This window comes from Geodermatophilus obscurus, assembly GCF_900115395.1.
Lineage (GTDB): Bacteria > Actinomycetota > Actinomycetes > Mycobacteriales > Geodermatophilaceae > Geodermatophilus > Geodermatophilus obscurus_B.
On record NZ_FOWE01000007.1, the window covers coordinates 113048 to 170718 of the forward strand.

A 57671-nucleotide genomic window follows, 5' to 3' on the forward strand; every position below is an offset into this window, starting at 1 on the left:
GCAGGGTCGACGGCGGCGGCGACGACGGCCCCGGGGACGCTGGCCCCCGACTCGACCGGGACACCGCCGCGGCCGAGCCCGGCGACGGCCACGAGCGTGGCGGTGCCCACCCAGCTCGGTGAACCCGTCCCGGTGCCACCGACGCCGGGGTTCATCGCGGTCGCGCCGAACGGGCGCTACGCCTACATCGCCCACCGCGCGGAGGGCATCGTCAGCGTCCTCGACACCAACTCGCTGCAGGTCGTGTCCCGCATCGTCATCGACGCCGGCCCGCCGCAGTTCGTCACCTTCTCCCCCGACGGCAGCCGGGCCTACGTCACGGTCACCAACGCCGACTACACCGAGAACCACGTGGCCTTCGTCGAGACAGCCAGCAACCGGGTGCTCAGCACGGTGGAGGTCGGCCTGCGTCCCTACGCGCCGCAGACCTCCCCCGACGGGCGGCTGCTGTACGTGCCGCTGCACGACGAGGGCCGGGTCGAGGTGCTCGACACCGCGACGGCCACGGAGGTCGGCTCCTACGAGGTCCCCCGCAACCCGCACTGGATCGCCGTCTCGGCCGACGGGACGCGCGCCTGGACGGCCAATCACGAGTCGAACGTGCTCTCGGTGCTGGACCTGGCCGACGGCGGCCGGGTGCTGCAGCAGATCCCCGCTGGGGTCTCACCGCACAGCGTTGCGGTCTCCCCCGACGGCACCCGCGTCGCCGTCGTCGCCTTCGACAGCAGCGACGTCCACGTCATCGACACCGCGACCGGGGACGTCGTGGGTACCGGGCCGGTCGGCGCGCGCCCCCAGGACCTCACGTGGGCGCCGGACGGCCGGCGCTTCTACACCGCCGACGTCGAGGGGGACACGATGTCGGTGGTCGACGCCGAGACCCTCGCGGTGACGGCCAGCCCCGTCACCGGCGACGGGCCGACGAGCGTCGCGGTCTCCCCCGACGGGCGCCGCGCCTACGTCACCAACCTCAACGACGCGACGGTGGTGGTCTACCAGCTCACCGCGTGACCTCAGTCCGCGGCGGAGGACTCCACGAGCGCCGGCCGCTCGGCAGGGGTGACGGTGACCGACGTCCCCGGCGTCAGGCCCTGGCTGCCGGCGCTGGGGACGTCGGCGCGCACCTCGACGCCGTCGGGCAGCGCGACCGCCAGCCGGGTGGTGGCCCCGGAGAAGGTCCGGGTGACGACGCGGCCGGCCCCGCGAGGGTCGGCCTCGACCGACAGCGCCTCGGGCCGCACCAGGGCGTACGCGGGCCCCGGGGGCGGCGTGGCGCCGAGCACCTCGCGGCGCACCCCGAGGAACTCGACGTCGCCGTCGCCGAGGACGGCGGGGATGCGGTTCATCGTGCCGACGAAGCCGGCCACGAACGCCGTCGCCGGCCGCTCGTAGAGGTCGTCGGGCGAGGCGACCTGCTCCAGCCGCCCCTCGCGCATGACGCCGACGCGGTCGGCCACCGACAGCGCCTCGGCCTGGTCGTGGGTGACGAAGACCGTGGTGGTGCCGAGCTCGAGCTGGATGCGCCGGATCTCCTCGCGCAGCTGCACGCGCACCTGGGCGTCGAGGGCCGACAGGGGCTCGTCGAGCAGCAGCACCTGCGGAGCCACCGCCAGCGCCCGGGCGAGGGCCACCCGCTGCTGCTGGCCGCCGGAGAGCTGGTGGGGGTAGCGCCCGCCGCGGTCGGCGAGGCCGACCAGCTCGAGCAGCTCGGCCGCCCGGCCGGCCCGCTCGGCCTTGTCGCGGCGGCGCACGCGCAGCCCGTAGGCGACGTTCTCGGCCACGGTCATGTTCGGGAAGAGGCTGTAGGCCTGGAACACCATGCCGACGTCGCGCTTGGACGGCGGGGTGCCGGTGACGTCGCGGCGGTCGAACCACACCCGCCCGGCGTCGGGGACCTCGAAGCCGGCGATCGCCCGCAGGGCCGTCGTCTTGCCGCAGCCCGACGGCCCGAGCAGGGCGAGGAACTCCCCGCCGGCGATCTCGAGGTCGAGCCCGTCGAGGGCGAGGACGGAGCCGTAGCGGCGGGTCAGCCCCTCCAGCCGGACGGCGACCCCGGGGGCCTCGCGCAGGTCGGCGGGGGCGGCCGGGCGGACGGCGGTCATGCGGGGTCCTCCTCGCGGCGCCGGCGGTCCAGCGCGGAGATCAGCAGCAGCAGCGCCCAGGTGAGCAGCAGGGACAGCACCGAGACGGCGACCGACAGCTGCGGTTGCGAGCCGGAGATCCGCACGATCCAGGTGGGGAAGGTCTCGAAGCCCAGGATGTTGGCGACGGTGAACTCGCCGAGCACCAGCGCCAGGGTGAGGAAGGCGGCGTTGAGCACCGAGGTGCGCAGCACCGGCAGCACCACGGTCAGCATCACCCGCGGCCAGGACGCACCGAGCACCCGAGCCGCCTCGGTGAGCGTGCGCAGCTGCGCGCCGCGCACGCCGGCGTCGAGCGCCCGGTACACGAACGGCAGCGCCAGCACGACGTAGACGAGCACGAGGATCCAGGGCAGCGCGGGCTCCTGGAGGGCGAAGAACGCCTCGGCCAGCGGCGTGCGGAAGAAGTACTCCGGCGCCCAGGCGAGCACGCTGCGCACGCCGACCACCAGCGCGATCGGCGGCAGCAGCAGCGGCACGAGCGTCAGCAGTTCCACCAGCGGGCGCAGCCGCGGGAGCCGCAGCTCCACCAGCACCACGGTGGGCACCATGAGCAGCAGCGCGATGAGCACGGTCAGCGCACCCAGCGCGAGCGAGCGGCCGAAGTTCTCGGCGAACCCCTCCGCCGTCGGGATGCCCGCGTAGACGTCGGCGCTGACCCCGCCGCGCGCCCGGTCGCGCACGGTGAACCACACCGAGGCCGCCAGTGGCACCAGGAAGTACAGACCGAGGACGGCGAAGACGACCCAGCGCCACCAGCCACGGCTGCGGCGGGCGGCCCGCACCGGCGTCTCCGGGTCGACCCCGCCGGCGCCGGCGACCGCAGCGGTGGACACACCGGTCGTGGTGGCGCTCATGCCAACCACCGCGACGTCCGCCGCTGTACCCACGTGTAGAAGACCATGACCAGCCCGACGAGCACGACCATGCCGAGGGCGAGCGCCTTGCCCAGGTTCTCCGCGCCGACGACGACGTTGCTCGACAGCGAGTCGGCGATCTGCAGCGTCACCAGGGGCACGCTGCTGCCCACCAGCGCCTTGGCCGTGGCGTAGGCGGCGAACGCCGAGGCGAACAGCAGCATCGTGGCGCCGAGCACCGGCGGGGCGAGGACCGGTCCGCCCACGTGCCGCCAGTACTGCCAGCCGCTGGCCCCGAGCACGTCCGCGGCCTCGCGCCACTGCGGCCGCAGCGCCTCGATGGCCGGGATGATCGTCAGCACCATGAGCGGGACCAGGAAGTACAGGTAGACCACCGCCAGCCCGGCCATGGAGTACAGGGAGAACCCGTCGAGGCCCAGCGGGCCGGTGAGCAGCGCCGTCACCACCCCGGCGTTGCCGATGGTGGCGAGGAAGGCGAAGGCCAGCGGCACGCCGCCGAAGTTGGCGAGCACGCCGGAGGCGGTGAGCACCAGCCGGCGCAGCAGCCGGCCCCGGCGGCTGGTGACGATCGCGAAGGCCAACGCCAGCCCGAGGACGGCGCCGAGCACGGCCGTGATCGCCGACAGCCGCAGGCTGCCGAGGTAGGCGCGGGCGTAGGCGCCCCCGGTGACGGTGCCGAGGTTCGCCGTCGACCAGGACTCCTCGAAGGTGACCGGGTCCACGGCGCGGAAGGCCTCCACGGCCAGCACGCCGACCGGCAGCAGCAGGAAGACCGCGATGTAGAGCAGGAACGGGAGGAGCCCCAGCGCGGGCAGCAGACCGCCGCGCCGGCGCCCCCTGCGGGACGCCGGCGCGGCGGGGACGGTCGCGGTGCTCAGCCGGAGATCTCCTGGTTCCACCGGGTGGCGACCACCTGCTGGGCGGCGCTCTCCTGCTCCTGGGTCGGGAACTCCGCGGTGCCCTCGACCGGCGGCAGGGCGGCCAGCGCCTCGGCGTCGGCGGTGCCGGCCTCCTGCATCGCGGGCAGGCGCACCGGGCGGGCGCCGCCGGCCAGGTAGAGGTTCTGGCCGCGGTCGCTGTAGAGGAACTCCTGCCACAGCCGTGCGGCGGCCGGGTGCGGGGCGTAGGCGCTGATCGCCTGGCTGTAGTAGCCGCCGAACAGGCCGTCCGAGGGGACGGCGACCTGCCACTCGACGCCCTCCGCGGCGAGGGTCTCGGTCAGCCCGGCGTTGAGGTAGTCCCAGTCGATCGCCAGCGGGGTCTCACCGCTCTGGATGGTGGCCGGGGTGATCTCGACGGGGTTGAAGTTGCCGACCTCCTTGACCTGGGCGAAGAAGTCGATGCCCGGGCCGATGTCGTCGAGGCTGCCACCGTTGGCCAGCGACGCCGCCCAGACACCGGAGAACGCGGCCGCGGCCTGGGTCGGGTTGCCGTTGAGCGCGACCTGGCCGGCGTACTGCGGGTCGAGCAGGTCGGCGAAGCTGGTCGGGCACTCGGCGATCACCGTGGCGTTGCAGCCGATGGAGATGTAGCCGCCGTAGTCGTTGTACCAGTGGCCGTCGGGGTCCTTCTGGCCCTCGGGGATCTCGTCCCAGGTCTCCACCTGGTAGGGCGCGAGCAGGTCCTGAGCCTGCGCCTGGCGGGCGAAGGCGGTGCCGAGGTCCAGGACGTCGGGTGCGCGGTCCTGGCCGCGCTGGCTCTCGACGGCGTTGAGCTCGTCCTGGCTGGAGCCGTCGGGCGAGGCGCTGTTGACGGTGATCCCGTACTCCTCCTCGAAGGTGGAGATGATCTCGCCGTAGTTCGCCCAGTCCGGGGGCAGCGCGATGACGTTGAGCTCTCCCTCGGCCTGCGCGGCCTCGACGAGGGCGTCCATGCCGCCGAGGTCCTCGGCCGAGCGGGCCGACGCGGCGTCCGAGTCGCCCCCGGAGCCGCCGGAGCCGCCGGAGCCGCCGTCGTCACCCCCGCCTCCGCAGGCCGACAGCGCGAGGGTCGCGACCGCCAGCACGGTCGCGGTCCTCAGGGCGGGAGTGGATCGCACGGGTCCTCCAGGGGGAGCGGGACGAGGTGGCCGGAAGGCCCTGGGCATGGTGACAGAACCGGACCGTCCGCAGGACCGGATGCGGTGACGGTCGCGCGAACAGTCGGCGACGCGCCCGCTCAGCGGCCGGAGAACGTCGCCTTCCCGGGGCCGTTCTCGAGGAAGGAGCGCATGCCGGTCCGCTGGTCCTCGGTGTCGAACAGCCCGGCGAACAGGCGGCTCTCCAGCTCCAGACCCTGCTCGATCGGCAGCTCGAGGCCCTCGTCGACGGCCCGCTTGCCGGCGGCCAGCGCGAGCGGCGGGCCGGCGGCGAACTTCCGGGCCATCGCGACGGCGGTGTCGTACACCTCGGCGTCGGGGACGACGGCGTCGGCCAGGCCGATCTCCAGCGCCTCCTCCGCGCCCACGTGCCGGCCGGTGAAGACGAGGTCCTTGGCCTTCGCCGGGCCGACCAGGCGGGCCAGCCGCTGGGTGCCGCCGGCACCGGGGATGACGCCGAGCAGGATCTCCGGCTGCCCGACCTTGGCGCTCGCGCCCATCACCCGGAAGTCGGCGCACAGCGCGAGCTCGTAGCCGCCGCCGAGGGCGTACCCGGTGATGGCGGCGATCACCGGCTTGGGGATGCGCGCCACGGTGGTGAAGCTGTCGGTCAGCTCCCGGCCCCAGGAGGCCATCGCGGCGCCGTCGAGCTGCGACATCGCCTTGATGTCCGCGCCGGCGGCGAAGACCCGCTCGCCGCCGTAGAGGACGACGGCGCGCACGTCGGCCCGCTCGCCGGCCTCCAACGCCGCGGCGCGCACCTCGAGGTACAGCTGCTCGTCGATCGCGTTCATCTTGGGGCGGTCGAGGCGGATCGTGCCGACGCCGTCCTCCACCGACAGGGTCACGAACTCGGGCGCTGCTGCCATGCCGGGCACCCTAGCCAGGCCGCCGGGTCAGCGTCGGCGGGCGGTGTACCGGCCGCCGGGGCGCTCGAGGGTCAGCGGCAGGCCGAAGGTCTGCGACAGCGCCTCCCCGTTGAGCACCTGCGCCAGCGGCCCGGAGGCGACGACGGCCCCCTCGCGCAGCAGCAGCGCGTGCGTGTACCCCGGCGGGATCTCCTCGACGTGGTGGGTCACCAGCACCTGTGCCGGGGCGGACGGCGAGCCGGCGAGCGCGGCCAGCCGGGCGACGAGGTCCTCGCGGCCGCCGAGGTCGAGGCCGGCCCCGGGCTCGTCGAGCAGCAGCAGCTCGGGGTCGGTCATGAGCGCGCGGGCGATCTGCACCCGCTTGCGCTCGCCCTCGCTCAGCGTGCCGAAGGAGCGGTGGGCGACGGCCTGCACGCCCCACTGGTGCATCAGCGCCGCCGCCCGGGTGAGGTCGTCGATGTCGTAGCGCTCCCGGCCGCGCCCCACGACGGCGTAGCCGGCCGACAGGACGACGTCGCCGGTGCGCTCCCCCGGCTGGATCCGCTGGGCCAGCGCGGCGCTGGTCAGCCCGATCCGCGGGCGCAGCTCGAACACGTCGACCGCGCCCATCGTCTCGCCGAGCAGCCGCACCTCGCCGCGGGTCGGGTGCATGTGCGCCCCGGCCAGCTGCAGCAGCGTCGTCTTGCCGGCGCCGTTGGGCCCGAGGACCACCCAGCGCTGGTCGGGCAGGACGCTCCAGCCGATCCCGCGCAGCAGGTGCGCGGTGCCGCGGACGACGTCCACCCCGCGCATCTCGACGACCGGCTCGGGTCCGGCGGCACCGGGGGACGGACCACCGCTCGACACGGCACTGATCGACACGGGCCCATCCAACCAACTCCCCGGTTCCCTCCGCCCGGCGAGCCGACCGTGCAGTATCGCCGGGTGAGCAGACCCGAGGACGGCCACGGCGCCGCGGAGGTGTGGCCGGGCTCCCCCGCGCCCCTGGGTGCGCACTGGGACGGCACCGGCACGAATTTCGCCCTGTGGTCGGCCGGCGCGACCGCCGTCGACCTGTGCCTGTTCGACGCCGACGGCACCGAGCACCGGCACCGGCTGCGGGAGACCACCCACCAGGTGTGGCACGGGCGGCTGCCCGGGGTGGGCCCCGGCCAGCGCTACGGGTACCGGGTGCACGGCCCCCACGACCCCGGTGCCGGAGCGCGGTGGAACCCCGCCAAGCTGCTGCTCGACCCCTACGCGCGCGCCGTCGACGGCGAGCTGACCCTCGACCCGGCGCTGTTCGGCTCGCGCCTCGACGCCCCCGGCTCCCCCGACGCCCGCGACTCCGCGCCGTTCGTGCCGCGCGGCGTCGTCGTGCACGACTCCTTCCCCTGGGACGGCGACCCGCGGCCGGTGACGCCGTGGTCGGACACCGTCATCTACGAGGTGCACGTCAAGGGCGCGACGATGCGCCACCCCGACGTCCCGCCGGCGCTGCGCGGCACCTACGCGGGCCTGGCGCACCCGGCGTTCGTCGAGCACCTGCGCTCGCTCGGGGTCACCGCCGTCGAGCTGCTGCCGGTGCACCACTTCGTCAGCGAGCCGCACCTGCTGCGCCGCGGGCTGACCAACTACTGGGGCTACAACACCCTCGGCTACTTCGCCCCGCACGCCGCCTACAGCTCGGCCGGGTCCGGCGGGGCGCAGGTCACCGAGTTCAAGGCGATGGTCAAGGCCCTGCACGAGGCGGGCATCGAGGTCGTGCTCGACGTCGTCTACAACCACACCGCCGAGGGCGACGCGACCGGGCCGACGCTGTCGCTGCGGGGCGTCGACAACCCCGGCTACTACCGGCTCGACGGCGCCAACCCCGCCCGCTACACCGACTACACCGGCTGCGGGAACACCCTCGACGTCCGCCGCCCCCAGGTGCTGGCGATGCTCATGGACTCGCTGCGCTACTGGGTCACCGAGATGCACGTCGACGGCTTCCGGTTCGACCTCGCCGCGGCGCTGGCCCGGTCGATGCACGACGTCGACCGGCTCTCGGCGTTCTTCGACGTCGTCCACCAGGACCCGGTGGTCAGCCGGGTCAAGCTCATCGCCGAGCCGTGGGACATCGGCGAGGGCGGCTACCAGGTGGGCAACTTCCCGCCGCTGTGGACGGAGTGGAACGGCAAGTACCGCGACACCGTGCGCGACGTGTGGTCCGGCGCGCACGTCGGCGTGCGCGACCTCGCCTACCGGCTCACCGGCTCCTCGGACCTCTACCGCTCCGACGGGCGCCGCCCCTTCGCCAGCGTCAACTTCGTCACCGCCCACGACGGGTTCCCGCTCGCCGACCTGGTCGCCTACGAGCACAAGCGCAACGAGGCCAACGGCGAGGACAACCGCGACGGCGAGAGCCACAACCGCAACTGGAACTGCGGCGTCGAGGGGCCAACCGACGACCCCGCGGTGCTCGCGCTGCGCGCGCGGCAGGTCCGCAACCACCTGGCCACGCTGCTGCTGTCGACCGGCGTGCCGATGCTGACCGCCGGCGACGAGCTCGGCCGCACCCAGGGCGGCAACAACAACGCCTACTGCCAGGACAACGAGGTGTCCTGGATCGACTGGGACGGCGTGGACGAGGACCTGGTGGCCTTCGTCCGCCGGCTGGTGCAGGTCCGCCGCGAGTCGCCGGTGCTGCGGCAGGAGGCGTTCTTCGAGGGGCACGAGATCCCCGCCACCGGCGGCACCCGCGACGTCGCCTGGTTCGCCCCGGCCGGCGGCCAGCTGACCACCGCGGACTGGTTCGACACCGGCCTGCAGACGGTCGGCATGTACCTCGACGGCCGGGCCATCCGGCACCGCGACGAACGCGGCCGGCCGGTGGTCGACGACTCCTACCTCGTGCAGCTGCACGCCGGGCCCGCGCCGGTGACCGTGCAGCTGCCGGGGGCGCCGTGGGCCGACGGCTACGAGTTCGTCGTCAGCAGCGAGTACCCGACCGGGGCGCCGCCGCGGCCGGCCGTCGTCGCGCCCGGGCCGATCGAGGTGCCCCCGCGCACCGTGTGGCTGCTGCGCGTCCTCCGCCGTCCCGCATGATCAGCTGAGCTGATCGGGCTGCGTCCTGGCTCACCGTCGACGGTGAGCCAGGACGCTCCAGGGTGAGCCAGGACGGCGGACGGCGCCCGCAGATGCCTCGGGCCCGGTCCCCCGAGGGAACCGGGCCCGGACCGCGCGTCCTACTCCGGCTGCTCGTAGGTGATGACGGTCCAGCCGAGCAGCAGCCGGTCGCCGTCGGCGAGCGGGTGGGCGACGCCGGGCTCGAGCTGGGTCCACTCGGTGGCCTCCGGCCCGGCGACGTGCGTGCCGTTGAGCGAGCCGAGGTCGGTGAGGGTGACCTCGCGGCCCGAGCGCTGGATCGCGGCGTGCGCCGACGACAGCACGTTCTGCGTGTCGGCGATCGGCACGGGGCGGGCGTTGCCGGCGGTGACCAGCTCGTGGCTGTCGGGCCGGCGGCCGAGGACGAGGTCCTCGTCGACGGTGACCACCAGGCCGTCGTCGAAGCGCAGCACCGGCGCGGAGGCGGTGTCGGGCTTCCAGAACGCCGTCTCCTCGCCCTCGTCGGCGCGGCCGCCCGACCCCAGCACCGAGGAGCCGGTCGAGCCGTAGGACGGGGCGCCCGAGCCGCCGTAGGAGGGGGCCGCGGCGAAGCCGGCGTCGGAGCCTGCCGTGAAGGACGACGGCGCGGCCGCGGCGGCCGGCGGCGCGGCCACGGCGCCGGCGTGCGCCGAGGCGACGAGGTGCAGCAGCGCGCCCGAGCCGGGGACGGTGCCGTGGTGCAGGTCGTAGGCGACGCCGGGCGACATCGACGGCGCAGCCTGGCCGGGGCCGACGTAGAGCGTCGCGCCGAGCGGGAACCCGGCCGCGACGCTGCAGCCGTCGGCCGGCTGGCCGGAGACGGGCACGCCGTCGACGGCGGGCTGGCCCTTGCCCGACCACAGCGCCACGCCGGTGCCGGAGCCCCCGTCGGTGTCGACGAGGACCAGGGCGAAGGACGCCGAGCTGCCGCCCAGCGCGGGGACCTGGGAGGCGACGGCGGCCAGCACGCGGTCCGCGCCGGGGCCGGCGACGCCCAGGCAGGCGTGGAGGGCGGCGACGAGGGCCGGCGAGCCCGGAGCGTCGACCCAGAGCAGTCCCCCGCCGCGTCGCGCGACGACGGCGTCTCCGGGCAGGACTTCACAGCGGTCGGGCATGCGCGCAGCCTAGTGACACCTGCGGGTACCGCGCGGTCCGGCGGCACCGCCACGCCGGTCACCGCTCCCCGTGGGGGAGCTGCGACCGGCGGGACGGTTGTGGTCCGCAGTCCTCCGGTTACGCGCTGCGGACCAGCCCGAGCTCGGCGGGGCCGGCCAGGTGCTCGGAGTGCGGCAGCACGCGCACGGTGTAGCCGAACGCGCCGGTGCGCTCCAACGGCAGGGTGGCGGTGAACCAGTGCCGGGAGCCCTCGGTCTGCTCGTGCACCATCGGCACCGTCGTGACCTCGTGCAGGCCGTCGGCGTCGTCGACCCGCCCGTAGGCCGCCTGCACCTCGACGTCGCCCGGGGTCAGGTGCGGCAGCTCGACCTCGGCGCGCAGCGCCAGCGTCGAGCCGATCTCGGGGGTGTCGCCGGCACCGGTGGCCTCCACGTGCGCCACCCGCACGCCGGTCCAGCTCTCCAGCACCCGAGCCCGCCACTGCGCCTCGGTCCGCGCGGGCGCGTACCCGGCATCGGCCATCGTCCGGGCCGAGCCCGCGGCCGGCACGTACAGCTGCTCGGTGTAGTCGCGCACCATGCGGGTGGCCAGCACCTTCGGGCCGGTCTCGCGCAGGGTGTGCCGCACCATCTCGACCCAGCGGGTGGGGATGCCGTCGCGGTCGGTCTCGTAGAACCGCGGCAGCACCTGGGTCGACAGCAGGTCGTAGATGGCGCGCGCCTCGACGTCGTCGCGGCGGTCGGGGTCGGTGACGCCGTCGGCTGTGGGGATGGCCCAGCCGTTCTGGCCGTCGAACCACTCGTCCCACCAGCCGTCGCGGATGGAGAGGTTGAGCCCGCCGTTGAGCGCGGCCTTCATCCCCGAGGTGCCACAGGCCTCCAGCGGCCGCAGCGGGTTGTTCAGCCAGACGTCGCAGCCCCAGTAGAGGTAGCGGGCCATCCCGATGTCGTAGCCGGGCAGGAAGGCGATCCGGTGCCGGATGGCGGGGTCGTCGGCAAACTTCACCATGTGCTGGATGAGCTGCTTGCCGCCGTCGTCGGCCGGGTGGCTCTTGCCGGCGATGACCAGCTGGATCGGCCGCTCGTCGTCGAGGAGCAGGGCCCGCAGCCGCTCGGGATCGCGCAGCATCAGGGTCAGCCGCTTGTAGGACGGCACCCGGCGGGCGAAGCCGATGGTGAGCACGTCGGGGTCGAAGGCGCTGTCGGTCCAGCCGACCTCCGCCTCGGCCGAGCCGCGGGACAGCGCGGTCTCGCGCAGCCGGCGGCGGACCTCGTCCACCAGCCGGGCGCGCAGCATCCGGCGGGTCGCCCACAGCTCCGACGCGGGGATGCGGTCGACGCCGTCGAAGGACGCCGACCCCTGGCCCTCGAACGGGTCGCCGGTGGAGGTCTGGGTGCCCAGCTCCACCAGCTCGCGCGCCGTCCAGGTGGGGGCGTGCACACCGTTGGTGATCGAGCCGATCGGGACGTCGGTCTCGTCGAAGCCCGGCCACAGGCCGTTGAACATGCCGCGGCTGACGTGCCCGTGCAGCCGGCTGACGCCGTTGGCCCGCTGACCCAGCCGCAGGCCCATGTACGCCATGTTGAACTTCGCCGGGTCCTCCTCCGCGCCCAGCGGGATGAGGTGCTCGAGCGGGACGCCGAAGCCGGCGAAGTAGCGCTCGATCAGCGCCCGCGGGAAGCGGTCGATGCCGGCCGGGACGGGGGTGTGCGTGGTGAACACCGTGCCCGCCCGGACCGCCTGCAGCGCCTCGGCGAACGTCAGCCCGTGGGACTCGGTCAGCTCGCGGATCCGCTCGACGCCCTGGAAGCCGGCGTGACCCTCGTTGGCGTGGAACACCTCCGGCTGTGGGGTGCCGGTGAGCTGGCAGTAGGCGCGCAGCGCCCGCACCCCGCCGATGCCCAGCAGCATCTCCTGGCGCAGGCGGTGGTCCTCGTCGCCGCCGTAGAGCCGGTCGGTGACGCCGCGCTCGGCCGGGGTGTTCTCCTCGATGTCGCTGTCGAGCAGCAGCAGCGACACCCGGCCCACCTGCGCGCGCCACACGTGGGCGTGCAGGGTGCGGCCCTCGGGCAGCGGCACGGAGATGACGGCGGCCGACCCGTCGGGCTGGCGCAGCAGCTTGACCGGCAGGCCGTGCGGGTCCAGCGCCGGGTAGTGCTCGAGCTGCCAGCCGTCGGCCGACAGGCCCTGCTCGAAGTAGCCGGCGCGGTAGAGCAGGCCGACGCCGATGAGCGGCACGCCCAGGTCGGAGGCGGCCTTGAGGTGGTCGCCGGCGAGGATGCCCAGGCCGCCGGAGTACTGCGGCAGCACCTCGGTGATGCCGAACTCGGCGGAGAAGTAGGCGATGCTGCGGGGCGCCTCGGGCCCCAGCGACTGGTACCAGTGCTCGGAGGAGAGGTAGTCCTCGAGGTCGTCGACGACGTCCTGCAGCCGGCGGAGGAAGCGGCGGTCGGCCGACAGGGTGGCCAGCCGCTCGGCGGAGACCTCCCCGAGCACCTTGACCGGGTCGTTGTTGCACCGCCGCCACAGGTCCGGGTCGAGCGCCTCGAAGAGGTCCCTCGTCTCCGGGTGCCATGACCAGCGCAGGTTCATGACCAGCTGGGAGAGGGGCGTGAGCGCCTCGGGGAGGGACGCCCGGACGGTGAACCGACGGAGTGCTCGCACGCCGGGAGCCTAGCCACGGACCGCGGCCGGGACAGGTCGGAGGCGGCACCCCGCGGCCCCCGGTACCGGCCCCCGGCAGTCCGCCGGACGCCGCTCCGCGGCCGAGGTGTGGGCGGCCCCCGTCGTGGATAGCGTGGCCGGGATGACTCGCCGCCCTGACCTCCGCCTCGGCATCACCGATGTCGCCCCCGTCGTGTCGTGCGGGTCTTTCTCGGCCCGTGCCGTGGTCGGCGAGCACGTGCCGGTGACGGCCACCGTGTTCCGCGAGGGTCACGACGCCGTCGCGGCCGAGGTCGTCTGGACCGCGCCCGACGGGACCCGCGGGGCGTTCACCCGCATGCGCCGCTACGGCGAGCAGCCCGACCGCTGGATCGCCACGGTCGTCCCCGACCGCGAGGGCCGCTGGACCTTCCGGGTGGAGGCGTGGAGCGACCCGCTGGCCACCTGGCACCACGCCGTCGAGGTGAAGATCGACGCCGGTCAGGGCCCCGGTGAGCTGGCCAACGACCTCGAGGAGGGCGCCCGGCTGCTCGAGCGCGTGGCCGCCGACGCCGACGAGACCTGGCGCGCCCGGCTCACCGACGCCGCGGCCGCGCTGCGCGACCCCTCCCTCACCCTGCACGACCGGGTGGCGCCGGCGCTGGCGGCGGCCGTGCAGGAGTACCTCGACGCGCACCCCGTCCGCGAGCTGGTCACCCCGACGGCCGACCACGAGGTGTGGGTCGACCGCCGGCAGGCGCTCTACGGCTCCTGGTACGAGTTCTTCCCGCGCTCGGAGGGCCCGGTCGTGGGCGGCGAGCCGACGCACGGCACGTTCGCCACCGCCTCCGACCGGCTTCCGGCGATCGCCGAGATGGGCTTCGACGTCGTCTACCTGCCGCCGATCCACCCGATCGGCACGGTCAACCGCAAGGGCCCCAACACCGCCCAGTACCCCGGCGGCAACCCGCACGAGATCGGGCCCGACGACGTCGGCTCGCCGTGGGCGATCGGCAGCGCCGAGGGCGGCCACGACGCCGTCCACCCGCAGCTGGGCACGATGGACGACTTCCGCGCCTTCGTCGCCCGCACGCGGGGCCTGGGCATGGAGGTCGCCCTGGACCTCGCGCTGCAGGCCGCCCCCGACCACCCCTGGGTGGCCGAGCACCCCGAGTGGTTCACCACCAAGCCCGACGGCACCATCGCCTACGCGGAGAACCCGCCGAAGAAGTACCAGGACATCTACCCGGTCAACTTCGACAACGACCCCGAGGGCATCTACGCCGAGGTGCTGCGCGTCGTCCGGGTGTGGATGGACGCCGGCGTGCGGGTCTTCCGCGTCGACAACCCGCACACCAAGCCGCTGGACTTCTGGCACTGGCTGATCTGGACGGTCAAGGAGACCGACCCCGACGTGCTCTTCCTCGCCGAGGCCTTCACCCGGCCGGCGATGATGCACCAGCTCGCGCGGATCGGGTTCACGCAGTCCTACACGTACTTCACGTGGCGGACCGCGCGCGACGAGATCGAGGACTACGGCCGCGAGCTCGCCGAGAACGCGCACTACATGCGGCCCAACTTCTTCGTGAACACCCCCGACATCCTGCACGCGAGCCTGCAGTACGGCGGGCCGCCGATGTTCAAGATCCGGGCGGTGCTCGCGTCGATGCTCAGCCCGACCTGGGGCGTCTACTCCGGCTACGAGCTCTACGAGCACGTGGCGGTGCGGCCGGGCAGCGAGGAGTACCTCGACAGCGAGAAGTACCGGCTGCGCCCCCGCGACTGGGCCGGCGCGGAGGCCGCCGGCCGCAGCCTCGCCCCCTACCTGACACGGCTCAACGAGATCCGCCGGCAGCACCCCGCGCTGCAGCAGCTGCGCACCCTGCGGTTCCACGCGGTCGACAACCCGAACCTGATCTGCTTCTCCAAGACCGACCCCGGCTCGCAGGACGCGGTGCTGGTGGTCTGCGCCCTCGACAGCCACTCCCGCCAGATCGGGACGACGTCGCTGGACCTGCCGGCGCTGGGCCTGGACTGGCACGAGCGGTTCGCCGTCACCGACGAGCTCACCGGCGCCCGCTACGACTGGGGCCAGTTCAACTACGTCGAGCTCGACCCCTACTGGGAGCCCGCTCACGTCCTCTCGGTGCACCTCCCGCGGCCGGTGACCTGGCCGCCGCCGGTCGCCTGAGCGCCCGCCCCACCCCCGGACCACCCACACGCGAGGACGACCCGCACCGATGACGCTCCCCGTGCCCGACTCCCCCGACCGCGGCGCCGGCCTGCCCGCGCGCGGAACCGACCCGCTGTGGTTCCAGCGCGCCGTCTTCTACGAGGTGCTCGTCCGCGGCTTCGCCGACAGCAACGCCGACGGCATCGGCGACCTCCGCGGCATGATCGACAAACTCGACTACCTGCAGTGGCTCGGTGTCGACTGCCTGTGGCTGCCGCCGTTCTTCGCCTCGCCGCTGCGCGACGGCGGCTACGACGTCAGCGACTACACCGCGGTGCTGCCGGAGTTCGGCGACATCGAGGACTTCGAGGAGTTCCTCGGCGAGGCCCACCGCCGCGGCATCCGCGTGATCATCGACTTCGTCATGAACCACACCTCGGACCAGCACCCCTGGTTCCAGGCCAGCCGCAGCGACCCCGAGGGCCCCTACGGCGACTTCTACGTGTGGGCCGACGACGACACCGGCTACGCCGACGCACGGATCATCTTCGTCGACACCGAGAGCTCGAACTGGACGTTCGACCCGGTGCGCAAGCAGTACTTCTGGCACCGCTTCTTCTCCCACCAGCCCGACCTGAACTTCGAGAACCCGCGGGTGCAGGAGGCGATCATCGACGCCCTGCGCTTCTGGCTGGACCTGGGCATCGACGGCTTCCGGCTCGACGCCGTCCCCTACCTGTTCGAGGAGGAGGGGACCAACGGTGAGAACCTCCCCCGCACCCACGAGTTCCTCAAGCACGTGCGCAAGGTGGTCGACGCCGACTACCCCGACCGCGTGCTGCTGTGCGAGGCCAACCAGTGGCCGGCCGACGTCGTCGAGTACTTCGGCGAGAACGGCGACGAGTGCCAGATGGCCTTCCACTTCCCGGTGATGCCGCGCCTGTTCATGGCCGCCCGCCGGGAGCAGCGCTTCCCGATCTCGGAGATCATGGCGCAGACGCCGGCCATCCCCGACAACTGCCAGTGGGGCATCTTCCTGCGCAACCACGACGAGCTGACCCTCGAGATGGTCACCGACGAGGAGCGCGACTACATGTGGGCGGAGTACGCCAAGGACCCCCGCATGAAGGCCAACATCGGCATCCGCCGCCGGCTGGCGCCGCTGCTGGAGAACGATCTCAACACCCTCGAGCTGTTCAACGCGCTGCTGCTCTCGCTGCCCGGCTCGCCGGTCCTCTACTACGGTGACGAGATCGGGATGGGCGACAACATCTGGCTCGGCGACCGCGACGGCGTCCGCACACCGATGCAGTGGACGCCCGACCGCAACGGCGGCTTCTCCACCGCCGACCCGCAGCGGATGTACCTGCCGCTGAACCAGGACCCGGTCTACGGCTACCAGACCACCAACGTCGAGGCGCAGCTGCGCAACACCAACTCGATGCTGCAGTGGATCCGCCGGATGATCGCCGTCCGCAAGGAGCACCCGACCTTCGGGCGGGGCACCTACGAGGAGATCGGCTCGCGCAACCCCACGGTGCTGTCGTTCGTCCGCGAGTTCGGCGACGACATCGTGCTGTGCGTCAACAACCTCTCGCGCTTCCCGCAGCCGGTGGAGCTGGACCTGCGCCGCTTCGAGGGATACACCCCCGTCGAGCTCACCGGGCGGGTCGAGTTCCCGCAGATCGGCGTCCTGCCCTACATGCTCACCCTCGCCGGGCACGGCTTCTACTGGTTCGAGCTGTCCCGGCCCACCGAGCCGGTCGAGGTGCCGGCCGAACACGAGAGCACCGAGAGCAGCCCGCTGGCCGACTCGCTGCTGGCCTCCGGGCTGGTCCGCGAGGCCGAGGAGATCCCGGGCGGCAGCGACACCCGTACCGGAGCCGACGTCCCGACCAGCACCGGAGGTGCCCGATGAGCACAGCCCTCGCGGAGGTGCTGCGGGAGTGGATGCCCCACCAGCGCTGGTTCGGCGGCAAGGGCCGAGAGTGGGCCGAGGTCAGCGAGGAGGGGTTCTTCCTCTCCCGCAGTGAGCCGGTGGTCTCGGTGCACCGCGTGCGGGTCACCTACGCCGACGGCGCCGGGGAGACCTACCTGGTCCCCCTGTCGTGGCGGACCCACCCCGAGGAGGACCTCAGCTCGGCGTTCGTCGGCGCGGTGCCGGGCAAGGACGCCGAGGGCGCCGACCGGGAGAACTACGCCTACGACGCGATGCGCGACCGCGACGCCACCACGCCGTGGCTGACGCACCTGGTGGCGGCCTCGACCGTCGGCCCGATGCACTTCCACCCGGCCGGGGTCGCGCCCATCCCGGAGGGCGTTCCCGGCGACATCGTCTCCACCGAGCAGAGCAACACCTCGCTGGTCTACGGCCAGGACGCCATCTTCAAGCTGTTCCGCCGGCTCGACCCCGGGCTCAACCCCGACGTCGAGATCGGTGAGGCGCTGCGGCGGACGGAGAACCCGCACATCGCGCCGCTGCTCGGGCACGTCGAGATCGACGACCCCGACCCGGCGAACGAGCCCGCCACGGTCGCGATGCTGCAGACCTTCGTGCGGGGGGCCAGCGACGGGTGGCGGCTGGCCACGGCCAGCGTGCGCGACCTCTACGCCGAGGGCGACCTGCACGCCGACGAGGTCGGCGGGGACTTCGCCGCCGACAGCGAGCGGCTGGGCGCGGCCACCGCCTCGGTGCACGCCGACCTCGCCCGGGTGCTGCCCACCGAGCCGGCCGACCGCGAGTGGTTCACCGCCACCGCGGAGGCGATGCGGTCCCGGCTGGACGCGGCGCTGGCGGTCGTCCCGCAGCTCGAGGAGCACCTCGCCGGGCTGCGGGCGGTCTACGCGGCGGTGGCCGACAGCGGCGACGACGTCGTGCGCCAGCGGGTGCACGGCGACTACCACCTCGGCCAGGTGCTGCGGACGGCGACCGGCTGGGTGGTGCTGGACTTCGAGGGCGAGCCGGCCCGCCCGCTGGCCGAGCGGCGGCAGCTCGACAGCCCGCTGCGGGACGTCGCCGGCATGCTGCGCAGCTTCGACTACGCCGCACGTCACATGCTCGTCGAGCAACCCGACGACTCCCAGCGCGCGTACCGGGCGCAGGAGTGGGCAGTGCGCAACCGCGGCGCCTTCTGCACGGGCTACTCGGCGGCGAGCGGGATCGACCCGTGCGGGGACTCCCCGCTCCTGCGGGCCCTCGAGGCGGACAAGGCCGTGTACGAGTGCGTCTACGAGGCGCGCAACCGGCCGAACTGGCTGATGATCCCGCTGCAGTCCCTCTCCCGGCTCACCGCCGGGGAATCCTGAGGTCCCCTCCGGAGGACTCCCCCCAGGAGGACCCGGCACGGTGGACTCGGCACGGAGGACGCAGCACGGGGGCACCCCAGCGCGACACGTACGCAGACGAGAGGACGGCAGAGCGACGATGACCGACCCGACACTCCCTCCGGGGACGCCCACCGCCCACGAGACCGCGGACGCGCCGGCCTCCAAGGAGGAGCTGCAGCGGGTGGTCGAGGAGCGCGCCGCCCAGGCCGAGGCCGCTGAGGCCGAGCCGGTCGTGAACCCCACCCCGGCCAAGAAGGCCGCCGCGAAGAGGGCACCGGCTAAGAAGGCCCCCGCCAAGAAGGCCGCCGCGAAGAAGGCGCCCGCGAAGAAGGCCCCCGCCGCGACGGCGACCGCAGCCGACGGCGACGCCCCGGTGAAGGCGACCCGCAAGCGCGCCCCCGGGAAGCGGACGGTCGCCGACACCATCGCCGAGCCCACGGCCGACGTCATGGCGGAGCAGGGTGGTACGGCCACGCCCGTCGTCGCTCCGGCGCCGATCGCCGAGCCCGCCTCACCGTCGGGGGCGCCCGCGGGGCAGCCCACGCCGCCCGACCCCGACCCGGCGGGGCCCTCGACCCCGCAGGCACCCGCGGAGTCGCCGTCCGAGTCGCCTTCGGAGTCCCCCTCCGAGCCGCCCGCCGACGTCGCATCGGCGCCGGCCACCGACGGTGGCGGCCTGGCCTCCGGCGCCGGCGGCGAGGGCACGCACGGCGGGACCGACGACGTCACCGAGGAGGACCTGCGGGCGATCGTCGACGGCTGGTCGCGCGACCCGCACCGGGTCCTCGGCGCCCACCCGTCCGGTGACGGCTGGGTGGTGCGGTGCCTGCGTCCCGACGCGTCCGCCGTCGTCGTCGTCGACCAGGACGACAGCCGCTACGAGGCGCGCCGGGTCCACGCCGGCGGCGTCTTCGAGGCGCCCCTCCCCGCCCAGCCCGGCGACTACCGGCTGGAGGTCACCTACGGGGAGGACACCTTCACCGTCGACGACCCCTACCGGTGGCTGCCCACCCTCGGCGAGCTCGACCAGTACCTCATCGGCGAGGGCCGCCACGAGCGGCTGTGGGACGTGCTCGGCGCGCACGTGCGCCGTTACGACACCCCGCGCGGCACCGTCGAGGGCGTCTCGTTCGCGGTGTGGGCGCCCAACGCCCAGGGCGTGAAGGTCACCGGCGACTTCGACTACTGGGAGGCCCGCGCCTACCCCCTGCGCCAGCTCGGCGCGATCGGCGTCTGGGAGATCTACCTCCCGGGGGTGCCGGTGGGGAGCCGCTACCGCTTCCACGTGCTCGGCGCCGACGGCGTCTGGCGGGAGAAGGCCGACCCGATGGCCTTCGCCACCGAGGTGCCGCCGCTCAACGCCTCGGTCGTCACCGAGTCGACCTACGAGTGGCACGACGACGCGTGGCTGGCCGAGCGCGAGCGCGGGGGCTGGCACGAGCGGCCGATGAGCGTCTACGAGGTGCACCTGGGCTCCTGGCGGCAGGGGCTGTCCTACCGGCAGCTGGCCGACGAGCTCGTCGACTACGCCGCCTCCGCCGGGTTCACCCACCTGGAGTTCCTCCCCGTCGCCGAGCACCCCTTCGGCGGCTCCTGGGGCTACCAGGTCACCAGCTACTACGCCCCGACGTCGCGCTTCGGCAGCCCCGACGACCTGCGCTACCTCGTCGACCGGGCGCACCAGGCCGGGATCGGCGTCATCGTCGACTGGGTGCCCGCGCACTTCCCGAAGGACGAGTGGGCGCTGGGCCGCTTCGACGGCACCGCCCTCTACGAGCACGCCGACCCCCGCCGCGGTGAGCAGCCCGACTGGGGCACGCTGGTGTTCAACTTCGGCCGCACCGAGGTGCGCAACTTCCTCGTCGCCAACGCGCTGTTCTGGTGCCAGGAGTTCCACATCGACGGGCTGCGCGTCGACGCCGTCGCCTCGATGCTCTACCTCGACTACTCGCGCAAGGACGGCGAGTGGGTGCCCAACGTGCACGGCGGGCGGGAGAACCTGGAGGCGGTGTCCTTCCTCCAGGAGGTCAACGCGACCGTCTACCGCGAGGTGCCGGGCGTGGTGACCATCGCCGAGGAGTCGACCGCCTGGCCCGGCGTCACCCGGCCCACCCACCTGGGCGGCCTGGGCTTCGGGTTGAAGTGGAACATGGGCTGGATGCACGACTCGCTGGGCTACGTGGCCCGGCAGCCGGTGCACCGCAGCTACCACCACAACCAGCTGACGTTCTCGATGATGTACGCCTACTCCGAGAACTACGTGCTCCCCGTCAGCCACGACGAGGTCGTGTACGGCAAGGGCTCGCTGCTGCGGAAGATGCCCGGCGACCGCTGGCAGCAGCTGGCCGGCGTCCGCGGCTACCTGGCCTACATGTGGTCCCACCCCGGCAAGCAGTTGCTGTTCATGGGCTCGGAGTTCGCCCAGGACGGCGAGTGGGCGGAGAGCCGCTCGCTGGACTGGTGGCACCTCGACGACCCCGCGCACCGGGGCGTGCTGCAGCTGGTCACCGACCTCAACGCCCGGTACCGGGAGCTCGAGGCGCTGTGGTCGCTCGACGTCGACCCGGCCGGCTTCCAGTGGATCGACGCCAACGACGCCACGGGCAACGTCATCAGCTTCCTGCGCTACGGCCGCCCGAAGACGGCGGACGTGCCCACCCCCGCCCAGGCGTCGGAGTCCGGCGACCCCGGGGAGACGCCGGAGGGCGGGCAGACGCCGGGTCAGGTGCTGGCGGTCGTGTGCAACTTCTCCGGTTCCCCGCACCACGGCTACCGCATCGGCCTGCCCCGCGGCGGCCGCTGGCGGGAGGTGCTCAACACCGACGCCGAGGGCTACGGCGGCTCGGGCGTCGGCAACTACGGCGGCGTGGACGCCGTCGAGGAGTCGTGGCACGGCCAGCCGTTCTCGGCGACCGTGGCCGCGCCCCCGCTGGGCACCGTCTGGCTGCTGCACGAGGGCTGACCGCCGGGCACGACCGGGCCGCGAGGACCGACGACGGGGCCGTCCCACCCGCTGGAGTGGGGCGGCCCCGTGCCGTGCGCGGACCCGTTCCGCGCCGACCCCTGCCCGTGCATCATGGCCCGGCTCCGCGCCGCCCCGGCGGCGCGGACCGGTCCCCCGCGCACCCGGCTCCCCGGGTGCCAGCACCCGGCAGAGAAGGAACCCCGGCTCCATGAGGCATGTCCTGCGCCGTGCAGTTGCCGCGGCAGCGGTGGGCAGCGTGCTGCTCACCGGTTGTGCGAGCACCGTCTCCGGCATCGCGTCGCGGGGCGCCAGCGTGCCCGAGGACGTCCCCGCCGACGAGTTCCCGATCACCGGTGCCGCGGACAACGAGACCGACCGGCTCGCCCGCAACGCGCTGGCCGACCTGGACACCTTCTGGTCGCAGGCCTACCCCGAGTACTTCGGCGAGGAGTACCAGCCGCTCGCCGGCGGCTACTTCTCCGTCGACTCCACCGCCATCGACGAGTCGGCCTACCCGGAGCACGGCATCGGCTGCGACCGCGCGCCCACCGACCCCGAGGAGGTGGCGAACAACGCGCACTACGACCCCAACTGCGACGTCGTCGCCTACGACCGCGCGCTGCTCGAGCAGCTCAGCGCGGAGAACGGCCCCTACCTCGGTCCCGCGGTCATGGCGCACGAGATCGGTCACGCGATGCAGAACCGGTTCGGCTACGCCGACTCGGCGATCATCGTCGAGACGCAGGCCGACTGCCTGGCCGGCGCGTTCACCCGCTGGGTGGTCGACGGCAACGCCGAGCACGTCTCCCTCCGCGTGGCCGAGCTCGACCAGGTGGTGCTCGGGTTCATCGGCCTGAGCGACCCGGTCGGTTTCGACCCCGACGACCAGCGCGCCCACGGCTCCGGCTTCGACCGGATGTCGGGCTTCTTCGCCGGCTACGAGGGCGGCGTCGGCAGCTGCCGCGACGAGTTCACCGAGGACCGGCTGTTCACCGCCACCGAGTTCACCACCCAGGACGACCTGGACAACGAGGGGAACGCCCCCTACGACGAGATCGGGGGGATCATCGGCACGACCCTCCCGGCGTTCTACGAGTCGGTGTTCCCCGGCCTCGGCGAGCAGTTCACCGCGCCGGAGGTGGAGTCCTTCGACGGCACCGCGCCGGCGTGCGGCGACATGGGCGCCGAGGACCGGGACCTCGGCTACTGCGAGGCCGACGGCACCGTCTACGTCGACGAGTCCGACCTGCTGGCCCCGGCCTACGAGCAGATCGGCGACTTCGCCGTCGCCACCGCCGTCTCCCTGGCCTACGCGCAGGCCGCCCGCGCCCAGCTCGGCCTGTCCATCGACGACGCCGCGGCGGTGGACTCCGCGGTCTGCCTGACCGGCTGGTACGCGGGCCGGTTCTGGACCGGCGACTACCAGGCCCAGGACATCACCATCTCCCCCGGCGACGTCGACGAGGCGGCCGTCTTCCTGCTCACCTACGGCCAGACCGAGGGCGTCTTCCCCAACACCGACCTGTCGGGCTTCGAGATGGTCGACGCCTTCCGCGACGGCTTCCTCAACGGCGGCGCCGGTTGCGAGATCGGCCTCTGACCCCTGGCGGCTGCCGCACGGCGCCCGTCGCCCCTGTGACGGGCGCCGTCCGCGTTCGGGTCGTGCTCCGCCGGGTAGGGGGCGGCGGTGAGCTCCTCCGCCCGCGACCGGGGCGTCCTCGCCGCGCTGCTGACCCTCGCCGTCCTCGTCACGTCGGGGTGCTCCTACGTCGTCATCGGCGAGGCCCGCTCGCAGGGCATGCCGACCGAGTCGGTCGACGACGGGACGCTGACCGTCGTCGGCGCCACCGACGGGCCGATCGACACCCTGGCCCGCAACGCGCTCGCCGACCTGGAGACGTACTGGTCGGCCACCTTCCCCGACGTCTACGGCCAGGCGTTCCAGCCGCTGACCGGCGGCTACTTCAGCGTCGACCCGAACGACGTCGACCCCTCGCTCTACCCGGAGGGCATCGGCTGCGGCACCGATCCGCGGGAGCTGGAGAACAACGCCTTCTACTGCTCGGCTCAGGGCGCGCCCAACTCCGACTCGATCAGCTACGACCGCGCCTTCCTCGGTGAGCTGGCCGCCGAGTACGGCGAGGTCCTGCCGCAGCTGGTGATGGCGCACGAGTTCGGCCACGCGGTGCAGGGCCGGGTCGGCTACCCGGAGGCCTCGATCGCCACCGAGACCCAGGCTGACTGCCTGGCCGGCGCGTGGACGGCGTGGGTGGCCGAGGGCAACGGCGACTACGCCACCATCGACACCGCCGACCTCGACCAACTGCTGCGCGGCTACTTCCTGCTGCGCGACCCGGTGGGCACCGGCACCGGTGAGCAGCAGGCCCACGGCTCCTACTTCGACCGCGTCTCGGCCTTCCAGGAGGGCTTCGACGACGGCCCGACGGCGTGCCGCGACAACTACGGCCCCGGCCGCGTCTTCACCCAGGGCGAGTTCACCAGCGACGAGGACTTCGCCAGCGGCGGCAACGCGCCCTTCACCGACACGACCGAGACGATCCTCCCCAACTCGCTGTCGGAGTTCTGGGGCCGGGCGTTCACCGAGGTGCTCGACGCCGAGTTCACCGAGCCGCAGCTCGACAGCACCTCCGGCGCCCCGGACTGCGCCGCCGACGCCGTCGCGCTGGTCTACTGCGCCGACGGCGGGGACGGCGCCGGGCTGGTCGCCTACGACACGGGCTTCGCCGAGCAGGCCTACGACGAGTTCGGCGACTACGCCGTCGTCACGGGCGTGGCCATCCCCTACGCGCTGGCCGCCCGCGAGCAGCTGGGCCTGTCCACCGACGACACCGAGGCCCTGCAGTCGGCGGTGTGCCTCACCGGCTGGTACTCCGCGCAGGTCTACAACGGCGAGCTGGAGTCGGTGACGATCTCCCCCGGCGACATCGACGAGAGCGTGCAGTTCCTGCTCACCTACGGCAACGACCCCGACGTGCTCGCCGACGTCGAGCTGACGGGGTTCCAGCTGGTCGACCTGTTCCGGGCCGGCTTCCTCAACGGCGCCGAGCCCTGCGACGTCGGCGTCTAGACGGGGATCCCGTCCTCAGAAGAGGGCGGCCATCAGCTGGCGGCGGGCCGCGATCACCCGCGGGTCCTCGCCGCCGACGACCTCGAAGAGCCCGACGAGGTGCTGGCGCGCCTGGTCACGGTCCTCGCCGGACGTCCGCCGGACGACGTCGACCAGGCGGGTGAAGGCGCCCTCGACGTCGCCGGTGCCGAGCTGGAAGTCCGCGGCGCGGGTCTGCGCGGCGACGTCGTCGGGGGCGGCGTCGGCGCGGGCGAGCGCGTCGGGACCGGCGGCGTCGGCGCGGCGGAAGAGCTGCACCTGCCGCAGCGCCAGGCCGGCGACCGGGTGGTCGGGCTCGGCGTCGACGATGGCCTGGTAGGCGGCCTCGGCAGCCTCGAGGTCACCACGCTCCAGCGCCGCCTCCGCGGCGTCGAGCCGGGGGTCCTCCAGGCCGTCGTCCCCGGCGGGCTCCTCGCCCGGGACCGCGCCGCCGGTCGTGGCGCGCACCAGCTCGGTGACGAACTGGCGGGCCTGCTCCTCGGGGATGGCGCCGGTGAACTCGGCGACGAGCTGGCCCTGCCACACGGCCTTCACCGCCGGGATGCCCTGGACCCGCAGGCCCTGGGCGAGCGCGGGGTTGGCGTCGACGTCGACCTTGGCCAGCACCCAGGAGCCGCCGCCCTCGGCGGCCAGCCGCTCGAGCACGGGGGAGAGCTGCTTGCACGGCCCGCACCACTCGGCCCACAGGTCGAGCACGACCGGCACCTGGAAGGAGCGGTCGAGGACCTCGGTCTGGAACGTGGCCTCGGTGACGTCCACGACCGCCGACCCGGGGGCGCCGGCGGGGACGGCCGCACTCGGCGGCGGGGCGGCCTGGGCCCGCGCGGCGGCCTCGTTGCGCGCCTTGACGGCGGCGAGGTCGACCGCACCGGCGAGGGAGGCGGCCAGCTGGGCCTGCTGGGCCTGTGCGCGCGGGTCGGGGCGTCCGGGACGGGTGGGCTGCATGCCCCCATGATCCCACCGGCCCGATCGGGCGGTGTCAGCCCTCGGCGGACGGGGCGGGGTCGACCCCGGCGACGTCGCCGGCACCCAGCCTGACCCGCCGCAGGACCTCGAAGAGCGTCTCCTGCTCGGCCGCGGGCAGCTCGCCGAGGCCGAAGTCGAGTGCGGTGAGCTCCCCGGTGGCGACCTCGACCACCGCGCGTCCGCGCTCGGTGATGCCGGCCAGCACGCCGCGGCCGTCGGCGGGGTTGGGCCGGCGGTCGACGAAGCCGGCCGCGACCAGCCGGTCGATCGCGTTGGTGACGCTCGTGGGGTGCACCATCAGCCGGCTGCCGATCACCTTCAGCGGCAGCTGCCCGGTGCGGCTGAAGGTGAGCAGGACGAGCACCTCGTAGCGGGCGAAGGTCAGCCCGTGCGGGCGCAGCACCTCGTCGAAGCGGGCGAGCAGGATCTGCTGGACCCGGAACACCGACGTCGCCGCGCGCATCGCCGCGGCCGGACCGAAGCGCTGCTCCCAGGTCTCCCCCGCGCGCTCGATCGGGTCGAACGGCAGCCCCAGCGCCCGGACCATGGGGCCGACGCTACCTCCCACGTGATCCACCACCTCGCCGAGAGGCGTCCCAACGCGGTCTCTGGACCACGGTCACCGCGGCGGCGCGCATCTCGCTGGACCTGTGGACGGCGCGAGCGGGGCGCCCGACTCGCGGCAGCATCCCGGCTCGTGCCGCCCAGCCCACACCGCCCGCCCGAGCTGACCGGGCGGGCGTTCCGCGGGTCAGCGGTCGTGCGCGCAGGCCTCCTGACGCCGGCCCAGCTCCGATCGTCGGCGTGGCGCCAGCTGTACCCCGACGTGTACGCGTGCACGACCCTGGACGTCGACCACGCGGCCCGGGCGCAGGCCGTGGCGCGGCTCCTCCTGCCCGACGCCGTCGTGATCGGACGCAGCGCCGCCGTCCTCTGGGGCGTGGTCCTGGCCGGTGCCGCGGAGCCGGTGTCCTGCAGCGTGTCGCCGTCGTGCCGTGCCGATGCACTCGACAGGGTGGTGCTCACCCGCAGGAGGCTGACGGCCGGCGAGGTGACGAGGCGCGGCTCCACCCAGGTGACCACGCCCCTGCGCACCGCGCTGGACCTGTGCCGCGGCCGCCCGCTCGACGACGCGGTCGTCGACCTCGACCGGTTCCTCGCCCACGGGCTCGTCGACCTGGCCTCGGTGCGCTCCGCCGCCCGCGGCCTGACCGGGCGCGACTGCCGCCACGTCCGGTCGGTCGCCGCGCTCGCCGACGGCCTGGCCGGCTCACCGCAGGAGACCCGGCTGCGCCTGCTGCTGGCCCGGGCCGGACTCCCGGCTCCGGTGGCGCAGTTCATCGTCCGCGACGGCGCCCGGTTCGTGGCCCGGGTCGACTTCGCCTGGCCCGAGCACCGACTGGCGCTCGAGTACGACGGCGCCTGGCACGGCGGGACGGCACAGTTCCGCGCCGACCGGGCCCGGCTCAACGCGGTCGCGTCCGCCGGGTGGCGCACCGTGTTCGCGACCGCGGTGGACCTCCGGCGCCCCGCCGGCCTGCTCGACCTGCTACGGCGACACATGGCCGCGCGGACATCCGCCTGACCGAGGTCACCCGGCGTGGGTGACCTCCACGAGCCGCATCTCGACGCCTGCAGGTCTCAGACGGCGGGACGCAGGCGGGGCACCTCGCGGACGCCGAACACCTCGCGCAGCGCCACGCGCGCGGCGTTGTCACCGCACGCACCGTGCACCGCGGGACCGGGCGGGGTGGCCGCCGAGGCCAGGTACACGCCGTCGACCGGGGTCTTGTACGTGTTCCAGCGCGGCACCGGGCGGAAGAGCATCTGCTGCAGCGACGCCTCGCCGTTGGAGATGTCCCCGCCGATGTGGTTGGGGTTCCACGCCTCCATCGCCGGCGCGTTCTTCACCGCCCGCTCGAGCACCGTGTCCCGGAAGCCGGGCGCGAACCGCTCGACCTGCGCCTCGATCGCCTCGGTCATGTCGACGTCGGACCCGTGCGGTACGTGCACGTACGCCCAGAACACGTGCCCGCCCTCCGGCGCCCGGGTCGGGTCGACGACGGTCGGCTGGACGGCGAGCACGTAGGGACGGTCGGTGATGCGCCCGGCCGCCGACGCCGCCTCCCCGGCCATGGTCTCCTGCAGGCTGCCCGCGACGTGGATGGTGCCCGCCCGGCGCACCTCGGGGTGGGTCCAGGGCACCGGCTCGGACAGCACCCAGTCGATCTTGAACACCCCCGCACCGTGCTTGTACCGCGACACCCATCGCCGGTAGCCCTCGTGCACCCGGTCGCCGGCCATGTCCACGAACGCGCGCGGGGTGGTGTCGAGCAGCACCGCGGGGACGCCGTCGAACTCGCGCAGGTCGGTGACCCGGTGCCCGGTGACCACCTCGCCGCCCTGCTGCTCCAGCGCCCGGACCATCGCGTCGGCGAGGTTCTGCGAGCCGCCCTCGACCAGCGGCCAGCCCCGGTGGTGGGCCAGCATCCCGAGCACCATGCCGAGCCCGGCGGTCAGCGGCCGGCCGAGGTCGAGCATCCCGTGGGCGGCGGCGCCGGCGATGAGCGCCTGCGCCTCGTCGGTGCCGAACCACCGGTGGACCAGCCAGCGCACGTTCGGCAGCGCGTTCAGCGCGAAGTGGGTGACGGCGCCGACGCTGCGGGTGGGCAGTCGGCGCAACCGGCTCATGAGGAAGAAGTCGATGACGTCCTGCGCGGACTCCACCAGCGGCCCGAACAGCCGCTGGTACGCCGCGGCGTCGGCCCCCAGGCCGGCGGCGGTCTCCTCCAGCGAGTGGTAGGACACCGCTGCCCGGCCGCCGTCGAGGGGGTGGGCGTAGGCCACCTCGGGGTGCACCAGCCGCACGCCGCGGCTGGGCAGGTCGAACTCGCGGAAGAAGGGGGCGGCCGCGGCCATTGGGTGCACGATCGAGCAGGTGTCGTGCCGGTAGCCCGGCCGCGTCAGCTCCTCGGTCCGCATCCCCCCGCCGGGCTTGTCGGCCGCCTCGACCACCTGCACCCGCAGGCCCGCGGCGGCCAGCCGGAGGGCTGCGGCCAGCCCGTTGGGTCCCGCTCCGACGACGACGGCGTCCGGCTTCCCGTTCACCCGGCCAGTGTCCCCGTGCGGGGTCGGGGCTGCGCGGTCACAGGGATGCCAGGAGACGGTCGGCGGCGCGGTAGGGGTCGGTCCCCCCCGCCACCACCTCACCGGCCAGCGCCGCCAGCGCCGCCGAACCGCGGACCTCGCCGATCCGCGCGCGGAGCCCGGCCAGGGCGATCGCCTCGATCTCGCGGGCGGCCCGCTCCGCGCGGCGCCGGGCGCCCTCCCCCGACCCCGACAGCCACCGGCGGTGCGCCTCCACCTCGGCGAGCACCCGGTCGACACCCTCGTCCCGCGCGGCCACGGTCCGCACGATCGGTGGCCGCCACGCGCCCGGCGCGGTGTGCCGGCCGCCGAGGGACTGCGCGTAGCGCAGGTCGCGCACGGTGGCATCGGCGCCGTCGCGGTCGGCCTTGTTGACGACGAGCAGGTCGGCCACCTCGAGGATCCCGGCCTTGGCCGCCTGGATGCCGTCGCCCATCCCCGGCGCCACCAGCACCAGCGTGGTGTCGGCCAGCGCGGCGATCTCCAGCTCCGACTGCCCGACGCCGACGGTCTCGACCAGCACGACGTCGCAGCCGGCCGCGTCGAGCACCCGCAGCGCCTGCGGGGTCGCCCACGCCAGGCCGCCGAGGTGCCCGCGCGAGGCCATCGACCGGATGTAGACGCCGGGGTCGCCGGCGTGGTCCTGCATCCGCACCCGGTCGCCGAGCAGCGCCCCGCCGGAGAACGGCGACGACGGGTCGACGGCGAGCACGCCGACCCGCCTGCCCGCGGCCCGCAGCGCGCGCACCAGCGCCGTCGTCGTCGTGGACTTGCCCACGCCGGGCGCCCCGGTCAGCCCCAGCACCTGGGCGTGCCCGGTGTGCGGCGCGAGCGCCGCGGCGACGTCGCGCAGCAGCGGGCTGGCGTCCTCGACCAGCGAGATCAGCCGGGCCACCGCGCGGGCCTCACCGTCGCGGGCGCGCGCCACCAGGTCGGGGACGTCGACGGCGCCGCGCCCCCGTCGCCCGCGGAGGGCGGCGGGGGCGCCGGTCCGGACCGCGACGTCCTCCGGGGTCACGCCTTCGCGGGCACGTGCAGGATCAGCGCGTCGCCCTGGCCGCCGCCGCCGCACAGCGCGGCAGCACCCACCCCGCCACCGCGGCGGCGCAGCTCCAGCGCGACATCCAGGACGACGCGGGCGCCGCTCATGCCGATCGGGTGGCCCAGGGCGATCGCCCCGCCGTTGGGGTTGACCTTCTCCGGGTCGATCCCCAGCTCCCGCGTCGAGACGAGGGCGACGGCGGCGAAGGCCTCGTTGAACTCGACCAGGTCGAGGTCCTTGGGGTCGATGCCCTCCCGCTCGCAGGCCTTCTCGACCGCGCGCGACGGCTGGCTCTGCAGGGTGGCGTCCGGTCCGGCCACGACGCCGTGGGCGCCGATCTCGGCGATCGGGGTGATGCCCAGTTCCGCGGCCTTCCCGGCGCTCATCACCACGACCGCGCACGCGCCGTCGGAGATCTGCGAGGCCGTGCCGGCGGTGATCGTGCCGTCCTCGGCGAAGGCCGGCTTCAGCCGGGCCAACGTCTCGACCGTGGTGTCGGCGCGCACGCCCTCGTCCTCGCGGAACTCGACGGGGTCGCCCTTGCGCTGCGGGATGAGCACCGGGGTGATCGACTCGTCGAAGATGCCGTTCTTCCCGGCGCGGGCGGCCTTCTGGTGACTCTCCGCGGCGAAGGCGTCCTGCTCCTCGCGGGTGAGGCCGTACCGGCTGTTCGCGCGCTCGGTCAGCTCGCCCATGGCGACCTGGTCGAAGGTGTCCGACAGCCCGTCGTGCGCCATGGCGTCGACGAGCTTCGCGTCGCCGTACTTGGTGCCGGTGCGGGAGCTCGGCAGCAGGTGCGGGGCCTGGGTCATCGACTCCTGGCCGCCGGCGACGACGACGTCGAACTCACCGGCGCGGATGAGCTGGTCGGCCATCGCGATGGCGCTCATGCCCGAGAGGCAGACCTTGTTGACGGTCATCGCCGGCACGGTCATCGGGATGCCGGCGGCCACGGCCGCGGGGCGGGCGGGGTTCTGGCCGGCGCCGGCCTGGAGCACCTGCCCCATGATCACGTAGTCGACCTGGTCGCCGGTGATGCCCGCCCGCTCCAGGGCGGCCTTGATGGCGATGCCGCCGAGGTCGGCCGCCGAGAAGTCCTTGAGCGAGCCGAGGAGCCGGCCCATGGGGGTCCGGGCGCCGCCGACGATGACCGAGCGGGACATGCTGCCTCCAGGAACGCGTCGCCGACACCGGCGACCACGGGTCGGGCCGCGCGAGCGCAGCGCGGCGGTGTGGCCCGGCCAGGATAGATCGCCCGGGCGGGTGTGAGACCCGGCGTGATGCGTGCCACACGGAGGAGTCGTCTCAGACGTCTTGCGTCAAGATGGCCCGATGACCGACGACGCCGTGGGCCTGCCGGCCGAGCTGTTCACCACCGTCGACCACGTCGGGATCGCCGTCCCGGACCTCGACGAGGCGATCGCCTTCTACGCCCGGACCTTCGGCGTGCGCTCGGTGCACGAGGAGACCAACGAGGAGCAGGGCGTGCGCGAGGCGATGCTCGCCGTCGGCACCGGTGACACCCGCATCCAGCTTCTCGCGCCGCTCACGCCCGAGTCGACGATCGCGAAGTTCATCGGCCGGTCCGGCCCCGGCCTGCAGCAGCTGGCCTTCCGCGTCGAGGACGTCGAGGCCGCGGCCGCCACCCTGCGCGAGCGTGGCCTGCGCCTGCTCTACGACACCCCGAGGCGCGGGACGTCGGGCAGCCGCGTCAACTTCGTGCACCCCAAGGACGCCGGCGGCGTGCTCGTCGAGCTCGTCGAGCCCGCTCACACCTCCTCCTGACCCCCGGGGCCGGGCACGACACCCCCTCGGGACCGGCCTGCCCGCGCCTGGTTACCGACCGGTAACCTGCCGCCCGCACCACCCTCCGCCCTCCGAGCCGACGAAGACCCGGGAGTGACACGTGGACGCCATCAGGGACGCCATCCTCGCCGACCAGCTCAGCGACATCGGCGGGCTGCCGGTGCCGGAGTCCTACCGGGCGGTCCTCGTCCGCAAGGACGAGCAGGACATGTTCGCCGGGATGCCCACCCGCGAGAAGGACCCGCGCAAGTCCCTCCACGTGGAGGAGGTGCCCACCCCGGAGCTCGGCCCGGGTGAGGCGATCGTGGCCGTGATGGCCTCCTCGGTGAACTACAACACCGTCTGGACGTCGATCTTCGAGCCGGTGTCCACCTTCGGGTTCCTGGAGCGCTACGGCCGGCAGAACGACCTGACCAGGCGGCACGACCTGCCCTACCACGTGGTCGGCTCCGACCTCGCCGGCGTCGTGCTGCGGGTGGGCCCGGGCGTGAACAGGTGGAAGCCCGGCGACGAGGTCGTGGCCCACTGCCTGTCGGTGGAGCTGGAGGACCCGGCCGGCCACGACGACACGATGATGGACCCGCAGCAGCGGATCTGGGGCTTCGAGACCAACTTCGGCGGCCTGGCCGAACTCGCGCTGGTCAAGAGCAACCAGCTCATGCCCAAGCCCGCGCACCTGTCCTGGGAGGAGGCGGCGGCCCCCGGGCTGGTCAACTCCACCGCGTACCGGCAGCTGGTGTCCCGCAACGGCGCGGGTATGAAGCAGGGCGACGTCGTGCTGATCTGGGGCGCCTCCGGCGGGCTGGGCTCCTACGCCACCCAGATGGCCCTCAACGGCGGCGCCATCCCCGTCTGCGTGGTCTCCAGCCCCGAGAAGGCCGCGATCGTGCGCTCGCTGGGCGCCGAGCTGGTCATCGACCGCTCTGCGGAGGGCTACCGGTTCTGGAAGGACGAGGACACCCAGGACCCGAAGGAGTGGCAGCGGTTCGGCAAGCGGATCCGCGAGCTCACCGGCGGCGACGACGTCGACATCGTCTTCGAGCACCCCGGCCGGGAGACCTTCGGGGCGAGCGTCTACGTCGCCAAGAAGGGCGGCACGATCGTCACCTGCGCCTCCACCAGCGGGTACATGCACTCCTACGACAACCGCTACCTGTGGATGAACCTCAAGCGGATCGTCGGCTCGCACTTCGCCAACTACAAGGAGGCGTGGGAGGCCAACCGGCTCATCGACAAGGGCCTGATCCACCCGACCCTGTCGAGGACCTACGCGATGGACGAGGTCGGCCAGGCCGCCTACGACGTCCACCACAACCTGCACCAGGGCAAGGTCGGCGTGCTGACCCTCGCCCCCGAGGAGGGGCTCGGCGTCAAGGACGCCGCCAAGCGCGAGCAGCACCTCTCCGCGATCAACCGCTTCCGCGGCGTCTAGCACCCACCGCCCGGGCGCCGTTCCGCGGCGCCCGGGCACCCCGGGGGGGACCGCTCCGTTGGACCACGGGGCGCGGTCCGGGGACACTTCCGGCCCGGTGCCGGGCCCGAACGACAGGCTGACGACCTCCCCCGACTCTGCGAGGATGACCGCATGACCGATCCCCGCCGCGACCTGCTGCCCATGCGCGAGGCGCAGCACTCGTTCGACGTGGTGCTGCGGGGTTACGACCGCCACCAGGTGGCCGAGACCATCGAGCGGCTCGAGGCCGACATCCGGGTGGCGCTCGCCGACCGGGACGCCGCGGCCGCCCGCGTGAGCGACCTCGCCGGCCAGCTGTCGGCCATGCACGCGGAGATCGACGAGCTGCGCCGCAAGGCCGCCAACCAGGGCCCGGCGACGTTCGAGAACATGAGCGGGCGCATCTCGCACATGCTGCGGCTGGCCGAGGAGGAGGCCGCGGAGATCCGGTCCACCGCCGAGCAGGAGGCCCGCGCGCTGCGCGAGCAGACCGCCGCCGAGGAGCGGGCGATGCTCGAGCGGCACGCCGCCGGGCAGGCCGAGGTGGAGCGGATGCTCGCCGAGGCCCGGCAGAACGCCGAGCAGATCGCCAGCAAGGCACAGATCCGCGCCGACGAGCTGGTCACCAAGGCGCAGGAGAAGGTCGCCCGTCTCGAGGCGGAGTCCCACGCCCGCCGTACCAAGGTGGAGGAGGACTTCGAGATCGCCCAGCGGGCGCGCCGGATGGACGCCGCCCGCCTGGAGGAGGAGCGCGAGCGGGCCTCGATCCAGGCCGCCCAGGAGCGGGTCGCGGCGGCCGAGGCACACGCCGCACGCGTCGTCGGCGAGGCCGAGGCCTCCGCCGCCGCCATCCGCCGGGTCCGCGACGAGCTCACCGCCCGGCTGACCGAGGCTCGGCGGGTGCTCACCGCGCTGCCCGACCTCGCCGACCGCCCGCAGCAGCGGCCGGGCGTGCCGCAGCAGGTGCAGCAGCAGGGCCAGCACCCGCAGGCGCCGTCGCAGCCGGGTCAGCAGCAGCGCCCGGGGGCGACCGAGGAGGTCCGCGTGCAGCGGCGCGAGCCGGAGGGCCCGCAGACCGCGGTCCAGCCGGTCGCCGGGCCGCCCACCGCCGTGCAGCCGGCCGTCGGGCCGCAGACCGCCGTCCAGCGTGCGGTCGGGCCCCAGACCGGGGGGCAGCCGGCCGGTACGCGCCCGTCGCCGCACCCCCGCGGTCCCGAGACCCCGGCCCGCGGGGCCGGGGAGGCCGCGGCCGCCCAGCAGCCCACGCGCTCGCCCGCGTCCTCTCCCCAGCCGCCCGCTCCCCAGTCCCCGTCGGCCCAGGCGCCGTCGACCCAGCCGGCCGCCCCGCAGCCGGAGACGCCGTCGTCCGAGCAGACCCAGCAGATCCGCCCGGTGCACACCAGCGGCCAGGACGAGGGCCGGCACTCCGGCGGGTCGACGCGGGTGACCGAGCAGGCCCGCCCGGCCGAGGACGCGCCCGCCCCGGAGGGTCCGCCGACGCTGGTGCAGCCGGCCGCCTCCCCGCGGGACACCGGCAGCCAGCCCGCGGTCCCCGGGCGCCGCTGATCCACCGGCCGTCCGCCCGCGCGGACGGCGCCGCGGCAGGGTAGGCAGGACAGGTGCCTGACACCGCCGGACCGGGGAGACCCGGTCCGGCGTGCGGACCCCGCCACGCCGCCCCCGACGACGCCCCGCACTCGGCCCGGTCGGCGGCGCTCCCCCGCGTCCCCCGCCGGGCGCGGCACCGGCAGCGCCCGTGGTGGTCCGGCCTGCTCGCCCGCGGCAGCCTCCTCGCCCTCGTCCTGACGGCGTCCGTCGTCGTGGCCGCCCTGGTGACGCGGCCGGCCGGCGACGGCGGCACCCCCGCGGCGACACCGTCGTCCGCCGCACCGGCACCGGGTGGGCCGGGGCCGGCGGAGTGGCTGGCCGCCGCGCTGCCGCGGTCGACCGCCCTGGCCGCGTCCGCCGACGTCCGCGAGGACCTGACCGGCCAGGGTGTCCCCGCCGACCGGCTGCGCCCGGCCGAGGACGCCGACGCGTCCGGCAGCCTGCTCGCCGTCGCCGGCCCGGCGCCGCCCGGCTCGCGGGTGGTCGCCCGGTTCGACCGGCCCGGGGAGGGCAGCGAGCTCCTGGTGGTCGATCCACGGCCCGGCGAGCCGACCGCCGAGCAGCGCGAGCGGCGGCGGTCGCTGGCAGCGGCGCTGCTGGCCAACCCGACCACCGGCGCCGACCCCGCCGTGGCGGCGGTCCTGCAGTCCGGGGAGGTCGACCTGCGGCTGCTCAGCCTGCTGGCCGCGCTCGCCGCGGGTGAGGGAGTCGGGATCGCGGCCCTGCCCCCGCTGCCCGGCGAGGAGGGCACCGCGACGCCGGCGCGGCGGGCGCTGCTCGACACCCTCGGCGGCGCACCCGTGCCCGCCGACCCGGCGGCCACCGAGCGGCTGCGCGGGTGGCTGGCCGCCCAGCTGCCCCCGTTCACGCCCGACGACGTGCAGGTCGGCGACGACGGGGTGCTGGTGTCCTTCCACTACGTCCCGGCGCCCGACTCCCTCGTCGCCGACGCCACCCGGTGACCGGCCCGGGGTGCGCGCCCCGGAGCGAGCGGGTAGACGTGGTGTCGCCCCCGGTCGCACGGCGCTGCCGACGTCCGGGGACGGACACGGGGAGGCACGGTGGCGGTGGCGAGGACGAGGGCGATCACGAGGACGAGCCGGATCCTGACGGTGGTGGCCGTGGCGGCCGCCGTCGCCGGGCTGCCGCTACCGGCCGCGACGGCGGCGGAGGGCGGGCTGCTGAGGCTGGCGCACCTGTCCCCCGACACCCCCGCGGTCGACGTGTACGTCGAGTCGGTCGCCGACCCGGCGGCCGAGCAGGTCTTCCCGGGGGTCGGCTACGGCACCGTGTCGGACTACCAGAGCGTCCCGGCCGGCACCTACGCGATCAGCATGCGGGCCGCGGGCGCCGACGCGGCCGGCCCACCGGTGCTCTCCACGACGGTGGAGGTGGGCCCGGGCACGGCCCACACCGTGGCCGGGGTCGGCCCCTTCGCCGACCTCGGACTGGAGGTGCTCGAGGACGACCTCACGCGGCCGGCGCCCGGCTCCTCCCGGCTGCGGGTCATCGCGGCGGCCTCCACCGCACCCCCGCTCGACGTCGCCGTGCCCGGTGGCGGGGCGGTGGCCACCGACGTCGCCTTCGCCGACACGACCGGGTACGTCGACGTCCCCGCCGGCGCCACCTCGATCACGGTGACCCCGGAGGGCGGGCAGCCCACCGAGCTGCCCGTCGAGGTGCGGGCCGGCTCGGTCTACAGCGTGCTGGTGCTCGACCGTCCCGGAGGCGGGCTCACCGTGCATGCGGTGCTGGACGCCGCCGGCCCCGGCGTCGTCCCCTCCGGCGGCGTGGAGGCCGGTGCGGGCGGTACGGCCGGGGCCGGGAGCCCGTCGCTGCTGTCCGTCGTCCTCACCGCCGGGGGCGGGTCGCTGGTGGCCGGGGCGGGGCTCGTGGCGGCCACGCGGCGCACGGCGGCCCGGTCGCGGCACGCCGCTCCTACCGGGACCCGGTGACCGTCCCGGCCCGGCGCCGCGCCGGGGCGCCCCGGCCGCGGCACCGCGCGCCGCGCCGGCAGGGAGCGGTCCTGCTGCGGCTGGTCCTCGCCCTGCTCGCGGCCGGCACCGGCACCGTGGTCCTGCTCGTACCCGGGTCGGCTCCCCCGGCGGACGCCGCACCGGCGTCGGGCCCGGTCGTCCTGGCCGCGCGGCCACCGGCGGCCGGGGTGGTGCCGCTGCGGGTGCGGGTGCCGGCCATCGGCGTGGACAGCGGGCTGGTCGACCTGGGCCTCGACGCCGCCGGCGCGCTCGAGGCGCCGGCCGGCCCCGCGCTGGCCGGCTGGTACGCGCAGGGACCCGCGCCGGGCGACGTCGGTCCCGCGGTCCTCGCCGGGCACGTCGACTCCCGCGTCGGGCCGGCGGTGTTCTTCCGCCTGCAGGAGCTCTCCGCCGGCGACGAGGTCCTCGTGGACCGGTCCGACGGCACGACGGCCCGCTTCACGGTGGACCGGGTGGAACGGCACCCCAAGGACGCGTTCCCGACCGACGCCGTCTACGGGCCGACGGCGGACGCGCAGCTGCGGCTGGTCACCTGCGGCGGCGACTTCGACCGCGCGGCGCGCAGCTACGCGGACAACGTGGTGGTCTTCGCGCGCGCCGCTTAGCGCCGGCGGTCGCGGGCCCGCCAGCAGGCGGTGTGCCAGTGCCGGCGCAGGTCGGCGGCGGAGTCGGTGTCCCAGGGGTCGAGGTCGGAGCCGCTGGGATAGGCCGGCCAGGTCACCAGGTGCGGCGTGCCGGGCCGGACCTCCTGGTCGCAGCCCGGGCAGCGGTAGGACTTGGTGCTCGCCGCACCGCTCAGCGACCGGACCACCCAGTCGCCGTCGCCGGCCTCCTCGACCGGGTCGGGACGGGCGAGCGGGGGGCGGCCGCCGGGCCGTCCCCCGCCGGCGCGACGTCCCCTGCGGGGCACCTCAGCGCCGGAGGTGGTCAGCGCGAGGAGTGGTCACGGAACCCGCGCCCGGTCTTGCGGCCGAGGTACCCGGCGGTCACCAGGTGCTCGAGCAGCGGCGCCGGGGCGAAGCCGGGCTCGCGGAACTCGGTGTAGAGCTCCCGCTCGATGGCCAGCGACACGTCGAGGCCCACGACGTCGAGCAGCTCGAAGGGGCCCATCGGGTAGCCGCAGCCGACCTTCATCGCGGCGTCGATGTCGTCAGCGGTCGCATAGTGCGCCTCGAGCATCTTCACCGCGTCGTTGAGGTAGGGGAACAGCAGCGCGTTGACGATGAACCCGGCCCGGTCGGAGCAGGAGACCGCGTGCTTGCCCAGCCGGGCGCAGACCGCGTGGGCGGTGGCCGCGACATCGGGAGCGGTGGCGATGGTGCTGACCACCTCGACCAGCTTCATCACCGGCGCGGGGTTGAAGAAGTGCAGGCCGACGACGTCGGCGGGCCGCTCGCTGGCCTTGGCGCACTCGATGACGGGCAGGCTCGACGTCGTCGTGGCGAGGACGGCGCCGGGCTTGGCGATCTCGCCGAGCGCGGCGAAGAGCGCCTGCTTGACCGGCAGCGACTCGACGACGGCCTCGATCACCAGGTCACGGTCGGCGAGGTCGTCCAGCGACGTGGTGCCGCGCACCCGGCCGAGGACCTCGTCGCGGCCGGCCTCGTCGAGGCGCCCGCGGGCGACCTGCTTGTCCAGCGACCTCTGCAGCGCGGTGCGGACCGCCTCGACCTTCTCCGGCGAGCGGGCCTGGAACAGCACGTCGTAGCCGCCCTTGGCGACCACCTCGACGATGCCGGTGGCCATCGTCCCGGAGCCGACGACGCCGACCAGCGACACCGAGCGGGCGCCCTGGGCGGCGGTGCCGGGCGCGGGGGTCGCGTCGTCGGGGACGACCTCGGCGGAGTCGCGGCCGGCGTAGGTGTAGAAGCCGCGGCCGGACTTCCGGCCCAGCAGGCCCGCGGTCATCATCTGCTTGATCACCGGGCTCGGCGCGTGCAGCCGGTCGCGCGACTGCTTGTACATCGTGTCGAGGATCTCGTAGGCGGTGTCGATGCCGATGAGGTCCATGAGGGCCAGCGGGCCCATCGGCAGGCCGCAGCCCAGCCGCATGGCCGCGTCGAGGTCCTCGCGGCTGGCGTAGCGGTTCTCGTACATCGAGACCGCGTGGTTGAGGTAGCCGAACAGCAGCGCGTTGGCGATGAACCCGGCCTTGTCGCCGATCGTCACGTCGACCTTGCCCAGCCGCGCGGCCAGGGCCTCGACGTCCTCGACGACGGAGGGCTCGGTGACCACGGTGCGCACGATCTCGACCAGCTTCATGACCGGCGCCGGGTTGAAGAAGTGCATCCCGATGACCTTGCTCGGCCGGCCGGTGGCCACCGACAGCTCGGTGACCGACAGGCTCGAGGTGTTGGTCGCCAGGATGGTGTCCGGCGGGCAGATCTTGTCCAGCTCCGCGAAGAGCTCCGTCTTGAGCTCCATCCGCTCGGGCACCGCCTCGATGACCAGCTCGGCGGCGGACAGGTCCTCCAGCGAGGTGGAGAAGCGGATCCGGCCGAGGATGGCGTCGCGGTCGGCGGGGTCGAGCTTGCCGCGCGCGACGGCCCTGCCCGTCGACTGCTCGACGTGGCCACGGCCGCGCTCGAGGGCGCCCTCGCTGACCTCCACGGCCGTCACCGACAGGCCCGCGCGGGCCAGCACCTCGGCGATCCCGGCACCCATCGTGCCCAGTCCCACCACGCCGACCTCGGTCAGTTCTCTGGCCACGCTGCCGTCTCCTCACGCCCGTTGGACCCCCGGAGTCTCCCACCCCGACGGCGGGGCCCCGCTCGTGGGTGGCGGCCCCGCTACCGTCCCCGGGGTGGTCGCGATCCTGGTCACCGGCACGTCCGGCACCGGCACGTCGACGGTCCGGCCGAGCCGGCCCGGCGCGGCCTCCGCGTCGTCGACACCGACCACGGGGGCTACGGCGTCGAGGTGCGGTCGGCCGCGGAGGCCCGGCCGGAACAGCTCTGGCGCGAGGACCCTCCGCGCCGCGGCGGACGCCGAGGTCGACACCCGCGCCCCGGTCGCCGAGGTCGCCGACCGCCTCGTGGCGATCGCTAGAAGAGGCGCTGGGTCGGGTCGTCCGTGCCCTTGAGCACGGCGTAGTCGACGGTCAGGCAGTCGATGCCGCGGTCGGCGGCGAGCACCCGCGCCTGCGGCTTGATCTCCTGCGCGGCGAAGACGCCCTTGACCGGGGCCAGCAGCGGGTCGCGGTTGAGCAGCTCGAGGTAGCGGGTGAGCTGCTCGACGCCGTCGATCTCCCCGCGCCGCTTGATCTCCACCGCCACGGTCGCGCCGCCGGCGTCGCGGCAGAGCAGGTCGACCGGGCCGATCGCCGTCGGGTACTCGCGGCGCACCAGCTGCCAGCCCTCCCCGAACGTCTCCACGTGCAGCGCCAGCAGCCGCTGCAGCTCCGCCTCGACGCCGTCCTTCTGCAGGCCCGGGTCGACGCCGAGCTCGTGGGAGGAGTCGTGCTCGACCGCCTCGATCGTGATGACGAGCTGCTCGCCGGCCTTGTTGGTGACCGTCCACGTGCCCGCCCCGTCGACGAGCTCGTCCTTCAGGGTGCAGGGCGGGCTCATCCAGTTGAGCGGCTTGTAGGCGCGGTCGTCGGCGTGCACCGACACCGAGCCGTCGGCCTTGACCAGCAGCAGCCGCGTGGCGAGGGGCAGATGGGCGGTGAGCCGCCCGATGTAGTCCACCGAGCAACGGGCGATGACCAGGCGCACGGGCGCCGACGGTACCGGTCGGGTCACGACGGGAACCGTGCAGGCGGGCCGGGCGTGGCAGGAGCGTGACGACGACGTCGACCGTGCGCGGTGCGTCCCTGCTGGCGGTCGCGCTGGCCCTGTCCGCCTGCGCCGGGAGCGGCGGGGACACCGCGGCGCCGTCGTCGTCGGCACCGCTCCCGACCGGGCTGGTGCTGCAGGTGGCCCTCACCGGCGGCTACACGACGCCGGAGGAGCTGGCGTCCCGGCTGCCCGTGGTCAGCGTCTACGGCGACGGACGGGTGCTGACCCAGGGCCCGCAGATCGAGATCTGGCCGGCGCCCGCCCTGCCGAACGTGCAGGTGCACCGGGTCGACGAGGCCACCGTCCGCGACCTCGTCGACCGGGCCGTCGCGGCCGGGGTGACGGGGACCGGCGACCTCGGCGAGCCGCCGGTCGCCGACGCCCCGACCACCCGGTTCACCCTGGTCACCGCGGAGGGCACCACCGTCCGGGACGTCTACGCGCTCAGCGAGACCCCCGCCGACACCCTGACCGCCGAGCAGGCCGGGGCCCGGGATCGGCTGCAGGGCCTGGTCGAGGAGCTCACCGCCGTGGACGGGGAGGGCGAGGGTTACCGGCCGCAGACCGTGGCCGCGGTCGTCCGCCCCTACAGCGGCGGCGACCCGGAGCTGCCGCAGCCCGACGTCGCCTGGCCGGGACCGGAGCTGCCGGGCAGCCCACTGGGCGCCGGCCTGACCTGCGTGAGCGCGACCGGGCAGCAGGCCGCCGACGTGCTGGCGGCGGCCGCCTCGGCCAACGCGCTCACCCCGTGGGTGGCCGCCGACGGCAGCCGCTGGTCGATCGCTTTCCGGCCGGTGCTGCCGCACGAGACCGGCTGCGCCGACCTCGCCGGTTGACCGCGTCCTAGTCGGTCCAGACCGGCGGGCGCTTCTCCAGGAACGAGCGCATGCCCTCCCGCGCACCGTCGATGCGGCTGGCCGCGGCCATGACCTCGATCGCGGTGGCGTAGGCGTCGCGCTCGGGACGGTCGAGCTGGGCGTACATCGTCTGCTTGCCCCACGCCTTGCTGGCCCGCGACCCCCGGGTGGCGCGTGCCATGAGGTCGTCGACGGCGGCGTCGAGGCCGTCGTCGGGCACCACCCGGTTCACCAGGCCCCAGTCCAGCGCGGTGCGGGCGTCGATGACGTCGCCGGTGAGGGCCAGCTCCATCGCGCGCTTGCGCCCGACGTTGCGGGCGATGGGGACCATCGGCGTGTGGCAGAACCAGCCGCCCTTGCCCCCGGGGGCGGCGAAGGCCGCCGACTCCCCCGCGACGGCGAGGTCGCAGGAGGCCACGAGCTGGCACCCGGCGGCGGTCGCCAGCGCGTGCACCCGGGCGACGACGACCTGCGGCACGTGCTCCAGGGCCTGCATCAGCTCGGTGCACAGCGCCAGCAGGCTGCGCACCTCGGGCAGCGGCGCGTCGAGGACGTCGCGGAAGTCGTGCCCGGCGCTGAACACCGGCCCCTCCGCGGCGAGCACGATGCCGGCGGCGTCGCTCTCCCCCACCTCCGTCACCGCGGCCAGCAGCTGCTGCAGGTGGTCGCGGGACAGCGCGTTGCGCCGCTGCGGCCGGCACATCGTGATGCGGACGACATCGCCGTCGCGCTCGACCCGTGGGGCTCCCTCGGCGCTCATGTGACCGACCTCACCACGCATCCTCCCCGGGCGGCAACGGCGGTGGGGAGGCTGGGGGTCGTGCAGCCCGAGGAGATCACCGACACCGCGTCCCGTCCGGCCGGGCGGGCGTTGTTCACGCAGGGCTGGCGCGACGTCGCCTTCGTCCACTGGGCGGTCGACCCCGCCGTCGTCGCGCCGCTGCTGCCGGCCGGCACCCGGCCCGACGTGCACGACGGCCGCAGCTGGGTCGGCCTGGTGCCCTTCCGCATGCGCCGCATCGGCGTCCTCGGCTCGCCGGGCCTGCCGTGGGTCGGGTCCTTCCTCGAGACCAACGTGCGGCTGTACTCGGTCGACGGGCAGGGCCGCCGCGGCGTCGTCTTCCGCTCCCTCGACGCCGACCGGCTGCTGCCCGTCCTGGTCGCCCGGGCGGCCGGGCTGCCCTACCTGTGGGCGCGCATGCGGTTCACCCGCGACGGCGACCGGGTCGCCTACGACTCGCGCCGCCGCTGGCCCGGACCGCGCAGCGCCGGCGGGCGGGTCGAGCTGCGCGTCGGCGAGGCGTTGACCGACCCCGGCCCGCTCGAGCGCTTCCTCACCGGCCGGTGGGGCCTGCACCAGTCGACACTCGGCCGCACCCTCTACTGGCCCAACGAGCACCCCACCTGGCCGCTGCACCGCGCCGAGCTGCTGACCTGGGACGGTGACCTGCTCGCCGCGGCCGGCCTGCCCGGTGTCGGCGGCCCGCCGGACAGCGTGCTGTTCTCCCCCGGCGTCGACGTGCGCTTCGGACCCCGCCTGCGCTGACGCCGGGGCATGATCGCCGCATGCACCCCGTGCGCTTCGGACTGGTCGGCTACGGTTTCGGCGGCCGGTGGTTCCACGCCCCCCTGCTGGCCGCCGCGCCGGAGGTCGACCTGCTCGGCGTGGTGACCACCTCCGCCGAGCGGCGCGCCCAGGTGGCCGCCGAGCACCCCGGCCTGCGCACCTTCGGCTCGCTGGAGGAGCTGGCCGGCGCCGGCGCGGAGGCGGTGGCGATCTCCACCCCGGCCGACACGCACACGCCGCTGACCGAGCAGGCGCTCGGCCTGGGCCTGGCGGTGGTCTGCGACAAGCCGTTCGCCCTCGACGCCCCGGCCGCCCGGGGCAGCGTGGAGCTCGCCGCGGCCCGCGGGCTGCCGCTGGCGCCGTACCAGAACCGCCGCTGGGACTCCGACTTCCGCACCGTCCGCGCGCTCGTCGACGCCGGCAGGCTCGGCACGGTCACCCGGTTCGAGTCCCGCTTCGAGCGGTTCGCGCCCGAGCCCGGCCCGCCGGCCGCGGGCGGCGGCACGCTGCTCGACTTCGGCAGCCACCTGGTCGACCAGGCCCTGGTGCTGCTGGGCCCGGTGACCGGCGTCTACGCGGAGTGGCGGCTGCGCGGCAGCGGCCGCGACGACGACGTGTTCGTCGCGCTGACCCACGCCGGCGGCGCCCGGTCGCACCTGTGGGGCAGCTGGAGTCAGGGCGCGCCCGGCGAGCGGTTCCGTGTCACCGGCACCGAGGCCGCCTACGTCGTCGGCGGGCCGATGGACGGCCAGGAGGACGCGCTGCTCGCCGGGCACACGCCGGCCACGCTCGGCGAGCGCTGGGGCGCCGAGCCCGAGGAGCGCTGGGGCCGGCTGCGCCGCGGCGACGAGGGCACCGTGGTGCCCACCGAGCGCGGCCGCTGGGACACCTTCTACCCCGCGTTCGCCGCCGCGGTCCGCGGTGCCGGCCCGGTGCCGGTCGACCCGCGGGACGCCGTCGCCACCGCCGCGGTCCTCGACGCCGCCCGCCGCAGCGCCACCGGGGGCGGCGTCGTCGAGCCCTGACGCGCACCCGACCCCAGGCGGCGTCCCGTCTCAGGCGGGTGCCGGCACCCGCTCGTCGAGGCCGTTGGCCTCGCGGACGACGTCGACGACCTGGCCCATGATGTCGGTGAGGCCGAAGTCCTTGGGCGTGAACACCCGCGCCACACCCTGCGCGCGCAGCCGCCGCGCGTCGCTGTCGGGGATGATCCCGCCGACGACGACCGGCACGTCGTCCAGCCCGGCCTCGCGCAGCCCGCGCAGCACCGCCGGGACGACCTGCAGGTGCGACCCGGACAGCACCGACAGCCCGACGACGTGCACGTCCTCCTCGACGGCGGCCGACACGATCTGCGCGGGCGTGAGCCGGATGCCCTGGTAGACGACCTCGAAGCCGGCGTCGCGGGCCCGCACGGCGATCTGCTCGGCGCCGTTGGAGTGCCCGTCGAGCCCTGGCTTGCCCACGAGGAACCGCAGCCGCCCGCCGAGCTCCTCGCCGGTGGCCCGGACCCGCTCGCGCACCTGCACCAGCGTCTCGTCGGCCTCGCCGCCGCCGGTCGCCGCGGTGACCCCGGTGGGCGCGCGGTACTCGCCGAACACCTCGCGCAGCACGCCGGCCCACTCCCCCGTCGTCACGCCCGCCCGGGCGCAGTCGAGGGTGGCGGGCACCAGGTTCGCGTCGGAGGACGCCGCCTCGCGCAGCGCGTCCAGGGCCTTGCGGACCGGCTCCGGGTCGCGGTCGGCCCGCCACCTCCGCACGGCCTCCTGCGCGGCGGCCTCCACCGCCGGGTCGACGACCATGATCGCGGCGTCGAGGTCGGCCGTGAGCGGGTTGGGCTCGGTGCCGTGGAACCGGTTGACGCCGACCACGACGTCGTCCCCGCTCTCCATCCGGCGGCGCCGCTCGGCCAGGGAGCCGACCAGCTGGCCCTTCATGTAGCCGGACTCGACGGCGGCCACCGCGCCGCCCATCTCCTGCACCCGGGCGATCTCGGCACGGGCGCCCTCGACGAGCTCGGCGACCTTCCGCTCCACCACGACCGACCCGGTGAACAGGTCCTCGTACTCGAGCAGGTCGGTCTCGAAGGCGAGCACCTGCTGCAGCCGCAGCGACCACTGCTGGTCCCAGGGGCGGGGCAGGCCCAGCGCCTCGTTCCACGCCGGCAGCTGCACGGCGCGGGCGCGCGCGTCGCGGGAGAGGGTGACCGCGAGCATCTCCAGCACGATCCGCTGGACGTTGTTCTCCGGCTGCGCCTCGGTCAGGCCGAGGGAGTTGACCTGCACCCCGTAGCGGAACCGCCGGTGCCTGGGGTCCTGCACGCCGTAGCGCTCCCGCGTCAGCTCGTCCCAGAGCTGGGTGAAGGCGCGCATCTTGCACATCTCCTCGACGAAGCGGACGCCCGCGTTGACGAAGAAGGAGATGCGCGCGACCACCTCGCCGAAGCGCTCCGGCGGCACCTGCCCGGAGTCGCGCACCGAGTCGAGGACGGCTATCGCGGTGCTCATCGCGTAGGCGATCTCCTGCACCGGCGTGGCCCCGGCCTCCTGCAGGTGGTAACTGCAGATGTTGATCGGGTTCCACTTCGGCATCGCCGTCACGGTGTAGGCGACCATGTCGGTGATCAGCCGCATCGAGGGCCCGGGCGGGAACACGTAGGTCCCCCGCGACAGGTACTCCTTGATGATGTCGTTCTGCGTCGTCCCCGCGAGCTCGGCGACGTCGTGGCCCTGCTCCTCGGCGACGGCCTGGTAGAGCGCCAGCAGCCACATCGCCGTGGCGTTGATGGTCATCGACGTGTTCATCCCGTCGAGCGGGATGCCGTCGAAGAGCGCCCGCATGTCGCCGATGTGCGTGACCGGGACGCCGACCTTGCCCACCTCACCGACGGCGAGCTCGTCGTCGGGGTCGTAACCGGTCTGCGTCGGCAGGTCGAAGGCGACCGACAGCCCGGTCTGCCCCTTGGCCAGGTTGCGCCGGTACAGCGCGTTGGACTCGGCCGGGGACGAGTGACCGGCATAGGTGCGCATGACCCAGGGGCGGTCGCGCTCCTTCGGCGATGAAGGGAACGGCATGCCCGCGGAGTGTAGGCGGAGTTACCGGCCAGTAGCAGCCCCGGTCGGGGGGCTCCCGCGGTGGCACACTCGGACGGGGACGACCGCCCGCGCGGGTGCCGGTCGTCGCTGGTGGGAGGAGGCGGAGGTGCTGCAGCCGGGCAGTCTGAGCTACATCGTGGGGCCGGTCGTCGCGATCGTGGTGATGGTGCTGCTGCTGCTGTTCATGCGCTGGGCGTTCGGCGGGAGCTCCACCGGCGGGATGCGCCGGCGCCGTCCCACCCCGTCCGACGACGGCCTGCTGACCCGCGTGGCCACCCTGTCCCGGCGGGAGTCGGCGCTGGCGCTGCGCGCGGTGCTCTCCGACGCCGGGATCCGCTCGACGATCCGCTTCCCCGAGGCGCACCGGGCCGACGTCCTGGTGTTCCCGGAGGACGCCCCCCGCGCCCGCGAGCTCGCCGCCTCGTTCCCCGCGGCCTAGCGGGCCCGGCCCCGCCGTCAGCCGGCGCGCTCGACCCGCCGGATCTCGGCGCCGAGGCCCTGCAGCAGGTCGACGAAGTCGGGGTAGCCGCGGTCGACGTGGTGCACGTCCTGCACCTCGGTCACCCCGTCGGTGAGCAGCCCGGCAAGCACCAGCCCGGCGCCGGCGCGGATGTCGGTGGCCAGCACCGGCGCGCTGGAGAGCCGCTCACGACCGCGCACCACCGCGTGGTGGCCGTCGATGCGGACGTCGGCACCGAGCCGCACCAGCTCGTTGACGAACATGAACCGGCCCTCGAACACGTTCTCGGTGATCAGGGCCGTCCCGGTGGACACCGCGGCCAGCGCCACGGCCATCGGCTGCAGGTCGGTGGGGAACCCGGGGTAGGGCAGCGTGACGACGTCGACCCCGCGCGGGCGCTCGTCCATCGCCACCCGGACGCCGTCGGGGACCACCTCAACGGTGGCGCCGGCGCTGACCAGCTTGTCCAGCGGGACGGCGAGGTGCTCGGCCACCGCCCGCTCCACCACGACGTCGCCCCGGGTCATGACCGCCCCGATCGCCCACGTGCCGGCGACGATCCGGTCGGGCACCGTGCTGTAGGCGACCGGCTCCAGCCCGGTGACGCCCTCGATGGTCAGCGTCGAGGAGCCCGCGCCGTCGATGCGGGCACCCATCGCGGTGAGCATCGAGCAGATGTCGACGATCTCCGGCTCGCGTGCGGCGTTGTCGATGACGGTGGTGCCCTCGGCGAGCACGGCGGCCATGAGCAGGTTCTCGGTGGCGCCGACCGACGGGAAGTCCAGCCAGATCGAGGTGCCCGTGAGCCTCGGCGCGGTGGCGACGAGGAACCCGTGCTCGCTGTGGATCGAGGCGCCGAGCCGCTCGAGGCCGGAGATGTGCATGTCCAGTCCGCGCGAGCCGATCGCGTCACCGCCGGGCAGGGCGACCCTGGCGCTGCCGCACCGGGCGACGAGCGGCCCGAGCACGCTGATCGAGGCCCGCATCTTGCGGACGAGGTCGTAGTCGGTCTCGGTGGCCGGCTCCTCCGGCACGTCGACGACGACCCGCCCGCCGCCGCCGGGCTGCCCGGAGCGCTCGTAGGTGACGCCGCAGCCCAGGCGGCGCAGCACCTCGCTCATGATCGAGACGTCGAGGATGTCGGGGACCTCGTCGACGGTGGTCCGCCCGGGGGCCAGCAGGGCCGCCGCCATGAGCTTGAGGGCGCTGTTCTTCGCCCCCGTGACGCGCACCCGGCCCTTGAGCGGGGTGCCGCCGGCCACCTCGAAGCACTGCACCGGGCCACCCTACGGCGGGCGGGCGACCGGTTCCCGGTGACCGCCCGGGCCCCGGGCCCGGACCGCGGCACCACATAGGCTCAGCGACCATGACCATCCGGCTCACCCGCATCTACACGAAGACCGGAGACGCCGGGCAGACGCACCTCGGCGACATGAGCCGGGTGTCGAAGACCGACCCGCGGTTGGTGGCCTACGCCGACGTCGACGAGGCCAACAGCGTGCTCGGCCTGGCGCTGGCGCTGGGGTCGCCGTCGCCGGAGCTCGTCGAGCTGGTGCGCAGCGTGCAGAACGACCTGTTCGACGTCGGCGCCGACCTCTCCACGCCGGTCGTCCCGGACCCCCCGCACCCGCCGCTGCGGATCACCGCCGCCTACACCGAGCGGCTGGAGGTGGCCTGCGACGAGCACAACGAGGCGCTGCCGCGGCTGACGAGCTTCGTGCTGCCCGGGGGCACGGCGCTGGCGGCGCTGCTGCACCAGGCGCGGGTGGTGGTGCGGCGCGCCGAGCGCAGCGTCTGGGCGCTGCTGGAGGCCGACGGGGAGCGCACCAACGCCGAGACGGCGCGCTACCTCAACCGGCTGTCGGACCTGCTGTTCATCCTCGCCCGGGAGGCCAACCCGGACGGCGACGTGCTCTGGGAGCCGGGGGCGCACAGCGGCGTGCACGCCCAGCGGGCCGCCCGGGGCTGATCCCCGGCCGTCCCGCTAGTGGACGGGCGGGGCGGACTCGAGCCAGGAGAGGAAGCCGGTCACCGTCGAGGTGTCCATGGCCAGCTCCTTGGGGCCGCTGCCGGTCTGGCAGGTGAGGACGACGGCGTCGTCGGGCAGGGCGACGTCGTCACGCCCCGGGCCGCGGCGGCCGGCCACCCGGAACTCCGTCCGGCACAGCCGCTGCTGCGGGCGCACCGAGAGCGACAGCGCGCGGTACCACAGCAGGGCGTCCCCGCCGTACCAGGCGACGCCCACCGACCAGCGCGAGCTGCCCACCGGGCGCAGCCACATGGTCACGGCGCCCAGGCCCATGAGCAGCAGGCGGCGGCGGACCAGGAACCCGATCACCAGGGCGACCACCAGCACCCCGGCGAGGACGAGGACGGCGGTGGTCACCGCGGGGTGGCGGGGACGTCAGGACGGCCCTCGTGCAGGGGCCCGCGCCGTGCGGAGCGGGGGCCGGGGGGCACGAGGGTCCTCCCTCAGACGGACTGGCCGGCAGCGCGGAGCCGGGACTGGGCGCGGCGGGCGGCGGCGAGCTGCTCGGGGTCGTCCGCGTCCTGCTCGGCGCGGCGGAGGGCCTCCCGCGCGCGCTCGACGTCGATCTCGGAGCTGATCTCGGCGGTCTCGGCCAGGATGGAGACGCCCTCCGGGGTCACCGAGAGGAACCCGCCGTGGGCCGCCGCGACGACGTCCTCGCCCTGCGTGCTGCGGATGGTGACCACGCCGCCGGGCGCGAGCTCGCCGAGCAGCGGTGCGTGGCCGGGCAGGACGCCGAGCTCACCCTCGGTGGTGCGGGCGATGACCATGCTGGCCTCGCCCGACCAGATCGTCCGCTCGACGGCCACCAACTCGACCTGCAGGGTCGCCACGACACTCCTCCGGGTCCACCGACGCTGCGGTGCTGGGACGCCGGCCGGGATGCGGGCACGGCGACGGTCGCTCCCACTCTAGTCGCGCCGGACCGGGCGCCCGGTGCGGGTGGCGCGGCACCACCCGTCCGGGTCGGCGGGCGACGCCGCGGGCGAGGACCCGCGTCAGGCGGCGCGGCGGTAGAGCAGGGTCCAGCGGCCGACGCGCACCCAGGGGTGGTAGACGGTCGAGGCCGGCGCCCACTCGTCGGTGTCGTAGCGGATGTCGGTGACGTGGGAGACCGGTGCCGACGGGGGCCACGTCCAGCCGGGGTCCGGAGTACTGAGCGGCAGCGGGCTCACCGTGCCCTGCGTGCTCGTCCCGTCCAGCCAGTCCATCGTTCTCTCCCGCGCCGCGCGTCCGGTCCCTCCGGGCGCCACCTGCTCGATCGGCAGGGAGGCTCCCGTGCTTGAGGGTCATCCGCCAGAGCCCTGCCCACGACCAGCCGGTCGCCAATCACTCGAACGGTGACGCCCTGGCTCGTCCCGACGCTCCGTGAGCGGGCACCCGCAGATGTGCATCCGCGCAGGTCACGGAAGTGTCACGGGCGCGACGACCAGGTGAGCGCGGGACCCTGCACCGTCACCGCTCCGCTCCAGGCCGTCGGGTCGCGCCAGGACGCCCCCGGACGCACGACGGCCGGGTACCCGAACGGGGGTACCCGGCCGTCGCACGCAACCGACTGGAACGGCCTCCTCGCAGGGCCCCGCCGCGAGCTCGCGAGTGGCGGGGGCAAGGGGGTCCTTCGTCAGCCGCGCTTGAGCTTCTGCGCGTTGCGCTCGAGGTCCTCGAGACCACCGCACATGAAGAAGGCCTGCTCGGGCACGTGGTCGTAGTTGCCCTCGGTGAGCGCCTTGAAGGCCTCGCGGGTCTCCGACAGCGGCACGAACGAGCCGGGCTGACCGGTGAAGGCCTCCGCCACGAACATGTTCTGCGAGAGGAACCGCTCGATCCGCCGCGCGCGCTGCACGGTGACCTTGTCCTCCTCGGAGAGCTCGTCGATGCCGAGGATCGCGATGATGTCCTGGAGCTCCTGGTAGCGCTGCAGGATCTGCTTGACCGTCTGCGCGACCTGGTAGTGCTCCTGCCCGACGTACTGCGGGTCGAGGATCCGGCTGGTGGAGTCCAGCGGGTCCACGGCCGGGTAGATGCCCTTCTCCGAGATCGGCCGGGAGAGCACCGTCGTCGCGTCGAGGTGGGCGAAGGTGGTGTGCGGCGCCGGGTCGGTGATGTCGTCGGCGGGCACGTAGATCGCCTGCAGCGAGGTGATCGAGTGACCGCGGGTCGAGGTGATCCGCTCCTGCAGCTCGCCCATCTCGTCGGCGAGGGTCGGCTGGTAACCCACCGCGGAGGGCATGCGGCCCAGCAGCGTGGAGACCTCGGACCCGGCCTGGGTGAACCGGAAGATGTTGTCGATGAAGAGCAGCACGTCCTGGTTCTGCTCGTCCCGGAAGTACTCGGCCATGGTCAGCGCCGACAGGGCGACCCGCAGGCGGGTGCCCGGCGGCTCGTCCATCTGGCCGAACACCAGTGCCGTGGAGTTGATGACGCCGGACTCCGTCATCTCGGTGATGAGGTCGTTGCCCTCGCGGGTGCGTTCGCCGACGCCGGCGAACACCGACACGCCACCGAACTCCTGGGCGACGCGGCGGATCATCTCCTGGATGAGGACGGTCTTGCCCACGCCGGCCCCACCGAACAGGCCGATCTTCCCGCCGGCCACGTAGGGCGTCAGCAGGTCGATGACCTTGATGCCGGTCTCGAGGAGCTCGGTGCGGCCCTCGAGCTGGTCGAACCGCGGCGCGTGCCGGTGGATCGTCCAGCGCTTGAGGTCCTGGCCGTAGCCGGGGGTGTCGAGGCACTCGCCGAGGGCGTTGAAGACGTGGCCGGTGACGCCCTCGCCGACGGGCACCGAGATCGCGGACCCGGTGTCGGACACCTGGGCACCGCGGACCAGGCCGTCGGTCGGCGCCATGGAGATCGTGCGCACTACGTTGTCACCCAGGTGCTGGGCGACCTCGAGGGTGAGCGTCTTGCCCAGGTCGGCGAGGGTCACGTCGACGTGCAGGGCGTTGAACAGGTCGGGCATCGCGTCGCGCGGGAACTCGACGTCGACGACCGGCCCGGTGACCCGGACGACGCGGCCGGTGCCCTGCGTCGACGGGGTGGTCGGACGGTCCTCGGTGACGGTCATGGGGAGTGCTCTCCTGCCCTCGGGCTTCGGTGGTGTCGCAGTTCCAGTGTCCCCGCCGCCGGAGCGGCGGGGGACGGTCGGTCAGTCGTCGGAGCCGGCCGAGACGAGCGCGTCGGCGCCGCCGACGATCTCGCTGATCTCCTGGGTGATCTCCGCCTGCCGGGCCTGGTTGGCCTGGCGCGACAGGTTCTTGGCCAGTTCCTCGGCGTTGTCGGACGCCGACTTCATCGCCCGCCGGCGCGAGGCCGACTCCGAGGCCGCGGCCTCGAGCAGCGCCGCGTAGACGCGGGTGGTGACGTACTTCGGCAGCAGCGAGTCCAGCAGCGCCTCGGGCGAGGGCTCGAACTCGTAGGACGTGGGCACACCGCTGTCGCCGGTCGGCCGGCCCTCGCCGTCGCCGTCCTCGCCGCGCTCGAGGTCCTCGGTGTCGACGGGCGCGAGCCGCGAGGCGACCGGGACCTGCGCGAGCAGCGAGCGGAACTCGGTGTAGACGATGTGGACCTCGTCCACGGCCCCGCTGCGGTCGGCGTCCTCACCGGGGGTGAAGACGCCGATCAGCGCCCGACCGACGTCCTGCGCGTCGGAGTAGGCCGGCTGCTCGGAGAAGCCGGTGAACGTCTGCTCCACGGGGCGGTCGCGGAAGGAGTAGTACGTCTCCCCCTTGCGCCCGACGACGTAGAGCACCGGCTCCTTGCCCTGCTGGCGCAGGGTGCCGAGCAGCTCCTCGGTGCGACGCAGGACGTTGACGTTGTACGAGCCGGCGAACCCGCGGTCGGAGGTGACCACCAGGACCGCCGCGCGGCGCGTCTCGGTCCGCTCGTTGAGCAGCGGGTGCTCGAGGGACGCCGACGAGGCCAGTGCGCCCAGCACCCGGGTGATCTCCCGGGCGTAGGGCTTGGAGGCCTCCACCCGGGCCTGGGCGCGCACGATGCGGGCACCGGCGATCAGCTCCTGCGCCGAGAAGATCTTCTTCGTCGACTGCGTGGAGCGGATGCGGCGCCGCAGCGCGCGGAGGGAGCCGGCCACGTCAGGCCCTCGTCGCCGCGGTGGCGCCCTGCGCCGTCGCGCCGCCCTGCGCCGTCCCGCCGTTCTGCGCCGTCCCGCCACCCTGGGCGCCGCCCCGCTGACCGGCGTTCCCGCCCCGCTGGCCGGCGGTGCCCTGGCCGGTGGTGTCCTCGTCGCCGTCGTCGGTCAGCGAGCTGCCGTCCGTCGTCGTGAACTGGCGGTAGAAGCCGTCGACGGCGCGCTCGAGGCTGCTGACGGCGTCGCCGCCGAGGGCCCGCGAGGTGCGGATCTCGTCGTAGACGCCGGGCTCGGCCCGGGCGATGTGGTCGAGGAACTCCGACTCGAACCGGCGCACGTCACCGACCGGCACGCGGTCGAGCTTGCCGGTGGTCCCCAGCCACAGCGAGACGACCTCGCGCTCGACCGGGTACGGCTGGTACTGCCCCTGCTTGAGCAGCTCGACGAGCCGCTGACCGCGGTCCAGCGTCGCCCGGCTGGAGGCGTCGAGGTCGGAGGAGAACGAGGCGAAGGCCTCGAGCTCGCGGTACTGGGCGAGGTCCAGGCGCAGGCGGCCGGCGACGGACTTCATCGCCTTGATCTGCGCGGAGCCGCCGACCCGGGAGACCGAGATGCCGACGTTGATGGCCGGGCGCACACCGGAGTTGAACAGACCGGTCTCGAGGAAGATCTGCCCGTCGGTGATCGAGATGACGTTGGTCGGGATGTAGGCCGACACGTCGTTGCCCTTGGTCTCGATGAGCGGCAGACCGGTCATCGAGCCGGCACCCAGGTCGTCGGAGAGCTTGGCGCAGCGCTCCAGCAGGCGGGAGTGGAGGTAGAAGACATCGCCGGGGTAGGCCTCGCGGCCCGGCGGGCGGCGCAGCAGCAGCGAGACGGCGCGGTAGGCCTCGGCCTGCTTGGACAGGTCGTCGAACACGATGAGGACGTGCTTGCCCTCGTACATCCAGTGCTGGCCGATGGCCGAGCCGGTGTAGGGGGCGATGTACTTGAAGCCGGCGGACTCCGAGGCGGGCGCGGCGACGATGGTCGTGTACTCCATCGCGCCGGCCTCCTCGAGGGAGGCGCGGATCGCCGCGATCGTCGAGCCCTTCTGGCCGACGGCGACGTAGATGCAGCGCACCTGCTGCGCCGGGTCGCCGGTCTCCCAGGCCTGCTTCTGGTTGATGATCGTGTCGGTGACGATGGCCGTCTTGCCGGTCTGGCGGTCACCGATGACGAGCTGACGCTGGCCGCGGCCGATCGGCGTCATGGCGTCGATGGCCTTGATGCCGGTCTGCAGCGGCTCGTGCACCGACTGCCGCTGCACCACGGTGGGTGCCTGCAGCTCCAGGGCGCGACGGCCCGTGGTGGCGATCTCGCCGGCGCCGTCGATGGGGTTGCCCAGCGGGTCGACGACGCGACCGAGGTAGCCGTCGCCGACGGCGACGGAGAGGACCTCACCGGTGCGGCGGACCTGCTGGCCCTCCTCGATGCCCGCGAAGTCACCGAGGACGACGACGCCGACCTCGCGCACGTCGAGGTTCAGGGCCAGGCCGCGGACACCGCTCTCGAACTCGAGCAGCTCGTTGGTCATGACCGAGGGCAGGCCCTCGACCCGGGCGATGCCGTCGCCGGCCTCGGTGACGATCCCGACCTCTTCCCGGGAGACGTCCGGGGAGTACTCGGTGACGTAGTTCTGGATGGCACTGCGGATCTCGTCTGCGGAGATCGTCAGCTCGGCCATGGCTCGCGTCCTCTTCCCTGCTGGGTGTGCTGCTGGGGTGGTGTCTGGTGGTCTGGGTGGTCGCCGGGTCAGCCGGCGAGCCGGCGGCTCGCGACCTCGAGCCGGTTCGCCACGCTGCCGTCGACGACCTCGTCACCGACGCGGACGACGAGGCCGCCGAGCACCGCCGGGTCGACGGTGACCTGCAGGCCGATCGTCCGGCCGTAGATCCGGCCGAGCACGTCCTGCAGCCGCTGCTCCTGCGCCGAGGTGAGCGGTGCCGCCGACGTCACGTAGGCGACCGACCGGCCCCGCCGGGCGGAGGCCGACGCCGACAGCCGCTCGATCCGGTTCTCCGCGTTGCCCACGTGCCGGACGGTCAGGGAGTTCCGCAGCAGCTGCTCGGTGACGGGGCTGACCCGGCCCGACAGCAGCCGGTCGAGCAGCGCCGTCTTGCCGGCGACGGGCGCGCGGTCGTCGGAGAGGATGCGCGAGAGGCCCGGGTCGCCGCCCACGATGCGGCCGAACCGGAACAGCTCGTCCTCGACGCCCTCGAGCTCACCCCGCGCCTCGGCGGCGTCCAGCCCCGCCTCCGTCGCGAGGAGCTCCACGGCCTCGACCAGGTCCAGCGGCCGCGACCAGCGCTGCCGGGCGACCGTCTCGACGAGGTCGACGGTGGCCGCCGACACCTTGCCGCCGAAGATGCTGCGCACCAGGCCCGCCCGGTCGACCGGCTTCACCGACGCGTCGGAGAGCGCGCGGCGCAGCGAGAGCTGCCCCTCGAGCAACCGTGCGACGGCGAAGAGCTCGTCGGCCAGGGCCATCAGCCCCGGTCCGGCGGCGCCGCGGGTGGTGGCCGCGAGGCGCTCGCGGCTGACCGCGATCGCCGCCCGGCTGGAGGCGTCCATCAGCGGTCCGCCCCGGGGACGAACACGGTGCTGCCGGTCCGGCCGTCGGACGCACCGCCGGCGGACATGCCGTCGAGTGAGTCGAGGAAGCGGTCCACGGTGCCGCGGCGGCGCGCCTCGTCCTCGAGGGACTCGCCCACCACCCGGCCGGCGAGGTCGACGGCGAGCGCGCCGATCTGGCCACGCAGCTCGTTGACCACCGACTGCCGGTTGGCGGCCAGCTGCTCCTCGCCGCGGGCCACGATCCGCGCGGACTCCTCCTGCGCCTGGGCGCGGAGCTCCTCGAGGATCTGCTGACCCTCGGCGCGAGCCTGGTCGCGGATCTGCGCGGCCTCGGTGCGGGCCTCGGCCAGCTGCGCCCGGTACTGCTCCAGCGCCGCCTTGGCCTCGGCCTGCATGGCCTCGGCGCGCTCGATGCCGCCCTCGATGGCCTCGCGGCGGGCCCGGAAGGCCTGCTCGAAGCGCGGCGCGATGAACCGGAAGAACACCAGCAGCACGATCGCGAAGGCGACCAGGCCGATGATGATCTCGCCGAGCGGCGGGATGAGCGGGTTGGCGCTCTCCGCAGCGAGGATGCTCATGATCTCAGTGTCCTGTCTCGTTGGCCGCTGTACCTACCCGGAGGTGGGGTCAGAGGCCGAAGACGAAGGGGACGACGAAGCCGATCAGCGCGAGCGCCTCGGAGAGGGCGAACCCGAGGAAGGCGTAGGTGCGGGTCAGGCCGGCCGACTCGGGCTGGCGGGCGGTGGCCTGGATGTAGGCGGCCCACACGATGCCGACGCCGATACCCGGGCCGATGGCCGCGAGGCCGTAGCCCACGGAGCCGATGCTGCCGGTCAGCTCAGCGAGATTGTCCATGACGGGTTGTTCCTCCTGTGTCGTCGCCCGGTGTCCGCCGGGCGGCTTGCGGGGGTCGTGCGGGGTCGTGCGATCGGGGGTGCGGGTCAGGCCGTCAGTGCTCGGCCTCGATGGAGCCGTTCAGGTAGGTCCCCATCAGCACGGTGAAGACGTAGGCCTGCAGGAAGATGACCAGGAGTTCGAAGAAGGTCATCACGATCGCCATCAGTGCGGAGATGGGTCCGAAGACGATGGAGAAGTTGTCCCGGCTGAGCAGGTAGACCGCGCCGAGCGAGAAGACGACCAGCAGCATGTGGCCGGCGAACATGTTCGCGAAGAGCCGCACCGCGAGGGTGAACGGCCGGACGATGAAGTTCTGCAGGATCTCGATCGGTGTCACCAGGACGTACATCGCCTTGGGCACGCCGGGCAGGAACAGGATGTCCTTGAAGTAGCGCCCGGCGCCCTGCTCGCGGATGCCGATGTAGATGTAGAGGGCCCAGCAGATCAGGGCGAGCACCAGTGGGAACGCGAACCGCGACATCGGCGAGATCTGCGCCAACGGGATGATCGCCATCAGGTTGTTCGCGAGGATGAAGAAGAACAGCGCGGCCAGGAACGGCGCGAACGGCAGCCCCTTGGGGCCGACCACGTCGCGGGCGATGCCGTCGCGGACGAGGGAATAGCCGCTCTCGCCGACGAACTGCAACTTGCTCGGAACGATCTGCGGCCTGCGCGCCGCCAGGACCATGAAGACCAGCATCGCGGTGGTAGCGACGAACAGGCCGAGCGTGATGCGGGTGATGGCGAAGTCGACGCCGACCAGCGAGAACTCTGCGAGCGGTTCCGGGTAGAACTCGCTGAGTCCCGGGGCCTGGAAGCCGTCCCCGCCGCCGGTGTCCTCGACCGCGAGCACGTCAGCGAGCGCGAGGGCGCTGGAGGTCACCGTTGTCCCTTCTGCGTCCTGGGCCGGCTCCGTCGTCCGCCCGGGGTGGTGCTGGTGTCGGACGCCCCCGGTGTCGGGGGCGGACCGCCGTACCGCTTGACGACCAGGTAGATGGCCACCGAGATGCCGAGGATGATCCCGACCGGCAGGAACACACGGGTGTCCAGCCACCGGTCGAGCAACCAGCCGGCCCCGCCCCACACGGCCATCCCGGAGATCATCGTCCCGATGACGGCGTAGCCGGTCTCGGCACCGCTGCCCCGAGGGGCGGCTGGTCGCGCAGGTCGGGACCGCGGCTCCCCGCGGGCGGGGTCGTCCTCGGCCATCGGCGGGGACACTATCAGCCGAGTGTCGCGGGCCCGTCCGGTGGCGGGGGAACAGTCGCCTGTCCGGGTGGTGCCGGGGGGGTGACGTAGTAGAGCGGCCGGGTCCACACCCAGCGGAGCTGCACCCCGCTCCACAGCAGGGCGCCCACGATGACCGCCCACGCCATCGTCAGCCGGTCCAGCCAGCCGTCCTCGGGGAGGGCGTTCAGGATGGCGAACAGCACGACGGCCTTCACGAAGAACGCCCCCAGGGCCGCCGGCAGGGTGAAGGTGTCATCGATCCGGCCCGCCCAGGCTACGACCACCCCGGAGAACACGAAGAACGCCGTCACCACCGCGGCGCCCACCAGGACCCCGACGGCGTCGGGCCAGCCCAGGGACAGGCCGACGACGACCGCGGCAACACCGGCCACCGCGGCCGTGGCCAGCGTGCCCACGCGCAGGAACGACAGGTCCCACGGCACCTCGGCCGTGGGGCGGGGCGCGCTCACCGCAGGCCCCGTCCGGCGCCGGCCGCACGTGGGGCGGGGGGCCCGGGCGGCGCGGTCGCGGGCGGGGCGGCCGTCGCGGGGGTGCCGCCGGGCAGGGCCGCGGCGGTGGACCTGCGGGCGTGAGCGCGGGTGGTCCGG

Annotated in this window: 52 protein-coding genes (2 of these 52 running past the window's edge); 20 read left to right on the plus strand and 32 right to left on the minus strand. The window is 74.2% G+C overall.

Annotated elements, in window-relative coordinates; genetic code table 11:
• On the plus strand, positions 1–1011 hold the end of the coding sequence (locus BM165_RS24820; protein WP_075014355.1) for a serine/threonine-protein kinase. Its footprint begins 1119 nt before the window's first position; the window shows 1011 of its 2130 coding nt (coding positions 1120–2130); its start codon lies off the left edge, out of view; its stop codon occupies positions 1009–1011.
• Positions 1012–1013: 2 nt separating this feature from the next.
• Here BM165_RS24820 and BM165_RS14965 read toward each other — a convergent pair whose 3' ends face one another.
• The 6 genes from BM165_RS14965 to BM165_RS14990 all read right to left on the minus strand — a co-directional run bounded on the left by BM165_RS14965 (position 1014) and on the right by BM165_RS14990 (position 6826).
• The gene (locus tag BM165_RS14965) at positions 1014–2102 is read right to left on the minus strand and encodes an ABC transporter ATP-binding protein (RefSeq protein WP_075014356.1); all 1089 of its coding nucleotides are present in this window, start codon (positions 2100–2102) and stop codon (positions 1014–1016) included.
• Entirely contained in the window at positions 2099–2998 is a 900-nt protein-coding gene (locus BM165_RS14970) for an ABC transporter permease subunit (protein WP_244274241.1), read from the minus strand. The genes BM165_RS14965 and BM165_RS14970 overlap by 4 nt, the downstream gene beginning before the upstream one ends.
• Positions 2995–3918 carry an ABC transporter permease gene (locus tag BM165_RS14975; protein WP_244274242.1) on the minus strand — a complete coding sequence of 308 codons (924 nt, stop codon included), beginning with the start codon at positions 3916–3918 and terminating at the stop codon, positions 2995–2997. Before BM165_RS14975 ends, BM165_RS14970 begins: the two co-directional genes overlap by 4 nt.
• Entirely contained in the window at positions 3894–5024 is a 1131-nt protein-coding gene (locus tag BM165_RS14980; RefSeq protein WP_244274243.1) for an ABC transporter substrate-binding protein, read from the minus strand. Before BM165_RS14980 ends, BM165_RS14975 begins: the two co-directional genes overlap by 25 nt.
• A 152-nt stretch (positions 5025–5176) precedes the next feature.
• Entirely contained in the window at positions 5177–5965 is a 789-nt protein-coding gene (locus tag BM165_RS14985; RefSeq protein ID WP_075014549.1) for an enoyl-CoA hydratase/isomerase family protein, read from the minus strand.
• Between the two features lie 27 nt (positions 5966–5992).
• Positions 5993–6826 carry an ABC transporter ATP-binding protein gene (locus BM165_RS14990; protein ID WP_244274244.1) on the minus strand — a complete coding sequence of 278 codons (834 nt, stop codon included), beginning with the start codon at positions 6824–6826 and terminating at the stop codon, positions 5993–5995.
• 63 nt (positions 6827–6889) lie between these two features.
• Between BM165_RS14990 and glgX the strand changes: the two genes are divergently transcribed.
• Positions 6890–9034: a glycogen debranching protein GlgX gene (gene glgX, locus BM165_RS14995; protein WP_075014358.1), complete on the plus strand. Its 2145-nt coding sequence runs from the start codon at positions 6890–6892 to the stop codon at positions 9032–9034.
• 140 nt (positions 9035–9174) lie between these two features.
• Here the strand turns inward: glgX and BM165_RS15000 are convergent, their stop codons facing one another.
• Both BM165_RS15000 and glgP read right to left on the minus strand, forming a co-directional pair.
• On the minus strand, positions 9175–10188 hold the full coding sequence (locus BM165_RS15000; RefSeq protein WP_075014359.1) for an FHA domain-containing protein: 1014 nt from the start codon (positions 10186–10188) through the stop codon (positions 9175–9177).
• Positions 10189–10306: 118 nt separating this feature from the next.
• Positions 10307–12853: an alpha-glucan family phosphorylase gene (gene glgP, locus BM165_RS15005; RefSeq protein ID WP_075014360.1), complete on the minus strand. Its 2547-nt coding sequence runs from the start codon at positions 12851–12853 to the stop codon at positions 10307–10309.
• A gap of 142 nt (positions 12854–12995) precedes the next feature.
• Here glgP and BM165_RS15010 point away from each other — a divergent pair, with 142 nt between their 5' ends.
• The 6 genes from BM165_RS15010 to BM165_RS15035 all read left to right on the plus strand — a co-directional run bounded on the left by BM165_RS15010 (position 12996) and on the right by BM165_RS15035 (position 24385).
• Positions 12996–15023, plus strand: a complete 2028-nt coding sequence (locus tag BM165_RS15010; protein ID WP_075014361.1) for an alpha-1,4-glucan--maltose-1-phosphate maltosyltransferase — start codon at positions 12996–12998, stop codon at positions 15021–15023.
• 49 nt (positions 15024–15072) lie between these two features.
• Complete coding sequence (gene treS / locus BM165_RS15015; RefSeq protein ID WP_075014362.1) at positions 15073–16923, plus strand: maltose alpha-D-glucosyltransferase; 1851 nt, start codon at positions 15073–15075, stop codon at positions 16921–16923.
• A complete protein-coding gene (locus BM165_RS15020) occupies positions 16920–18311 on the plus strand; it encodes a maltokinase N-terminal cap-like domain-containing protein (RefSeq protein WP_075014363.1) in 1392 nt (463 codons plus the stop codon). Before treS ends, BM165_RS15020 begins: the two co-directional genes overlap by 4 nt.
• 118 nt (positions 18312–18429) lie before the next feature.
• Complete coding sequence (glgB, locus tag BM165_RS15025) at positions 18430–21294, plus strand: 1,4-alpha-glucan branching protein GlgB (protein ID WP_075014364.1); 2865 nt, start codon at positions 18430–18432, stop codon at positions 21292–21294.
• A 211-nt stretch (positions 21295–21505) separates the two neighbouring features.
• A complete protein-coding gene (locus BM165_RS15030; protein ID WP_075014365.1) occupies positions 21506–22897 on the plus strand; it encodes a neutral zinc metallopeptidase in 1392 nt (463 codons plus the stop codon).
• A gap of 87 nt (positions 22898–22984) precedes the next feature.
• On the plus strand, positions 22985–24385 hold the full coding sequence (locus tag BM165_RS15035; RefSeq protein WP_075014366.1) for a neutral zinc metallopeptidase: 1401 nt from the start codon (positions 22985–22987) through the stop codon (positions 24383–24385).
• 15 nt (positions 24386–24400) lie between these two features.
• Here BM165_RS15035 and BM165_RS15040 read toward each other — a convergent pair whose 3' ends face one another.
• Positions 24401–25369, minus strand: coding sequence for a tetratricopeptide repeat protein (locus BM165_RS15040; protein WP_083427381.1), 969 nt, complete (start codon positions 25367–25369; stop codon positions 24401–24403).
• A gap of 34 nt (positions 25370–25403) precedes the next feature.
• Positions 25404–25937 (minus strand): MarR family winged helix-turn-helix transcriptional regulator, encoded by a 534-nt coding sequence (locus BM165_RS15045; protein ID WP_075014367.1) that lies wholly within the window; start codon positions 25935–25937, stop codon positions 25404–25406.
• A gap of 213 nt (positions 25938–26150) precedes the next feature.
• On the opposite strand from BM165_RS15045, the gene BM165_RS15050 reads away from it, so the two are divergent.
• Positions 26151–26975 (plus strand): endonuclease domain-containing protein, encoded by an 825-nt coding sequence (locus BM165_RS15050; RefSeq protein WP_244274245.1) that lies wholly within the window; start codon positions 26151–26153, stop codon positions 26973–26975.
• Between the two features lie 56 nt (positions 26976–27031).
• Here BM165_RS15050 and BM165_RS15055 read toward each other — a convergent pair whose 3' ends face one another.
• The 3 genes from BM165_RS15055 to BM165_RS15065 are packed head-to-tail and all read right to left on the minus strand — an operon-like array spanning position 27032 to position 30742.
• Positions 27032–28498, minus strand: a complete 1467-nt coding sequence (locus tag BM165_RS15055) for a phytoene desaturase family protein (protein ID WP_075014369.1) — start codon at positions 28496–28498, stop codon at positions 27032–27034.
• A gap of 37 nt (positions 28499–28535) precedes the next feature.
• Complete coding sequence (meaB, locus tag BM165_RS15060; RefSeq protein ID WP_083427382.1) at positions 28536–29555, minus strand: methylmalonyl Co-A mutase-associated GTPase MeaB; 1020 nt, start codon at positions 29553–29555, stop codon at positions 28536–28538.
• Entirely contained in the window at positions 29552–30742 is a 1191-nt protein-coding gene (locus BM165_RS15065; RefSeq protein WP_075014370.1) for an acetyl-CoA C-acetyltransferase, read from the minus strand. Before BM165_RS15065 ends, meaB begins: the two co-directional genes overlap by 4 nt.
• A gap of 169 nt (positions 30743–30911) precedes the next feature.
• Here BM165_RS15065 and mce point away from each other — a divergent pair, with 169 nt between their 5' ends.
• The 6 genes from mce to BM165_RS15095 all read left to right on the plus strand — a co-directional run bounded on the left by mce (position 30912) and on the right by BM165_RS15095 (position 37048).
• Positions 30912–31364: a methylmalonyl-CoA epimerase gene (gene mce, locus BM165_RS15070; RefSeq protein ID WP_075014371.1), complete on the plus strand. Its 453-nt coding sequence runs from the start codon at positions 30912–30914 to the stop codon at positions 31362–31364.
• 121 nt (positions 31365–31485) lie between these two features.
• Complete coding sequence (gene ccrA, locus BM165_RS15075; RefSeq protein WP_075014372.1) at positions 31486–32817, plus strand: crotonyl-CoA carboxylase/reductase; 1332 nt, start codon at positions 31486–31488, stop codon at positions 32815–32817.
• Positions 32818–32970: 153 nt separating this feature from the next.
• Positions 32971–34404: a flotillin family protein gene (locus tag BM165_RS15080; RefSeq protein WP_075014373.1), complete on the plus strand. Its 1434-nt coding sequence runs from the start codon at positions 32971–32973 to the stop codon at positions 34402–34404.
• 53 nt (positions 34405–34457) lie between these two features.
• Positions 34458–35408, plus strand: a complete 951-nt coding sequence (locus BM165_RS15085; protein ID WP_075014374.1) for a hypothetical protein — start codon at positions 34458–34460, stop codon at positions 35406–35408.
• A gap of 159 nt (positions 35409–35567) precedes the next feature.
• Positions 35568–36401 (plus strand): DUF4397 domain-containing protein, encoded by an 834-nt coding sequence (locus tag BM165_RS15090; protein ID WP_244274246.1) that lies wholly within the window; start codon positions 35568–35570, stop codon positions 36399–36401.
• Positions 36398–37048: a class F sortase gene (locus BM165_RS15095; RefSeq protein ID WP_244274247.1), complete on the plus strand. Its 651-nt coding sequence runs from the start codon at positions 36398–36400 to the stop codon at positions 37046–37048. The genes BM165_RS15090 and BM165_RS15095 overlap by 4 nt, the downstream gene beginning before the upstream one ends.
• Here BM165_RS15095 and BM165_RS15100 read toward each other — a convergent pair.
• The 3 genes from BM165_RS15100 to nucS all read right to left on the minus strand — a co-directional run bounded on the left by BM165_RS15100 (position 37045) and on the right by nucS (position 40186).
• Positions 37045–37353, minus strand: coding sequence for a hypothetical protein (locus BM165_RS15100; protein ID WP_075014376.1), 309 nt, complete (start codon positions 37351–37353; stop codon positions 37045–37047). The two genes, BM165_RS15095 and BM165_RS15100, sit on opposite strands and share 4 nt — an antisense overlap.
• A 17-nt stretch (positions 37354–37370) precedes the next feature.
• A complete protein-coding gene (locus BM165_RS15105; protein WP_075014377.1) occupies positions 37371–39152 on the minus strand; it encodes a 3-hydroxyacyl-CoA dehydrogenase family protein in 1782 nt (593 codons plus the stop codon).
• Positions 39153–39487: 335 nt separating this feature from the next.
• Positions 39488–40186: an endonuclease NucS gene (nucS, locus tag BM165_RS15115; RefSeq protein WP_244274248.1), complete on the minus strand. Its 699-nt coding sequence runs from the start codon at positions 40184–40186 to the stop codon at positions 39488–39490.
• A 38-nt stretch (positions 40187–40224) separates the two neighbouring features.
• On the opposite strand from nucS, the gene BM165_RS15120 reads away from it, so the two are divergent.
• Positions 40225–41058 carry a hypothetical protein gene (locus tag BM165_RS15120; RefSeq protein WP_083427383.1) on the plus strand — a complete coding sequence of 278 codons (834 nt, stop codon included), beginning with the start codon at positions 40225–40227 and terminating at the stop codon, positions 41056–41058.
• 7 nt (positions 41059–41065) lie between these two features.
• Here BM165_RS15120 and BM165_RS15125 read toward each other — a convergent pair whose 3' ends face one another.
• Complete coding sequence (locus BM165_RS15125) at positions 41066–41839, minus strand: enoyl-CoA hydratase-related protein (protein ID WP_075014380.1); 774 nt, start codon at positions 41837–41839, stop codon at positions 41066–41068.
• A gap of 60 nt (positions 41840–41899) precedes the next feature.
• On the opposite strand from BM165_RS15125, the gene BM165_RS15130 reads away from it, so the two are divergent.
• Both BM165_RS15130 and BM165_RS15135 read left to right on the plus strand, forming a co-directional pair.
• Positions 41900–42625, plus strand: a complete 726-nt coding sequence (locus BM165_RS15130; RefSeq protein WP_075014381.1) for a YqjF family protein — start codon at positions 41900–41902, stop codon at positions 42623–42625.
• A gap of 20 nt (positions 42626–42645) precedes the next feature.
• Positions 42646–43671, plus strand: a complete 1026-nt coding sequence (locus BM165_RS15135) for a Gfo/Idh/MocA family protein (RefSeq protein WP_075014382.1) — start codon at positions 42646–42648, stop codon at positions 43669–43671.
• A 30-nt stretch (positions 43672–43701) separates the two neighbouring features.
• Here BM165_RS15135 and BM165_RS15140 read toward each other — a convergent pair whose 3' ends face one another.
• Positions 43702–45720 carry a protein meaA gene (locus BM165_RS15140; protein ID WP_075014383.1) on the minus strand — a complete coding sequence of 673 codons (2019 nt, stop codon included), beginning with the start codon at positions 45718–45720 and terminating at the stop codon, positions 43702–43704.
• A 127-nt stretch (positions 45721–45847) separates the two neighbouring features.
• Here BM165_RS15140 and BM165_RS15145 point away from each other — a divergent pair, with 127 nt between their 5' ends.
• On the plus strand, positions 45848–46180 hold the full coding sequence (locus tag BM165_RS15145) for a hypothetical protein (RefSeq protein WP_244274249.1): 333 nt from the start codon (positions 45848–45850) through the stop codon (positions 46178–46180).
• A 17-nt stretch (positions 46181–46197) separates the two neighbouring features.
• Here the strand turns inward: BM165_RS15145 and murA are convergent, their stop codons facing one another.
• Complete coding sequence (gene murA, locus BM165_RS15150) at positions 46198–47478, minus strand: UDP-N-acetylglucosamine 1-carboxyvinyltransferase (protein ID WP_075014384.1); 1281 nt, start codon at positions 47476–47478, stop codon at positions 46198–46200.
• Positions 47479–47567: 89 nt separating this feature from the next.
• On the opposite strand from murA, the gene BM165_RS15155 reads away from it, so the two are divergent.
• On the plus strand, positions 47568–48170 hold the full coding sequence (locus BM165_RS15155; RefSeq protein WP_075014385.1) for a cob(I)yrinic acid a,c-diamide adenosyltransferase: 603 nt from the start codon (positions 47568–47570) through the stop codon (positions 48168–48170).
• 15 nt (positions 48171–48185) lie between these two features.
• Here the strand turns inward: BM165_RS15155 and BM165_RS15160 are convergent, their stop codons facing one another.
• From BM165_RS15160 to BM165_RS15220, 13 genes are all read right to left on the minus strand, one after another.
• Positions 48186–48587, minus strand: a complete 402-nt coding sequence (locus BM165_RS15160) for a DUF2550 domain-containing protein (RefSeq protein ID WP_075014386.1) — start codon at positions 48585–48587, stop codon at positions 48186–48188.
• Between the two features lie 86 nt (positions 48588–48673).
• Positions 48674–49063 (minus strand): F0F1 ATP synthase subunit epsilon, encoded by a 390-nt coding sequence (locus BM165_RS15165; protein ID WP_075014387.1) that lies wholly within the window; start codon positions 49061–49063, stop codon positions 48674–48676.
• A 165-nt stretch (positions 49064–49228) separates the two neighbouring features.
• On the minus strand, positions 49229–49441 hold the full coding sequence (locus tag BM165_RS15170) for a hypothetical protein (protein ID WP_075014388.1): 213 nt from the start codon (positions 49439–49441) through the stop codon (positions 49229–49231).
• A 410-nt stretch (positions 49442–49851) separates the two neighbouring features.
• The gene (atpD, locus tag BM165_RS15175) at positions 49852–51297 is read right to left on the minus strand and encodes a F0F1 ATP synthase subunit beta (RefSeq protein ID WP_075014389.1); all 1446 of its coding nucleotides are present in this window, start codon (positions 51295–51297) and stop codon (positions 49852–49854) included.
• Between the two features lie 81 nt (positions 51298–51378).
• The gene (locus BM165_RS15180) at positions 51379–52323 is read right to left on the minus strand and encodes a F0F1 ATP synthase subunit gamma (RefSeq protein WP_075014390.1); all 945 of its coding nucleotides are present in this window, start codon (positions 52321–52323) and stop codon (positions 51379–51381) included.
• A 1-nt stretch (position 52324) separates the two neighbouring features.
• Entirely contained in the window at positions 52325–54046 is a 1722-nt protein-coding gene (gene atpA, locus BM165_RS15185) for a F0F1 ATP synthase subunit alpha (protein WP_244274250.1), read from the minus strand.
• A gap of 68 nt (positions 54047–54114) precedes the next feature.
• Positions 54115–54933, minus strand: a complete 819-nt coding sequence (locus BM165_RS15190) for a F0F1 ATP synthase subunit delta (RefSeq protein WP_075014391.1) — start codon at positions 54931–54933, stop codon at positions 54115–54117.
• A complete protein-coding gene (locus BM165_RS15195; RefSeq protein ID WP_075014392.1) occupies positions 54933–55514 on the minus strand; it encodes a F0F1 ATP synthase subunit B in 582 nt (193 codons plus the stop codon). Before BM165_RS15195 ends, BM165_RS15190 begins: the two co-directional genes overlap by 1 nt.
• Positions 55515–55563: 49 nt before the next feature.
• Complete coding sequence (gene atpE, locus BM165_RS15200; protein ID WP_075014393.1) at positions 55564–55791, minus strand: ATP synthase F0 subunit C; 228 nt, start codon at positions 55789–55791, stop codon at positions 55564–55566.
• 94 nt (positions 55792–55885) lie between these two features.
• Complete coding sequence (atpB, locus tag BM165_RS15205) at positions 55886–56716, minus strand: F0F1 ATP synthase subunit A (protein WP_075014394.1); 831 nt, start codon at positions 56714–56716, stop codon at positions 55886–55888.
• Entirely contained in the window at positions 56713–57042 is a 330-nt protein-coding gene (locus BM165_RS15210; protein ID WP_075014556.1) for an AtpZ/AtpI family protein, read from the minus strand. The genes atpB and BM165_RS15210 overlap by 4 nt, the downstream gene beginning before the upstream one ends.
• A 14-nt stretch (positions 57043–57056) precedes the next feature.
• Complete coding sequence (locus BM165_RS15215; RefSeq protein WP_075014395.1) at positions 57057–57533, minus strand: Cg1360 family ATP-synthase-associated protein; 477 nt, start codon at positions 57531–57533, stop codon at positions 57057–57059.
• Positions 57530–57671, minus strand: partial view of a glycosyltransferase family 4 protein gene (locus tag BM165_RS15220; protein WP_075014396.1) — the 3' end only. 1166 nt of this gene lie beyond the right edge of the window; only the last 142 of its 1308 coding nucleotides appear in the window; its start codon lies beyond the right edge, outside the window; its stop codon occupies positions 57530–57532. The genes BM165_RS15215 and BM165_RS15220 overlap by 4 nt, the downstream gene beginning before the upstream one ends.

Bases quoted from the DNA above. Each gene is read 5' to 3' on its own strand.
- BM165_RS14965 (WP_075014356.1), bottom strand. From the start codon at position 2,102: ATGACCGCCGTCCGCCCGGCCGCCCCCGCCGACCTGCGCGAGGCCCCC.
- BM165_RS14970 (WP_244274241.1), bottom strand. From the start codon at position 2,998: ATGAGCGCCACCACGACCGGTGTGTCCACCGCTGCGGTCGCCGGCGCC.
- BM165_RS14985 (WP_075014549.1), bottom strand. From the start codon at position 5,965: ATGGCAGCAGCGCCCGAGTTCGTGACCCTGTCGGTGGAGGACGGCGTC.
- BM165_RS15000 (WP_075014359.1), bottom strand. From the start codon at position 10,188: ATGCCCGACCGCTGTGAAGTCCTGCCCGGAGACGCCGTCGTCGCGCGA.
- BM165_RS15010 (WP_075014361.1), top strand. From the start codon at position 12,996: ATGACTCGCCGCCCTGACCTCCGCCTCGGCATCACCGATGTCGCCCCC.
- treS (WP_075014362.1), top strand. From the start codon at position 15,073: ATGACGCTCCCCGTGCCCGACTCCCCCGACCGCGGCGCCGGCCTGCCC.
- BM165_RS15020 (WP_075014363.1), top strand. From the start codon at position 16,920: ATGAGCACAGCCCTCGCGGAGGTGCTGCGGGAGTGGATGCCCCACCAG.
- glgB (WP_075014364.1), top strand. From the start codon at position 18,430: ATGACCGACCCGACACTCCCTCCGGGGACGCCCACCGCCCACGAGACC.
- BM165_RS15030 (WP_075014365.1), top strand. From the start codon at position 21,506: ATGAGGCATGTCCTGCGCCGTGCAGTTGCCGCGGCAGCGGTGGGCAGC.
- BM165_RS15040 (WP_083427381.1), bottom strand. From the start codon at position 25,369: ATGCAGCCCACCCGTCCCGGACGCCCCGACCCGCGCGCACAGGCCCAG.
- BM165_RS15045 (WP_075014367.1), bottom strand. From the start codon at position 25,937: ATGGTCCGGGCGCTGGGGCTGCCGTTCGACCCGATCGAGCGCGCGGGG.
- BM165_RS15065 (WP_075014370.1), bottom strand. From the start codon at position 30,742: ATGTCCCGCTCGGTCATCGTCGGCGGCGCCCGGACCCCCATGGGCCGG.
- mce (WP_075014371.1), top strand. From the start codon at position 30,912: ATGACCGACGACGCCGTGGGCCTGCCGGCCGAGCTGTTCACCACCGTC.
- BM165_RS15080 (WP_075014373.1), top strand. From the start codon at position 32,971: ATGACCGATCCCCGCCGCGACCTGCTGCCCATGCGCGAGGCGCAGCAC.
- BM165_RS15125 (WP_075014380.1), bottom strand. From the start codon at position 41,839: ATGAGCGCCGAGGGAGCCCCACGGGTCGAGCGCGACGGCGATGTCGTC.
- BM165_RS15135 (WP_075014382.1), top strand. From the start codon at position 42,646: ATGCACCCCGTGCGCTTCGGACTGGTCGGCTACGGTTTCGGCGGCCGG.
- BM165_RS15140 (WP_075014383.1), bottom strand. From the start codon at position 45,720: ATGCCGTTCCCTTCATCGCCGAAGGAGCGCGACCGCCCCTGGGTCATG.
- BM165_RS15155 (WP_075014385.1), top strand. From the start codon at position 47,568: ATGACCATCCGGCTCACCCGCATCTACACGAAGACCGGAGACGCCGGG.
- BM165_RS15170 (WP_075014388.1), bottom strand. From the start codon at position 49,441: ATGGACTGGCTGGACGGGACGAGCACGCAGGGCACGGTGAGCCCGCTG.
- atpD (WP_075014389.1), bottom strand. From the start codon at position 51,297: ATGACCGTCACCGAGGACCGTCCGACCACCCCGTCGACGCAGGGCACC.
- atpA (WP_244274250.1), bottom strand. From the start codon at position 54,046: ATGGCCGAGCTGACGATCTCCGCAGACGAGATCCGCAGTGCCATCCAG.
- BM165_RS15190 (WP_075014391.1), bottom strand. From the start codon at position 54,933: ATGGACGCCTCCAGCCGGGCGGCGATCGCGGTCAGCCGCGAGCGCCTC.
- BM165_RS15195 (WP_075014392.1), bottom strand. From the start codon at position 55,514: ATGAGCATCCTCGCTGCGGAGAGCGCCAACCCGCTCATCCCGCCGCTC.
- atpE (WP_075014393.1), bottom strand. From the start codon at position 55,791: ATGGACAATCTCGCTGAGCTGACCGGCAGCATCGGCTCCGTGGGCTAC.
- BM165_RS15210 (WP_075014556.1), bottom strand. From the start codon at position 57,042: ATGGCCGAGGACGACCCCGCCCGCGGGGAGCCGCGGTCCCGACCTGCG.